65 protein-coding genes and 1 pseudogene are annotated in these 54229 nt (G+C 55.0%); 36 read left to right on the top strand and 30 right to left on the bottom strand.

What is annotated here, in order from left to right; genetic code table 11:
- Window positions 1-41 precede the first annotated feature (41 nt).
- From RMR16_RS27305 to RMR16_RS27290, 4 genes are all read left to right on the top strand, one after another.
- On the top strand, window positions 42-995 hold the full coding sequence (locus RMR16_RS27305; protein ID WP_432355612.1) for a ParB/RepB/Spo0J family partition protein: 954 nt from the start codon (window positions 42-44) through the stop codon (window positions 993-995).
- A gap of 12 nt (window positions 996-1007) precedes the next feature.
- Window positions 1008-1355, top strand: a complete 348-nt coding sequence (locus RMR16_RS27300; protein WP_320188771.1) for a hypothetical protein — start codon at window positions 1008-1010, stop codon at window positions 1353-1355.
- 358 nt (window positions 1356-1713) lie between these two features.
- Window positions 1714-2247: a plasmid mobilization protein gene (locus RMR16_RS27295; protein ID WP_320188772.1), complete on the top strand. Its 534-nt coding sequence runs from the start codon at window positions 1714-1716 to the stop codon at window positions 2245-2247.
- Window positions 2237-3391 (top strand): relaxase/mobilization nuclease domain-containing protein, encoded by a 1155-nt coding sequence (locus tag RMR16_RS27290; RefSeq protein WP_320188773.1) that lies wholly within the window; start codon window positions 2237-2239, stop codon window positions 3389-3391. Before RMR16_RS27295 ends, RMR16_RS27290 begins: the two co-directional genes overlap by 11 nt.
- 30 nt (window positions 3392-3421) lie before the next feature.
- Here RMR16_RS27290 and RMR16_RS27285 read toward each other — a convergent pair whose 3' ends face one another.
- The 5 genes from RMR16_RS27285 to RMR16_RS27265 all read right to left on the bottom strand — a co-directional run bounded on the left by RMR16_RS27285 (window position 3422) and on the right by RMR16_RS27265 (window position 7294).
- On the bottom strand, window positions 3422-4699 hold the full coding sequence (locus tag RMR16_RS27285) for a Y-family DNA polymerase (protein ID WP_320188774.1): 1278 nt from the start codon (window positions 4697-4699) through the stop codon (window positions 3422-3424).
- 4 nt (window positions 4700-4703) lie between these two features.
- A complete protein-coding gene (locus RMR16_RS27280) occupies window positions 4704-5141 on the bottom strand; it encodes a LexA family protein (protein WP_320188775.1) in 438 nt (145 codons plus the stop codon).
- A gap of 106 nt (window positions 5142-5247) precedes the next feature.
- Entirely contained in the window at window positions 5248-5823 is a 576-nt protein-coding gene (locus tag RMR16_RS27275; RefSeq protein ID WP_320188776.1) for a restriction endonuclease, read from the bottom strand.
- Between the two features lie 14 nt (window positions 5824-5837).
- Complete coding sequence (locus RMR16_RS27270; protein ID WP_320188777.1) at window positions 5838-7025, bottom strand: Fic/DOC family protein; 1188 nt, start codon at window positions 7023-7025, stop codon at window positions 5838-5840.
- A 62-nt stretch (window positions 7026-7087) separates the two neighbouring features.
- Window positions 7088-7294, bottom strand: coding sequence for an antitoxin VbhA family protein (locus RMR16_RS27265; protein WP_172873385.1), 207 nt, complete (start codon window positions 7292-7294; stop codon window positions 7088-7090).
- A gap of 399 nt (window positions 7295-7693) precedes the next feature.
- Here RMR16_RS27265 and tnpB point away from each other — a divergent pair.
- From tnpB to RMR16_RS27220, 9 genes and pseudogenes are all read left to right on the top strand, one after another.
- Window positions 7694-7876 (top strand): annotated as a pseudogene (tnpB, locus tag RMR16_RS27260) (IS66 family insertion sequence element accessory protein TnpB); the annotation flags it as partial.
- 220 nt (window positions 7877-8096) lie between these two features.
- A complete protein-coding gene (phnC, locus tag RMR16_RS27255) occupies window positions 8097-8906 on the top strand; it encodes a phosphonate ABC transporter ATP-binding protein (RefSeq protein WP_006473175.1) in 810 nt (269 codons plus the stop codon).
- Window positions 8903-9751: a phosphate/phosphite/phosphonate ABC transporter substrate-binding protein gene (phnD, locus tag RMR16_RS27250; RefSeq protein WP_003501103.1), complete on the top strand. Its 849-nt coding sequence runs from the start codon at window positions 8903-8905 to the stop codon at window positions 9749-9751. The genes phnC and phnD overlap by 4 nt, the downstream gene beginning before the upstream one ends.
- A gap of 70 nt (window positions 9752-9821) precedes the next feature.
- Window positions 9822-10628 (top strand): phosphonate ABC transporter, permease protein PhnE, encoded by an 807-nt coding sequence (phnE, locus tag RMR16_RS27245; protein WP_006473411.1) that lies wholly within the window; start codon window positions 9822-9824, stop codon window positions 10626-10628.
- Window positions 10629-10641: 13 nt separating this feature from the next.
- Window positions 10642-11640 (top strand): phosphonate dehydrogenase, encoded by a 999-nt coding sequence (locus RMR16_RS27240; protein WP_003501101.1) that lies wholly within the window; start codon window positions 10642-10644, stop codon window positions 11638-11640.
- Window positions 11641-11652: 12 nt separating this feature from the next.
- Window positions 11653-12573, top strand: a complete 921-nt coding sequence (locus RMR16_RS27235; RefSeq protein WP_003501100.1) for a LysR family transcriptional regulator — start codon at window positions 11653-11655, stop codon at window positions 12571-12573.
- 346 nt (window positions 12574-12919) lie between these two features.
- Window positions 12920-13516 carry a recombinase family protein gene (locus RMR16_RS27230; RefSeq protein ID WP_024710158.1) on the top strand — a complete coding sequence of 199 codons (597 nt, stop codon included), beginning with the start codon at window positions 12920-12922 and terminating at the stop codon, window positions 13514-13516.
- Window positions 13509-15161: an IS481 family transposase gene (locus RMR16_RS27225; RefSeq protein WP_003501095.1), complete on the top strand. Its 1653-nt coding sequence runs from the start codon at window positions 13509-13511 to the stop codon at window positions 15159-15161. Before RMR16_RS27230 ends, RMR16_RS27225 begins: the two co-directional genes overlap by 8 nt.
- Window positions 15161-16138, top strand: coding sequence for an ExeA family protein (locus tag RMR16_RS27220; protein ID WP_024710159.1), 978 nt, complete (start codon window positions 15161-15163; stop codon window positions 16136-16138). The genes RMR16_RS27225 and RMR16_RS27220 overlap by 1 nt, the downstream gene beginning before the upstream one ends.
- Window positions 16139-16293: 155 nt before the next feature.
- Here the strand turns inward: RMR16_RS27220 and RMR16_RS27215 are convergent, their stop codons facing one another.
- The 14 genes from RMR16_RS27215 to RMR16_RS27150 all read right to left on the bottom strand — a co-directional run bounded on the left by RMR16_RS27215 (window position 16294) and on the right by RMR16_RS27150 (window position 30122).
- A complete protein-coding gene (locus tag RMR16_RS27215; RefSeq protein ID WP_320188778.1) occupies window positions 16294-17856 on the bottom strand; it encodes an LPD7 domain-containing protein in 1563 nt (520 codons plus the stop codon).
- A gap of 18 nt (window positions 17857-17874) precedes the next feature.
- Window positions 17875-19806 carry a type IV secretory system conjugative DNA transfer family protein gene (locus RMR16_RS27210; RefSeq protein ID WP_320188779.1) on the bottom strand — a complete coding sequence of 644 codons (1932 nt, stop codon included), beginning with the start codon at window positions 19804-19806 and terminating at the stop codon, window positions 17875-17877.
- A gap of 17 nt (window positions 19807-19823) precedes the next feature.
- Window positions 19824-20840 carry a P-type DNA transfer ATPase VirB11 gene (gene virB11 / locus RMR16_RS27205; protein WP_320188780.1) on the bottom strand — a complete coding sequence of 339 codons (1017 nt, stop codon included), beginning with the start codon at window positions 20838-20840 and terminating at the stop codon, window positions 19824-19826.
- Between the two features lie 12 nt (window positions 20841-20852).
- Window positions 20853-22088, bottom strand: coding sequence for a type IV secretion system protein VirB10 (gene virB10 / locus RMR16_RS27200; RefSeq protein ID WP_320188781.1), 1236 nt, complete (start codon window positions 22086-22088; stop codon window positions 20853-20855).
- The gene (gene virB9 / locus RMR16_RS27195; protein WP_172873398.1) at window positions 22085-22966 is read right to left on the bottom strand and encodes a P-type conjugative transfer protein VirB9; all 882 of its coding nucleotides are present in this window, start codon (window positions 22964-22966) and stop codon (window positions 22085-22087) included. Before virB9 ends, virB10 begins: the two co-directional genes overlap by 4 nt.
- Complete coding sequence (locus tag RMR16_RS27190) at window positions 22963-23643, bottom strand: virB8 family protein (RefSeq protein ID WP_320201863.1); 681 nt, start codon at window positions 23641-23643, stop codon at window positions 22963-22965. The genes virB9 and RMR16_RS27190 overlap by 4 nt, the downstream gene beginning before the upstream one ends.
- 316 nt (window positions 23644-23959) lie before the next feature.
- Window positions 23960-24889, bottom strand: coding sequence for a type IV secretion system protein (locus tag RMR16_RS27185; RefSeq protein WP_172873335.1), 930 nt, complete (start codon window positions 24887-24889; stop codon window positions 23960-23962).
- A 2-nt stretch (window positions 24890-24891) separates the two neighbouring features.
- Window positions 24892-25146, bottom strand: a complete 255-nt coding sequence (locus tag RMR16_RS27180) for an EexN family lipoprotein (protein WP_320188783.1) — start codon at window positions 25144-25146, stop codon at window positions 24892-24894.
- Between the two features lie 17 nt (window positions 25147-25163).
- On the bottom strand, window positions 25164-25916 hold the full coding sequence (locus RMR16_RS27175; protein WP_172873337.1) for a type IV secretion system protein: 753 nt from the start codon (window positions 25914-25916) through the stop codon (window positions 25164-25166).
- On the bottom strand, window positions 25913-28303 hold the full coding sequence (locus RMR16_RS27170) for a VirB4 family type IV secretion/conjugal transfer ATPase (RefSeq protein WP_320201865.1): 2391 nt from the start codon (window positions 28301-28303) through the stop codon (window positions 25913-25915). The genes RMR16_RS27175 and RMR16_RS27170 overlap by 4 nt, the downstream gene beginning before the upstream one ends.
- Window positions 28303-28650: a type IV secretion system protein VirB3 gene (locus tag RMR16_RS27165; RefSeq protein ID WP_172873338.1), complete on the bottom strand. Its 348-nt coding sequence runs from the start codon at window positions 28648-28650 to the stop codon at window positions 28303-28305. The genes RMR16_RS27170 and RMR16_RS27165 overlap by 1 nt, the downstream gene beginning before the upstream one ends.
- A 2-nt stretch (window positions 28651-28652) precedes the next feature.
- Window positions 28653-28955 carry a TrbC/VirB2 family protein gene (locus RMR16_RS27160; protein ID WP_172873339.1) on the bottom strand — a complete coding sequence of 101 codons (303 nt, stop codon included), beginning with the start codon at window positions 28953-28955 and terminating at the stop codon, window positions 28653-28655.
- A 14-nt stretch (window positions 28956-28969) separates the two neighbouring features.
- A complete protein-coding gene (locus RMR16_RS27155; protein WP_172873340.1) occupies window positions 28970-29590 on the bottom strand; it encodes a hypothetical protein in 621 nt (206 codons plus the stop codon).
- 1 nt (window position 29591) lies between these two features.
- Window positions 29592-30122 (bottom strand): hypothetical protein, encoded by a 531-nt coding sequence (locus RMR16_RS27150; RefSeq protein ID WP_320188785.1) that lies wholly within the window; start codon window positions 30120-30122, stop codon window positions 29592-29594.
- Window positions 30123-30544: 422 nt separating this feature from the next.
- On the opposite strand from RMR16_RS27150, the gene RMR16_RS27145 reads away from it, so the two are divergent.
- Window positions 30545-30997, top strand: coding sequence for an Rrf2 family transcriptional regulator (locus tag RMR16_RS27145; RefSeq protein WP_320188786.1), 453 nt, complete (start codon window positions 30545-30547; stop codon window positions 30995-30997).
- On the opposite strand, the gene RMR16_RS27140 is transcribed toward RMR16_RS27145, so the two are convergent.
- Complete coding sequence (locus tag RMR16_RS27140; protein ID WP_172873343.1) at window positions 30994-31311, bottom strand: hypothetical protein; 318 nt, start codon at window positions 31309-31311, stop codon at window positions 30994-30996. The two genes, RMR16_RS27145 and RMR16_RS27140, sit on opposite strands and share 4 nt — an antisense overlap.
- 519 nt (window positions 31312-31830) lie before the next feature.
- Between RMR16_RS27140 and RMR16_RS27135 the strand changes: the two genes are divergently transcribed.
- From RMR16_RS27135 to RMR16_RS27085, 11 genes are all read left to right on the top strand, one after another.
- Window positions 31831-32046: a ribbon-helix-helix protein, CopG family gene (locus RMR16_RS27135; RefSeq protein ID WP_279852685.1), complete on the top strand. Its 216-nt coding sequence runs from the start codon at window positions 31831-31833 to the stop codon at window positions 32044-32046.
- Window positions 32047-32236: 190 nt separating this feature from the next.
- A complete protein-coding gene (gene repC, locus RMR16_RS27130; protein ID WP_320188787.1) occupies window positions 32237-33604 on the top strand; it encodes a plasmid replication protein RepC in 1368 nt (455 codons plus the stop codon).
- 205 nt (window positions 33605-33809) lie between these two features.
- Window positions 33810-34148, top strand: a complete 339-nt coding sequence (locus RMR16_RS27125; protein ID WP_172873346.1) for a single-stranded DNA-binding protein — start codon at window positions 33810-33812, stop codon at window positions 34146-34148.
- Window positions 34149-34199: 51 nt separating this feature from the next.
- Complete coding sequence (locus RMR16_RS27120; protein ID WP_320188788.1) at window positions 34200-34847, top strand: thermonuclease family protein; 648 nt, start codon at window positions 34200-34202, stop codon at window positions 34845-34847.
- Between the two features lie 222 nt (window positions 34848-35069).
- Window positions 35070-35258 (top strand): hypothetical protein, encoded by a 189-nt coding sequence (locus tag RMR16_RS27115; protein ID WP_320188789.1) that lies wholly within the window; start codon window positions 35070-35072, stop codon window positions 35256-35258.
- Between the two features lie 632 nt (window positions 35259-35890).
- On the top strand, window positions 35891-36718 hold the full coding sequence (locus RMR16_RS27110; protein ID WP_320188741.1) for a methyltransferase: 828 nt from the start codon (window positions 35891-35893) through the stop codon (window positions 36716-36718).
- Window positions 36719-36730: 12 nt separating this feature from the next.
- On the top strand, window positions 36731-37297 hold the full coding sequence (locus RMR16_RS27105) for a hypothetical protein (protein WP_320188742.1): 567 nt from the start codon (window positions 36731-36733) through the stop codon (window positions 37295-37297).
- A gap of 61 nt (window positions 37298-37358) precedes the next feature.
- A complete protein-coding gene (locus RMR16_RS27100; protein ID WP_174048554.1) occupies window positions 37359-37607 on the top strand; it encodes a type II toxin-antitoxin system RelB/DinJ family antitoxin in 249 nt (82 codons plus the stop codon).
- Complete coding sequence (locus RMR16_RS27095) at window positions 37607-37888, top strand: type II toxin-antitoxin system YafQ family toxin (protein WP_320188743.1); 282 nt, start codon at window positions 37607-37609, stop codon at window positions 37886-37888. The genes RMR16_RS27100 and RMR16_RS27095 overlap by 1 nt, the downstream gene beginning before the upstream one ends.
- A 22-nt stretch (window positions 37889-37910) precedes the next feature.
- Complete coding sequence (locus tag RMR16_RS27090; protein ID WP_320188744.1) at window positions 37911-38216, top strand: hypothetical protein; 306 nt, start codon at window positions 37911-37913, stop codon at window positions 38214-38216.
- A gap of 181 nt (window positions 38217-38397) precedes the next feature.
- The gene (locus tag RMR16_RS27085) at window positions 38398-38640 is read left to right on the top strand and encodes a hypothetical protein (protein ID WP_320188745.1); all 243 of its coding nucleotides are present in this window, start codon (window positions 38398-38400) and stop codon (window positions 38638-38640) included.
- A 146-nt stretch (window positions 38641-38786) separates the two neighbouring features.
- Here RMR16_RS27085 and RMR16_RS27080 read toward each other — a convergent pair whose 3' ends face one another.
- The 4 genes from RMR16_RS27080 to RMR16_RS27065 all read right to left on the bottom strand — a co-directional run bounded on the left by RMR16_RS27080 (window position 38787) and on the right by RMR16_RS27065 (window position 44219).
- A complete protein-coding gene (locus RMR16_RS27080) occupies window positions 38787-40484 on the bottom strand; it encodes a methyl-accepting chemotaxis protein (protein WP_320188746.1) in 1698 nt (565 codons plus the stop codon).
- 65 nt (window positions 40485-40549) lie between these two features.
- Window positions 40550-41494, bottom strand: coding sequence for a sensor domain-containing diguanylate cyclase (locus RMR16_RS27075; RefSeq protein WP_320188747.1), 945 nt, complete (start codon window positions 41492-41494; stop codon window positions 40550-40552).
- Window positions 41491-41913, bottom strand: coding sequence for a helix-turn-helix domain-containing protein (locus RMR16_RS27070; protein ID WP_407026497.1), 423 nt, complete (start codon window positions 41911-41913; stop codon window positions 41491-41493). Before RMR16_RS27070 ends, RMR16_RS27075 begins: the two co-directional genes overlap by 4 nt.
- Window positions 41914-41927: 14 nt before the next feature.
- Entirely contained in the window at window positions 41928-44219 is a 2292-nt protein-coding gene (locus tag RMR16_RS27065) for a putative bifunctional diguanylate cyclase/phosphodiesterase (protein WP_320188749.1), read from the bottom strand.
- A gap of 466 nt (window positions 44220-44685) precedes the next feature.
- Here RMR16_RS27065 and RMR16_RS27060 point away from each other — a divergent pair, with 466 nt between their 5' ends.
- The gene (locus RMR16_RS27060; protein WP_320188750.1) at window positions 44686-45225 is read left to right on the top strand and encodes a thermonuclease family protein; all 540 of its coding nucleotides are present in this window, start codon (window positions 44686-44688) and stop codon (window positions 45223-45225) included.
- Between the two features lie 3 nt (window positions 45226-45228).
- On the opposite strand, the gene RMR16_RS27055 is transcribed toward RMR16_RS27060, so the two are convergent.
- The 3 genes from RMR16_RS27055 to RMR16_RS27045 all read right to left on the bottom strand — a co-directional run bounded on the left by RMR16_RS27055 (window position 45229) and on the right by RMR16_RS27045 (window position 46152).
- Window positions 45229-45489, bottom strand: a complete 261-nt coding sequence (locus tag RMR16_RS27055) for a hypothetical protein (protein ID WP_320188751.1) — start codon at window positions 45487-45489, stop codon at window positions 45229-45231.
- A gap of 47 nt (window positions 45490-45536) precedes the next feature.
- The gene (locus RMR16_RS27050) at window positions 45537-45827 is read right to left on the bottom strand and encodes a hypothetical protein (RefSeq protein WP_320188752.1); all 291 of its coding nucleotides are present in this window, start codon (window positions 45825-45827) and stop codon (window positions 45537-45539) included.
- Window positions 45828-45903: 76 nt separating this feature from the next.
- Complete coding sequence (locus RMR16_RS27045) at window positions 45904-46152, bottom strand: hypothetical protein (RefSeq protein ID WP_320188753.1); 249 nt, start codon at window positions 46150-46152, stop codon at window positions 45904-45906.
- Window positions 46153-46259: 107 nt separating this feature from the next.
- Between RMR16_RS27045 and RMR16_RS27040 the strand changes: the two genes are divergently transcribed.
- The 4 genes from RMR16_RS27040 to RMR16_RS27025 all read left to right on the top strand — a co-directional run bounded on the left by RMR16_RS27040 (window position 46260) and on the right by RMR16_RS27025 (window position 48168).
- A complete protein-coding gene (locus RMR16_RS27040; RefSeq protein ID WP_320188754.1) occupies window positions 46260-46694 on the top strand; it encodes a helix-turn-helix domain-containing protein in 435 nt (144 codons plus the stop codon).
- A complete protein-coding gene (locus tag RMR16_RS27035; RefSeq protein WP_320188755.1) occupies window positions 46684-47142 on the top strand; it encodes a hypothetical protein in 459 nt (152 codons plus the stop codon). Before RMR16_RS27040 ends, RMR16_RS27035 begins: the two co-directional genes overlap by 11 nt.
- A 172-nt stretch (window positions 47143-47314) precedes the next feature.
- Window positions 47315-47602 carry a hypothetical protein gene (locus tag RMR16_RS27030; protein WP_432355614.1) on the top strand — a complete coding sequence of 96 codons (288 nt, stop codon included), beginning with the start codon at window positions 47315-47317 and terminating at the stop codon, window positions 47600-47602.
- A gap of 290 nt (window positions 47603-47892) precedes the next feature.
- Complete coding sequence (locus tag RMR16_RS27025; protein ID WP_320188757.1) at window positions 47893-48168, top strand: hypothetical protein; 276 nt, start codon at window positions 47893-47895, stop codon at window positions 48166-48168.
- Window positions 48169-48302: 134 nt separating this feature from the next.
- Here RMR16_RS27025 and RMR16_RS27020 read toward each other — a convergent pair.
- A protein-coding gene (locus tag RMR16_RS27020; RefSeq protein ID WP_136686651.1) for an IS3 family transposase occupies window positions 48303-49654 on the bottom strand; the annotation gives its coding sequence in 2 pieces (ribosomal slippage) (window positions 48303-49318 and window positions 49318-49654; 1353 coding nt in all).
- Window positions 49655-49723: 69 nt separating this feature from the next.
- Between RMR16_RS27020 and RMR16_RS27015 the strand changes: the two genes are divergently transcribed.
- Window positions 49724-49909, top strand: a complete 186-nt coding sequence (locus tag RMR16_RS27015; RefSeq protein WP_407026496.1) for a flavin reductase family protein — start codon at window positions 49724-49726, stop codon at window positions 49907-49909.
- Window positions 49910-49943: 34 nt separating this feature from the next.
- Window positions 49944-50576: a LysE family translocator gene (locus RMR16_RS27010; RefSeq protein ID WP_320188790.1), complete on the top strand. Its 633-nt coding sequence runs from the start codon at window positions 49944-49946 to the stop codon at window positions 50574-50576.
- Window positions 50577-50578: 2 nt separating this feature from the next.
- Here the strand turns inward: RMR16_RS27010 and RMR16_RS27005 are convergent, their stop codons facing one another.
- A complete protein-coding gene (locus RMR16_RS27005; protein WP_320188758.1) occupies window positions 50579-50857 on the bottom strand; it encodes a DUF1127 domain-containing protein in 279 nt (92 codons plus the stop codon).
- Window positions 50858-50949: 92 nt separating this feature from the next.
- Between RMR16_RS27005 and RMR16_RS27000 the strand changes: the two genes are divergently transcribed.
- The 4 genes from RMR16_RS27000 to RMR16_RS26985 all read left to right on the top strand — a co-directional run bounded on the left by RMR16_RS27000 (window position 50950) and on the right by RMR16_RS26985 (window position 53709).
- The gene (locus RMR16_RS27000) at window positions 50950-51675 is read left to right on the top strand and encodes an ArsR/SmtB family transcription factor (RefSeq protein ID WP_320188759.1); all 726 of its coding nucleotides are present in this window, start codon (window positions 50950-50952) and stop codon (window positions 51673-51675) included.
- A 300-nt stretch (window positions 51676-51975) separates the two neighbouring features.
- Complete coding sequence (locus RMR16_RS26995) at window positions 51976-52569, top strand: recombinase family protein (RefSeq protein ID WP_407026498.1); 594 nt, start codon at window positions 51976-51978, stop codon at window positions 52567-52569.
- Window positions 52570-52589: 20 nt separating this feature from the next.
- Complete coding sequence (locus RMR16_RS26990; RefSeq protein WP_320188761.1) at window positions 52590-52898, top strand: hypothetical protein; 309 nt, start codon at window positions 52590-52592, stop codon at window positions 52896-52898.
- A gap of 4 nt (window positions 52899-52902) precedes the next feature.
- Window positions 52903-53709, top strand: a complete 807-nt coding sequence (locus RMR16_RS26985) for a hypothetical protein (protein WP_320188762.1) — start codon at window positions 52903-52905, stop codon at window positions 53707-53709.
- Here RMR16_RS26985 and RMR16_RS26980 read toward each other — a convergent pair whose 3' ends face one another.
- A complete protein-coding gene (locus RMR16_RS26980) occupies window positions 53710-54186 on the bottom strand; it encodes a helix-turn-helix domain-containing protein (RefSeq protein WP_320188763.1) in 477 nt (158 codons plus the stop codon).
- Between the last annotated feature and the right edge of the window lie 43 nt (window positions 54187-54229).

Raw genomic sequence — 54229 nt, 5'->3', positions numbered from 1 at the left:
AGAACACCTTTGAAGGACTTGATTTCTCCGGCTTTGACACGTTGACGGCGCTGGATACGGATAAGGCACAAACGAAAGCGGCCGCAGCTGGTAAGACCGAACTCGCAATCGAAACGGTTATAGAAGACCCGGATCAGCCACGGCGTTCTTTTGAAGAGGAGCCGTTGCGTGAGCTTGCGGAATCGATCGAAAAGCGCGGTGTACTTCAGCCAATCATCGTCCGTCCAAAAAACAAGGATGGCAAGTATGTCATAGTCATGGGTGCTCGGCGCTACCGCGCTTCGGTGCTTGCGAAGCGCAAGACGATCCCGGCAATCATCCGCGTAGAAAGCAGCGATGGTTATGACCAGATGGTCGAGAACATTCAGCGAGAAGCGCTATCGCATCACGACATAGCGCTATTCGTAAGCGGCGAATTGTCCAAGGGCGTGAAGCCAGCGGCTATCGCAACAGGACTTGGTAAGCCTCGTGCCTGGGTTTCGCTATACGTAGATTTCTTTGATATGGCTCCAGCTATTCAGGAGCGCTCGGAGGGGTTTGGTATTCGTGCAGCCTATGAGCTTCACAAAGCCTATCTGCTGAATGCCGAGGCTACAGAGGCATTTATCGCATCGCGTGAAAACATCACTCAGCGCGAGGCCATCGAATTTGCGAAATCGCTCAAAAGCGGAGCAGGTGCGCCTTTGGCAACGCCATCTTCTGAAACGGGTTCAAACAGTGCGGAGGTCGATGGCGATGAAAGCCGTGGACCGAAGCCGCCCGTAGACCCCGCAAGCGATGGCAAAGAACCAACCGCAAATTCATCCCCAAGGTCGAGGGGTGGTGTTACACATGCAGTTATCGTTAAAGTAGGGGACAATTTTGGACATTTGCTGTTGGCTGAGCCAGCAAAGCAAGGTTCAAAATTCGGGACCGTTTCCTTCGATAACGGTTCGAGCATTAGAGAAGTCGCTTTGAGCGAGTTGGAGATATTCGAGATAATCCGCGTGGATTAGAGGAGTTAGATCATGGGTCGTGTATTCGACGGGATTAAGCGTTCATTGGTGTATTCAGCGCGTGCTACGATGTGGGCGCTGCGTATGGCAGCATGGAAGCTTTTAACGTTCGCTCGCGGCCCTATTACACTCGTATGCGGTTTTGTGACGGTTGCGGGATGGGTTGGCGGCGTTGTCCTGATGCCCGCGTTGCTATGGTACGCGAACGCCTATCGAGGAAGCGAGTTTGGTCTTGGCATGTTTGCGGGCGCTGTCGCCATTGGACTTGCAATGGGTCTTATCGCCCCTGTGATCATGGTCAAATACGACAGCCTGCTTTTCAAGCTCCAACCCAATGACCGGATCACCATCTACACTTGATTGCTAGAGCACGCTTGATTGAAAAACCCGGCCTTTGTGCCGGGTTTTCTTTTGCGCCTTGTTTCAGGTTAACCCTCGGAGCCGCGCAGGTCCCGATCAACAGGGCAGGGGAGGCCGCACAAGGGCAGAAGCGCAGCGTCCCTTGTGCGGGTGAGACTGTCATGTAGGGACCGATCCAAGCGGCTTCTGTGGGTTAACCCTTGGAGAGCGCCTTGCCTTGTTCGGGCGCAGCCCTCGCAAAATGACTCGCGAAGCGAGACCCTTCCATTCAGCTTGAGTTTGCTTGAACAAACTATTATCTTATCTCGTATTCTAGTGCAGGATAGCTAACGCGACTGAGTTTTGGCAAACATCGATTATGAAGCATTTAAGCACCCACGTTGAAGACGACATTGCAGAACGCTTTTCAGCGTTGGCTAAGGCTCACGGCGGCAAGTCCGCGTTGCTGCGTCGGCTTGTTTCGATGGCAGTTGAGGCGGAGAAGTCGACTTCCATTTCGTTGCCGGACCCAGTGGGTCGGGCGGTGCACCTGTCAGTGAGGCTTTCTGAGAACGAAGTTGCGGCGGTGAGGAAAGCGGCGGCGTCGAGAAGCATGAAGCCTTCGCAGTGGCTGCGTTCTGTTGTGCGCGTTCGCTTGGGGGCTGGCGCTCAGTATTCAGCAAACGAACTTCATGAACTTCGATCACTGGTTAATCAGGTCCGGAAGGTAGGCGTGAATTTGAACCAAATCACCCGCGCTGTGAATGAGGCTCGTAGGGAGGGCGGATCGTTCTCGGTAGATGCACGTGCAGTTGACGCAGCCCGTGATGAAGTGACTAAGGCGCTCACGGCGCTCCACTTAATGGCTCGCGGTAACGTCCGTACCTGGGAGGGTGAACAGAATGAAGAATGACCCCAAGGTTCGCGCCCTATACGACGACTTTTACAAGGGGATCGGCGTTTCAGCGGCTTGGCTTCGCAATGGTCAAATGCGGATGTATCGGGACCAGTTGCCACAGCTTATGGCGGCGCTGAAAAAGAGCCCTGACACCAAGGCTAAGCTTGCTCGCGTTGTTTCGAAAGCGCCAGAGGTCATGGTGAAGATTTCAGGCCGAACCAAGGATGGCGACCACCTTAAGCAACATATGGATTACATCACGCGAAACGGTAAGGTCGAAGCCGAAACCGACTATGGCCCGATGATGGGGAAGGAAGCAGTTCGGGACCTCCACGCGGATTGGGCCGATGATGAGGTTGTCTACAAAGGGCAGCATCAGGTGCGGAAAACGTCACTTTCTGTGAATATGGTTTTGTCGATGCCGCCCGGAGTGGACAGGTCGCAATTTCGCGATGCGGTGCGCGACTTCGTAGACAAGGAAATTCGTTCGCGAGCTGATGTCATGGTTGCATTCCATGATGATACAAATCATCCGCATGCACATGTCACCGTTCGAGGTAGGCAGCATAACGGAAGAGCATTCAATCCCGGCAAGGCCGTGCTTTCAAAGTATCGGGAGCAGTTTGCCGAGGCGTTGCGGCATCGAGGGATCGAGGCTGAGGCTACGCCTCGCTTCGCTCGCGGGCGCAGTATGAAGTCAGACCGACAGGAGTTTAGACACATGCGCGCGCGTGGGCTTACCCCACGCAACGAGAAACGGGCAATGGAGCAGGCTTACAAAGAACTTGCCCGAGGCGGCGCACGGACATCAGGCGCGGCACGCAGGGAAGGGCAGGGAGCGCGAGAGCGTCCTTGGGAGCAAGCGGCGCAGACGAAGAATGCAGGGGTGAAGATGGTCTATAGGGCGGCAGCTCGTGAGCTTGCCAGTAGTACCAGCGTTGCTGACCGACAACTGGCGTTAAAGGTCGAGGCTTTCGCGCAATCGATACCGGAGCCAAGATTTCAGCGTGACATGTATCTCAGTCTTCTTGCAAAACAGATACGAGACCATTCACAGAGCAAAACTGTGGGGCTGGACCGAGACGCTGGCAAGCCGCCTGAAAGCGGTGAGAGAGGCATTACGGGGCCAGAGCGCGGGGGCGGAGGTCGGACGCGTTAGTGGGCGAGCATGCCGGCGAATAAGAACGGATTACGTCCGCACGATAGGCAGATCGGCAAGCTTCGTCGTATAGCGGGGACTTCGCATGTCCGCCTTAGTCGCGAAGGGCTGTTTAAAGCCCTCTGACGCGAGAATAAGCGTCTTCTTGCCCCATCGATCGTTGACGGCATCAAGCGCAGCGGAAAGCCGTCCCGATCGCTCCTGCTCGTGTGCAAATAGATCGACAGGGGCCAGCTCGGCCGGGATAAGGTCGTCCAGGATCACGCCCGCCTTTGTGTAGGCGAAACCGTTCCCCTGCGGATCACCCTTCCATGCTCGGGCAACACAAGCCAAAGCAGTGCCGACAAGGGCAAATGTCGAACTCGACGGCGGCGAAAGCCGCGCTGTTCTCGACGTGCTGTCGCGGGCGCTGCCATTGTGCGGATTCGTGTGAAAGAAAACCTGCATATGGGAGGCGACAAGGCCATGATCGCGGAGCTTTTCAGCAGCTCGGGTCGCATGGGCCGTGACGGCCTGTTGCAGAACGGCAAGGGAGGTCATCGGGCTGCCCGCCGATCTGGTGACAGCCATCCCCTTACGGGTCGGTTCCACGTCCTGAATGTCGATGCATCGCAAGCCGTTCAATTCGGATACGGTACGCTCAAGAACGACGGTCCCAATTTTGCGGGCGAGTGGCAAAGGCATGTCGCGCAGCTGCGCGACAGTGTTTATCCCAATCTCACGCAGTTTTGCCGTTGTCCTCGATCCCACGCCCCACACCTCTGAAACATCGGTGCGAGCCATACAATAGGCCGCAATCTCGGTATTCATGAGGTCGGCCACGCCATCAAAAACCGGGTTTTTCTTGGCAATAAAGTTGGCGAATTTCGCCATGGTCTTCGTCGGTCCTATCCCTACGCATGTAGGAATTCCGGTGTTCTGTCGCACCACGGCCCGCATCTCGGCGGCATGGTCGAGCATCCGTCCGCCAAAGCCAGACAGGTCTACGAACGTTTCATCGATCGAGTAGATTTCTGTTCGCGGTGAGAACTCGGATATCGTCGCCGCTACCCTACGGGATATATCACCGTAAAGGGTGTAGTTTGAAGAAAACAGTCGGATGCCATGTTCCTTCGTTTTCTCGCGAAAATGGTGCGCGGGTTCCCCCATGGCGATGCCAAGGGCTTTTGCCTCGTTGCTGCGGGCTACAGCGCATCCATCGTTGTTTGATAAGACGACAACCGGCTTTTCTCGCAAGCGTGGATCGAAAAGCCGTTCACATGAGACGTAGAAATTATTGCAGTCGATCAGGGCGATGGGTTCGGCCATGGCTCTACTCGACCGGATAGCGGCGAGCAATCCCGGCCACAACGCCGAAAATCTCTGTGCTGTCGAGCACAGGCAACGGCGGATAGTGTTCGTCGGAGCGGGCTTCATGCCAAAGTCGGCCATCCCGACGGGTCAAAACCTTCAAGAGCATGTCGCCGTTGTAAAGGGCGAGGACGGTTCGACCTGGCTGCACCTTTCCTGCTCGGTCGATAGCAACGAAATCGCCGTCAAGAATGCCAGCGCGGCTAAGAGAATTGCCGCTCACGCGATACCAGAAAGTTGCGTGTTCGTGGCGTATTATCCACGCGATCAAGTCAACAGGATCTTCTAAGTCATCTCCTGCGGGAGATGGGAAACCAGCTGAAACCATTAGGCCCGCGGTGCGGATTTCCCTCACGAGGTATTCGACTGGAATGAGTTCGACGGTCGCAAGAGCGGTCATGAATGGCTCAGTATCGGCGTAAGAGGGTTACTTTTGTTCTTACTATGTTCTCCAATCATCGCGAGTCAATTCACGAATTCCGAGGGCAGCGAAATGATTATTGGGATCAGGGAATAGACAGAGGCACTTCGCGGATGGTTGACCGCTCCTGCTCAATCATTCCAGTATTCAGAAAATCGAGTAGTTTCTGCCCGCTCAATATGATCATGCGTGGGTCTTGAGACGCAAGTTCTTTTGCCCCCGCCCCGGTTTTGCCGGTGTGAATGAAAAAGCCCTTACAGTTTTTGGCCGCGATCACGGCGCTGAACGCAGCAATATGTTGGCGGTTTATATGCTTGGCATATCGTTTCGCTTGGAGAAGATGAGTTTCACCATTGATCTCGACCATGCCGTCAATTCCGCCATCGCCACTGTAATGCGTGTTGCGAAGTATCGTATGTCCGCGCCTTTCAAATGCTTCGAGAAGCAATTCTTCGAAGGTGAGAGGGTCGATCTTTCGCAGGTAGGCCAAACGTTGCGGCATAAGCGGAATGGTATTGATCTTAGCCAGGACACGGCGGGCTTGTTCCTGCTTTCTTAGATGCCTGCGTATCCGCGCCTTTGGTCTCAGCAGCCGACGCAGGAATATACCTGCAGCGATAATGAGCGCGATGGCGATAAGCTTTATTTCGTGATCTTGCATCGGCTGACGACGCCCTATCGCTCGCGTCCATGGTCAGATGAGCGATCACTGTCCGGAGGCGCGGGATCAGAGCTTGGACGATCAATTTCGCGGTTTCGCTGTAGAGTAGGGGAAGGGATCTCAATGCCATTGGCGATCATCCCGGCAATTTTTTCACGAGCAACTGTTACGGCCTGGCCGATAGCATCTTTATCGTTTGGATATTGTTTTGCTGTCTTTTCGGCCACGTAATTTTCGAGAGACACAGCTTTGCGCAACTCCGGATCGTTCATTAGCTCAGTCCTCGACCCTTCGAGGTAGACTCGGGCTTTTGCATGGCCGGAGAAATCGGAAGTCGCAACGAAATCGACTTCCATTTCATCTTCGAGTTTATGAGAGAAGTCGCGCCGATCTGCGACAACGATGAAATTCTCGGCCGCGATCTTGATGGTGAGTTCGTCATGTCCGACGAGATGGCCGGCAACTCGATCTCCTGGGAGGGCCGTACGAACGTCGTGTTCCATCGGATCCTCGCCATATTCTCTCAGCATCCCAAAGGCTGCTCTTATGGCTCCCTGCCGATTTGTGTCAACAGCATCAAGAACAGCATGGGCGAGAGCCCTGCTATCGGCATCTCGGATCGCTTCTTTTGAACCTTCGATCATTCGGGCCTTGCTCACGACATCAAACTGCACGTCGTGGCCTAGTTCACGCCCCAGCTCCGCGATGAAGGTTTCCTGTGTACGTCCATTTCCCTCTCTGAAAGGATGTACATAGTTCAAGTCACCGAGGACCTTACCAGCCATCTTGGCGAAGTCGTCGGCGCTGATACCGTCGAGTTTCTTCAGATCACGCAACTCTTTGAATGCGTCGGCCAAACCCATGTCAATCTTCTGGCCTGGAAGGAAGCTAGTGCCAGCCTTGCTCAGAGAGCCAATAGGCGGCATGCGCTGGCCGTCAACAATGGGCGTTTCTGCACGCGTATGACCGGCCCACTCATAGACGTCCTGAAATATGTGGCGATGGATAGCCTTCAGGTGATCGGCATCAAAGTTGCCCTTTGGCCCATCACCTTCACGAATCTCAGCAATGCGGAAGGCGGTGGCGCGATACTCTTCCTCGCGCAGCTCTTTGCCAGAGGTAATCCCAAAGCGGTTTCGCAGAACACGCTCTCCATCGGGCTTGCCTGATGGATTTGGATAGCAGAACGGATCATTGCTCATGAAAAGTCTTACTCATAAAAATGGCCGCCCTTTAGGCGGCCGTTAGATTGTATGTGGTGATGTCAGGCCTGCTGTGGAGGACGTACAACCTGCAAACGATACTGATCGCGGGTAATGTCACCGTTGACATAGGCTTCCGTTGCAGCCTCAAGAACAGGGTCGTGTTTGTAGCCCTGTCTTGCCACTGCGGCCCGGGCCTCGTCTGTGGCGCGGCGACGCTTGGCGATGGCTTCCGGCGAGCGATCAGGAACGCTTTGATGAATATTCATGCTCAAACCTCCGATTAGTGTGTTTTAATACCATTAAATTGGATTAAAGTCAAACAAAATCAAACTGTTGGCTATCTATCTCGGTTCTGATCGCGATTATTTTGTCGGGTAGCTTCGCGCTCCATATCTGTAGCGGCTTGCCAACATAAGCGCCTCTGCTCGCAAACATCGGCATTTTCTGCTCGAATTATCTGACAATGGAGCGGGCGTCGTGCTCACGCTCTTTGCCAATGTGCTCGCAAACATCCGGGTCTGCTTGCAAACATCCGCCACGTGCTCAGATTAATTGCCAGCGACGGCATGGTCAAACCGGGACGCCTGCCTGTCGTAGTTGCTCGGTCAGCTGACGGGAATATTCGGGATCAAGGGTGCCCGCCAGGAAGGCGCGGATATACGGACATGCGCTGTGGCTTTCCCTCCTTGGCGCTTCGGGTGCAGGAGGTTCTGCAGCATGATTCGTTGTCAGGGCATCTCTTCGTCTTCAGGGGCCGCAGATCGGATATTTTGAAGATCATCTGGCATGATGGTCTGGGCGCCTGCCTTTTTACCCGGCGGCTGGAGAAGGGCCGGTTTATCTGGCCGAATATGGGATAGCATCCGTCAAGGTGGTGTAGAATTGGGACCGGGCCGTCATGATCAGGCGGCTCTGGGTGAAATTTCTCCATCGCAGCTACGCGAGGAGGTAGAGCTGAGTTTAAGTGCTGTCATTGAAGTTTCACGAGCCTGATAAACGGACGTCATATGTCGCCCATAGTGATGCAAATATTCAATCGATGCACCACTAACGATCAGGATTATTGTGATGCTGGCTCTGAACGGAGTTGCCGTGACCTATGCCAACGGCACCCAAGCTTTGAAGACAACGACATTGACGTTCAACCAGGGTCAGTTCGTCGTGCTCCTCGGTAGATCCGGCGCAGGCAAATCTACCCTCATCCGGACACTCAACGGCTTGGTTGCGCCGACGTCTGGTTCGATCACTTCTAACGATATTGGTGCTCTGGATGCGGAAACTAAGCTTCGCATTCACCGAAGGCGAACTGGGATGATATTCCAGCAGCACCAACTCATAGGGCGCTTGAGCGCGCTCGACAACGTCATGACGGGCCGCCTGGGCTACCACTCTGGCTGGCGTACGTTGTTCCCTATGCCGCGTTCGGATCGAAGGCTGGGGTTGGAATGCCTTGAACGCGTAGGCCTTCTTGATAAGGCTCTCGTCAGGGCGGATCAACTATCCGGCGGTCAGCAGCAACGGGTGGGCATTGCGCGCGCGCTGGTCCAGAAGCCCCAACTGGTCCTTGCAGATGAGCCCGTTGCAAGTCTGGACCCTGAAACGGCTGTCGAGGTCCTGTCGCAGCTTCGCGAAATATGCACAGCCGACGGCATCACTGCTGTGATCAGCCTTCATCAGATCGATCTAGCTCGCCGGTTCGGCGACCGGGTCATTGCTATGCGCGACGGGGAAGTGGTTGCGGACGCCGCTGTCGACGAACTGACCGATCAAATGTGTGCGTCGATCTACCGCAGCGCCCCAAGAAATCCGACCACAACACAAGATTTGTCCAACTACGAGTATGATCAACCTTTAGCTGCCATGGAGGCCGCATTATGAAGAAGCTTCTGTCCCTCGCATTCCTCGCCGTTCTTGGCTGGAGTTCGTTGGCGCATGCTGGCTCAAATCCAGAGACATTGCGCGTCGCGTTGCTACCGGACGAGAACGCCGCCACTGTCATCAAAAACAATCGTCCTCTCGAGGAGTATCTTGAGAAGACACTCGGTCGGGAGATTGAACTGATCGTAACGACCGACTACTCGTCAATGATCGAAGCGATGCGTTTCGGCCGGCTTGAGTTGGCTTATTTCGGGCCGCTCTCTTACACGCTCGCGAAAACCAAGGCTGATATCGAGCCTTTCGCAGCACTTATGAAGGATGGCGAAACTACCTATCGCGCTGTAGTTGTCGCCAATGCAGAGGCTGGCATCGAAAGCCTTGAAGATGCAAAAGGGAAAAAGGTCGCGTTTGGGGACGTGGCTTCCACCTCAAGCCACCTTATCCCGAAATCTATGCTGCTTAAGGCCGGAGTTGAGGCTGGAAAAGACTATAGCGAGAACTTCGTAGGGTCGCATGATGCCGTGGCTATTGCAGTGCAGAATGGCAATGCTCAGATTGGCGGACTTTCGTTGCCCATCTACAATTCAATGGTCGCTCGTGGCACCATTGATCCTAAGAAAGTTATCGCCCTCGCCGAGTCCGATCCGTTCCCGCAGTACCCCTGGACCATGCGGTCGGATCTTGACACTTCGTTGAAAGAGGCGATCACCAAAGCCTTCATCGACCTTAAAGACGAAAAGGTATTGGCATCCTTCAAAGCCGATGGGTTCGCTCCGATCGATGACAAAGCCTACGACGTCGTCCGTGAGCTCGGTAAAGTGCTGAACTTGGACCTGAGTCAGTAAGGCGCGTTCGAGACAGTTTCTCACCTTTCGACGCAGGCGCTGGCCTGCGTCCTTTCTTCCAGGATATGTGATGACACAGCCGTCGGCCGACTACGACTCTATCCTTCAACATCAAAACAAAGCTTGGACCAGAGCTGGCGTGATCGCGTTGGCAATTGCGTGTGTGATCATTGTTAGCAGTTATCACTCCGGTCTTCTTGATCTGGAGCGTCTGGGATCTGGGTTTCCTGCGCTCTGGCAGCTCGGTACGGAAATGTTTCCCCCGGATTTCAACCGAGGCTTGGAGTGGATCAGCCCTCTCATCGACACTCTGGCGATGAGTATAGCTGGGACTGCGATCGCGGTACTGATATCACTTCCAGTTGGCTTTTTCGCCTCAGGGAAAACAGCACCCAACGCTGTCATCTATATGATCTCGCGTGGATTGTTGAATGGTCTACGGTCGATCCCGGAGCTGATTATGGGCATCGTCTTCGTGGCGGCAGTGGGATTTGGAGCGCTCCCAGGCGTGCTGGCTCTTGGTCTTCACTCGGTTGGCATGGTGGGCAAGTTCTTTGCGGAGGCGATCGAGCATTGCGATAATGCGCCTATAGAAGCCGCACGCGCAGCTGGTGCGTCGCCGTTCCAGATCGTGACGCGGGCGATCTTGCCACAAGTTCTACCGCAATTGGCCGATGTGACCATCTATCGGTGGGAGTACAACTTCCGCGCCTCGACAATCCTGGGCACTGTGGGAGCTGGTGGTATCGGTTTCGAGTTGATGACATCCCTCCGGATCATGAATTATCAGGAGGTTCTTGCGATCATGCTCGTTGTCCTTCTGATGGTCACCATCGTTGACCAGGTCGGCGCTCTCCTCCGCCGCCAGCTGCAATAGAAGGATAAATTAAATGCTCCCAAAGGTAGTAATCACCCATCGCGTCCACGAGGAGATTATCTCAAAGCTATCTCCCCACGCTCGTTTAGTTTGCAACGATACTGATGATACATGGCCCCGCGAGAAACTGCTCGCAGAATTGAGCGACGCCAAGGCGATGATGGCGTTCATGCCGGACATGATCGACGCGTCTGTACTCGCGCACGCTCCCGATCTTCAACTTGTGGCATGTGCGCTGAAAGGCTTCGATAACTTCGACATCGAAGCCTGCACGCAGCGTGGAGTCCACGTCACGATAGTGTCCGATCTTCTCACTGACCCGACAGCCGAACTTACAATCGGTCTGATGATTGCTCTTGGGCGGCACATTCTGCCAGGCGACAAGAGCGTCAGGAGGGATTACAAAGGTTGGCGCCCTCGGTTTTACGGCCTTGGGCTGCAGGGCACAGCAATCGGCATTTTAGGGATGGGAGCGATCGGAAAAGCTATAGCACAGCGCCTAAGTACCTTCGGCGCCATTGTGTCGTACTGGGATCGTCAATCCCTGGACAAAGCCGATGAGATCAGACTGAACGTAAAGCCTCTTGAATTTGACCAGTTGATCTCGTCGTCTACCTTTCTTGTGTGTGCACTCCCGCTTTCGGCCGAAACGAAGCATCTCCTCGGCGCTGAACAACTCGCCAAAATGCCCAAAGGAGCACTTCTTATTAATCCTGCACGCGGAAGCGTGGTTGATGAAGAGGCTGTTGTCGCTGCATTGCAGGCGGGGCGCTTGGGAGGCTACGCCGCTGATGTTTATGAGATGGAGGACTGGGCCAGACCCGACCGGCCTGACAAGGTCCACGGGGGTCTCCTCAATCGCGAACATGATTCGATCTTGACACCCCACATAGGCTCAGCAGTGGCGAAGTCGCGTTTGGCTATCGAGCACGAGGCTGCTGACAACATTATAGATTTTGTCCAAGGCCGAAGACCTCGTGCGGCAATTAACGAGGTTCAACTAATTCCTTGATTAGAGAAAGTAATGTTTAGCCTTTCGCATGTCGCAGCATTCATAGAGGTAATCGAAACTGGCAGCTTTCACGAGGCGTCGCGACGGCTTCAGATATCCCAACCGACTGTCTCACATAATGTGAAACGATTGGAGGATATACTAGGGGTGCGGCTGGTCGAGAGGAGGAAGGACAAGTGTGTGCCGACTCGGCAAGGGCTCGTATTCTTGCCATTCGCACGCAGCCTTTTGACCGTCACGAAGAGATCTCTGGACCGCCTGCACAGCGGCCGGATTACGTTGGGTGCCAGTACTAACATCGGTACCTATATTTTGCCAGTCCACTTGAAGCGTTTACAGGATGCTCAAGGCCGGCCACCTGAGGTGGCCGTTGCCTCAAATCCTGAAATCATCGAAAAGCTCTTGAGGAAGGAGATTGATCTAGCCTTTACCGAATGGTGGGACGATCGAAAAGGATATCAAGCCCGCCTTTGGCGGAAGGAAAAGCTGGTAATAATCGTATCCCCACAGCATAATTGGAGGACGCGAAAAACAATTGAAGCGGCAGAGTTATTTCAAGAGTCCCTCATTGGCGGAGAACGTGGAACCGGTACCGGATCCGTGCTCCGCGAGGCCTTCGGCCAAGCGGCAGAGCAATTCCCAATCTCATTCAATGTCGGGAGCACTGAGGCTGTGAAGCATGCAGTTCGAGCTGGTCTCGGCATTTCGATCGTGATGAGGAGCACTGTCCTCGATGAGCTCGCGTCGGGTAGGCTTTATGAGGTTTCTGTTGAGAATGTGGTTCTCGAAAAGTCTGTGTGGGCTGTACATCCCGTACATATGGAGGATGGTTCACCGGAAGCAATCGCGCTTAAGGTTATACTCGATGCGAGCGCCCCTCTGGGTGACCTAGAGCACGTCCACATTACTCGGGGTCATATCCGCAAGATTTGAAGTAGTTGGCGCATTCCTGCGGCTCGAACATGGTAACGGCCTGGCCGACCGCATCCTTTGGTATCGCCGCCTCAATTCCCGGAGTATCCCATACAAGGGGGACAAGATCGGGGACCGCCCGATTTTCGATGCGTAAGGTTCCCTGCTCCATGTCGCGAATATTCGGCCGTCAGACACATAGTTGGTTTCCATGGATCGTTTGTCATAAACGAGGGTTTTTGAGCATGCCATAGCGCATGCCGTCACGCCCCTTGAATGGCGCGATGGAATCTTCTCAAAACTGTTATAGAAACGGTTGTCGCAAAATGCTATGTGTCCAACGACTTTCAAGAACATTTGGATGGCTATGCGGGTCGGGTACGCCAGGGTCAGCACGATCGATCAAAATCCGGAGCTTCAGCTTGAGGCGCTGAGACGCGCCGGTTGCGAGAAGGTGTTTACCGAGCGCGGGTCAGGCGCTCGCGATGACCGCCCGGAATTGGGCCGAATTCTCTCCGACGTGCTTCGCACTGGTGACACGCTCGTTGTCTGGAAACTCGATCGGTTGGCGCGATCGCTAAAGAAGCTCATCGCGACGGCGGAAGAGTTGGAGCGCGCGAAGATCGGGCTCGTGTCCTTGACCGAGAGCATTGATACGACGACGCCGGGCGGCATGCTGACCTTCCATGTCTTCGGTGCGATCGCCCAGTTCGAACGTGCTCTGATCCGCGAACGCACGACGGCTGGACTGGTCGAGGCGCGGCAACGTGGCCGCAAGGGTGGCCGCCCGCCCGCGATGCGCCCGGGCGATATTGCCGCGGCGCGCGCCCTGATGAAGGAAGGCAGCATACCGGTACGCAATATTGCGCAGCGCATGGGGGTTTCTGTTGCAACCCTCTATCGTCATATCGGCAAGAAGGGTGGCTCTCCCAAAACAGTGGAATCCGAGGACGTCCATGGCTGAGCGGAGAAAGCGGCCGCCCGGAGAGGCTCTTGTCGATCTTCGACGCCGATTGTCGCTGCTTTCTCCCCGTGATCCAGGCCGTACCGAGATTGTTGCTCGTGCCGCCGATGCCTACGGCATCTCGATCTGGACCCTGTATCGGGCGCTGCGGGAGTTGAACCGCCCGAAATCCGTACGGCGCGCCGATCACGGAACCTCCCGGATCGCCCCGCAGCCGGAGATGGAAACCTATGCCGAAATCATCGCGGCCCTGAAGATCAGAACGGCGAACCGGAAGGGGCGGCATATCTCCACGGCGCGCGCCATCAAGCTGCTTGAGGAAGACGGCGTGGTGACGCCCGATGGCCTGGTCCGTGCACCGCCCGGCATCTTGAAACGCGCAACGGTCGATCGGCTGCTGCGTGTTTCCGGCCTGGATTATGCGCGCGTCACCCGCCCGGTGGCTGCCGTCCGATTCCAGGCGCGGCGTTCCAACGAACTCTGGCACTTCGACATGAGCCCGTCCGACCTGAAGCAGGTGGAAGCGCCGCTTTGGGTCGAGGAAGGGCGCGGCCGGCCGACGCTGATGCTGTTCTCCGTGGTCGATGATCGCTCCGGCGCGAGCTATCAGGAATACCGCTCCGTCTACGGCGAGGACGCGGAGTCCGCCTTGCGCTTTCTCTACAATGCCTTCGCCGCCAAGCCTGAACCGGAACTGCCGCTTCAGGGGATTCCAACGACCATCCATATGGATAACGGGCCGGTGAGCCGCTCGCGCGTTTTCCAGTCCGTCATGGGTAGCCTTGGTGTCCGGGTTCTCACGCATATGCCCCCGTCGGACAGCGAGCGGCGCACGCCGGCGCGAGCGAAAGGCAAGGTCGAGCGGCCGTTTCGCACGATCAAGGAAGTGCACGAGACCCTCTATCATTTCCACAAGCCGAAGGACGAAGAGGAAGCCAACCTTTGGCTCAGGCGCGCCTTGGTCACCTACAATAACGGCGACCATCGCACAGAGTCTCATGCACGCATCGAGGATTGGCTGCGGCATCTTCCTCCTGACGGGGTGCGGGCGATGTGCTCCTGGGAGCGGTTCTGCGCCTTTGCGCGCGAACCGGAACGACGGACGGTTGCTGGAGACGCGACCGTATCGGTCGAAGGCGCATCCTATGAGGTCGAGCCCGAACTTGCCGGCGAAACGGTGACCTTGCTCTGGGGCCTGTTCGATCAGGAACTGTTCGTCGAGCATGAGGGCAAGCGCTTCGGTCCATTCCAACCTTCGCGCGGGGCGGTTCCCCTCTTTCGCTATCGCAAATACCAGAAGAGCAAGCTCGAAGAGCGGCTCGACAAGGTGGTGCGCCTGGCAGACCAACTTGGGCTCCCCCGCGCCGCGGTCACCGGCGGGGATCGTCCATTGCCTTCGCTGCCCCCGACCACGGCTGGGCTGAGTGTACGGCGGACACCGTTTCCGGAACCCGCAATAGAGACCGCTTATCCAAATGGCCTCGCAGCCCGTGGGGCCATCGCCGACCAGCTCGGCCGGCCGATCGGCGCGATGAATGCCGGTGACCGCGCCTTCATCAATGAACTGCTTGGAGAAACACTCGACAAAAAGATGATCGCGGCCCGTATCCGCGAACGCTTCCAGGCGCGAAGAAAGGAAGAATGATGCTCGCTGACGTTCAATCCAGTTACGGCCTCGACCGGCCTTTCCAAGGGGCCGGCAACTTTGAGACCGAGCATCAGCGCACGATCATCCGCGAGGTGTGTGCGGCCGTCCAGACCGGTCGGCTTGTCGTGGTCTCCGGCCTGGTCGGTTCGGGGAAAACCCACCTTTTGCGCCGCATCGAGGCCGAACTCACCAAAGCCGGCAAGGTCGCACTCGCCAAATCGCTGGCGGTCGACAAGCGGCGCACTTCGCTGCCATCGCTCATTGAAGCCCTGTTCTACGACTTGTCTCCCGGCGATCGTGCGCAGGTCAAGATCCCCAAGCAGGCCGAGCGCCGGGAGCGCGACCTGCGCGACATCATGAAAAAAGGCAAACGGCCGATCGTCCTCGTGGTCGACGAGGCCCATGACCTGCACCACAAGACCTTAACCGGCCTGAAGCGACTGATGGAGGTGGTCGCCGACGCCGGCGTGCTCCTTTCCGTACTTCTTGTCGGGCATCCCCGGTTGCGCAATGATCTGCGCCGGCCGCAAATGGAGGAGATTGGCTACCGCACGACCATTTTTGACTACGAGGGGATCGGCTCCGCGCGCCGCGACTATGTTGCCTGGCTGCTTGGCGCCTGTGCGGCCGAAGGCGTAAAGGTTGGCGAACTCCTCGAGGAAGAAGCCATCGACCTCATCGCCGAACGTTTGCGCACGCCGCTTCAGATCGAGATGCATCTCACCCTCGCATTCGAGCAGGGCTTTCGCCTCGGCGCCAAGCCGGTTACCGCCGAAATCGTCGAGCAGGTCCTGTCCCGCGCCATCGACGATCTCGAACCGACGTTGACCCGAAATGGTTACGATGCGACGGCTCTGGTCACGCACCTCAATGCTCGGCCGTCGGATATCCGCGCCTTCCTGGCGGGCACCCTTGATCCCGAATATTCCCGTCAGCTGACCGAGCAACTACGACAGGCAGGCGTCCCGGTTTGACCATGCCGTCGCTGGCAATTAATCTGAGCACGTGGGGGATGTTTGCAAGCAGACCCGGATGTTTGCGAGCACATTGGCAAAGAGCGTGAGCACGACGCCCGCTCCATTGTCAGATAATTCGAGCAGAAAATGCCGATGTTTGCGAGCAGAGGCGCTTATGTTGGCAAGCCGCTACACATATCCCTGTTCTGTTCCTGAACCTGTTCACGCTGCTCTGTTTGCTTTCCCGACTTTTCGGCGTCTGCCCCTATACTTTCTCGGCCTCGCTCATCGTTTCGGGAAAGTTCGCGGGTTTCAACAACTCGCGGCTTGGGAAAATCCTGCCCGCGTGAAATCGCTTGCGATATCTTGTTTCTCGCAGTGCTTAAACCACGTTGGACCGCAACAGGATCATTGTGAAATTTGGCACGAAGCTTTCGTTCGACATATGCCTCCATTGCTACAGCACTGCGTAGTTGAGGATTGTCGCCAGCGCCGCGACCAGTTGCGGCATATTCCTTGGCTCTTGCTTCATTGGCGAACCTGCCGTCCTCCAAGGCAGCGTCGCGGGCGGGACCGGTATGCAAGGCGTTCTCGCCGGCGACGATCGTGCGCGTGACATTCGCTTCTGCTGCGTTAATACGGTCTTCTCTGGCTGCACCAAGAGGCGCTTCCACATTCTCGCGATCGTCAATCACCTTGCTGGTCTGTTCGCGCTCTTGAGTTACTTCCGCATCCCATTTCCTGCGCTCAACTTCTTGCTGCATGCGGACCTTTTGCCCATCAACCGTACGGATCACAGATTTCATCACGGTTTCCATACCGGCCTCCTGCAAGCGTATCTGGTCGCCGACTTTTGCTCCGGCACTCAACATGGCGTCGGGTAAACCCACGCCCCATGCCGTGTGCTCGCGGCCATTGGAATCACGAAGCACCACGTAGGGAGAATGGTCATTTTCAGGATCGTCGCGGTAAGGACGTGAACCTTGCTCGATTACCGTTCCTTCTATGCCAGTTTTGTAGCTCGGATTCGATCGCTCAGCCCGCGAACGGTCGAATGCCTCGTCCTCCGGTATCGTCTTATCGTCATTGGCCCCGGCCGCGGCCGCACTTGGGCCTTCCGACTGGCGTTGTAAGTCGGGAGCAATCTCATTTCGTAAGAACATCTGCTCTCGCTTCTTGAGCTCCTGCAGATCTAATTCGTTCGGTTTGTAGCCTGTAACATTTATTCCGCGTGCTTGACCTTCCAGCCAAGCCTCGCGCCGAAACTCTTCAGTGCCTTTCACCTTGATTTCCGTCCATCCACGATGAGCGGCGGTATCGAGCATAAGCTTTACTGCGTGCGGATCCTCGTTTTTGGTCTTGAGTTTGTCACCGCTGACCTGGAACAGTTCGCGGCTTCCTTTTGCATCGGCGTAGATATGATCGTCGCCGGCGAAGTCCCGCTTGCGGTAATAATTCCTGTTTATCTCATCAGGATAGGGCTCTTCGAGACGCGACGGAGCCGTTTTCACAGACTCGGCGCGTTCAGCTGATGCGGATTGGTCACTGCGAGAATCTTTGTCGCTTGCGTCGGCGCCGCGCGCTGGTTCTTTCGCCTTTGCTGGCGCTGCGATGTCCCGCTCAGGGTCGCGTGCGATTTCCAACAAGTCGGGACGGTCAGGCGACAACAGCGACGCAGCTTCGTCCTTCTTGCGCTCGTCCTCGATGTCGCGTGCTGTATTGTCTTCCTCGGCCATGGTTTTATCCTTTTCAGGTTATCGAGCGGCTTTCAGACCTTCATCCAAAAGCTCGCTGAAAAAGGCACTTACGCGTTGCTCAGCATTTTGCTGGTTGACGGTTGTATCGTCGCTCAGGTCGATACCTTCAAAATTCAGATCAACCGCCGTTCCGTCCGGCATTTCCCAAACCATACCGTCTTCGCCATCTGCCGGTTGCGCAGGTGCGGTAATTTCCTCAACAGTAGGTTCGCGCACGATCCGTTCGTGAAGCGCTTTGCGAAGCGTCTCTACCTGGCGCTCCAGCACGTCTATCCGTGCGTCACTGACTTGGGCCTTCTGGCTCAAGGCAGGGGGAGGGAGAAGGCGCTTTTTGAAAACGGGATCTTTCCAGTAAAGGATTTTTTGAGCCTTTACTGGGGGGATGCCACCCTTCAGAAGGTACTCCTCTTTGAACTGCGTAAGAACGAGTTCTTGGGGCAACATTAGAGCGCGGCGCTGATCAGACGTGGATTCGGTTCTCGAAGAGCGAGAGAATCCGAGGCCACGTGATCGGGTCCGGCCGGTGACAGTGTCGTAGCCGAACCGCTCGCTAAGCTCCGTCGCTATGGTGTGTTCTTTCGGCGTGAATACCACCTCGACGCCGTGGTTTGTCATATAGTTCAAGGCGGCGTCCGGACCATAAACTTCGCGGATTTGCGATGGCGACTGAACGATGGTGACGATACGGATCCCAAAACCTGCAACGTACGAGACGCCTTTGGCTATGATTTCAACATTCCCCAAAGCGCGAAACTCATCCATCATGAGCATGAGCTGGCGCTTCAGCGATTTGTCTTGGTCTGGCAGGACACGAGTGTTCAGATCGACCGCCTGTTGAAAAAACAGGTTGAGCAGCGGGGCCATACGATCAAGATTATCTGGCGTCACGCCGAGATAGATCGAGATCGGCCGTCGTCTGAGTTCGCGCAAATCGAAATCGTTAGCACTTGTTGCAGCGTCGATACGGGCATTGAGCCATAGACCGAGCTTCGCACTCACAGACTTGCGGACGCTTTGCAGCGTGTTTTCAGATGAGGCGAGAAAATCATTCATTGCCGTACGACACTGTTGCGATAGCGGGCGATCCTCACTCCGCTTCTCAAGAATGGATTTAAAGTGCTTGGAAATGTCCGGGGCGGCTGCTATCTGCCGCAAAACTTCACCGATCGTGAACGGGAGTTCGGGCGTTTCCGCAATGTAGCCGGCGACGGCTATGAACGCGGTCCGCGCGCTTTCTGTCCAGAATGGATCGACAGTGCGTCCCTCGATGGGAAACAGCATTCCCGCAATCCGTTGCAGATCATCGTAGAGGTCTGTGGCATTCGCCCTGTTCACATAGGCAAGGGGATTATAGCGAGCTGTCTTGCCGTCAGGGTCGAAAGGATCGAACAGGTAGACCTCTTGCCCGGCCTGCTTCCTGAAGCCTGCCGTAAGGTCCCAGTTCTCTTTCTTGATATCGAGCACAATAGCCGAATCCGCCCAGTTCAACAGGTTTGGAATGACTACACCAACGCCTTTACCGCCTCGCGTCGGTGCATAGACGATAACGTGTTCCGATCCGCCGAATATGAGGTATTTTCCCCGAAGTTTGCCGACGATAATCCCTTTTGTGGCTCTCAAGCCTGCTTTGCGGATCTCCGCTTCTGTGGCGAACCGAGCCGTACCGTGGAGAGCCTTGGAGCTTTGTGCTTTCCAAATCGCACCTGCGCCAAAAAGGGCTGCTCCGCAGGTCAGAATTAGCGCAAGCCGGGCTGTCCCACGTTGCTGTTCACTCGATGACGAAAGCAGATCGAAGATGGTTAGGAAATGGAGCTGACCATCGTGGGACCTCAGAAAAACCAGAGCGAGGTTCGATGCGAGGAAGAAGACCAAAGCGATTGTGATAAGACCGGCTACCGCCCACAGGCCGTATCGAAGTTGGGTTGGCATCTTATATCCTCGTTGAATTAAATTCCCTGCCCGAGTTGTTTTTCGGGGTCGAAATAAACTTCCGTGATGCGCCGGGAACCGTCTGGGAATTTTTTGATCTGGACGACGATATCAACCAGCATCACCAACAAGGCGCGAATGTCGTTACGATCAATTTGAGCGCCGCCCTCAGACTCTTTCACAAGAAGGGTCAATTGCTCGAACGCGAGCGCAGCTGAATCCGCATGGACAGTGGTGATCGAGCCAGGATGACCAGAATTGGCATTGCGCAGATAGAAGAACGCAGTTCCGTCGCGCAGCTCTTGAAGGAGTATTCTGTCTGGTCGCATACGAAGGCAGCTTTCCAGAAGCTGTTTCGGTCCAGCCTTCGATTGACCTTGCCCATCCTTCGAATAGAGAAGCCGCACGTGATTGGGTGGTGGCACCTCAAGTTCCAGCGCGTCCTCGATGGTGATGATACGCTCATTGTCGGGAATGCACCGGATAAGACTTTTGGAAAATGTCGTCTTTCCGCTACCCGTGGCACCGCTGATAATGATGTTTTTCCGACTGCGCACAGCCAGGTCGAAAAATTCTGTCCATTGGTGTGCTGCTTTCAGCCGCAAAAGCTCTTCATCGGTATCATTCAGTTTCCCTGTATGTGTGCTGACCTTGGCAAAAAGGCCACGATCGTCAAGATCGGACAGGCTGAGCGATACATCGGAAGGCTTTCGGATTGTGACGGAAACAGTGCCGGCCGGCACGGCAGGCGGTATCACAATCTGACAACGCTCCCCGCCGGGAAGCGTTGTCGAAAGAACCGGGTGCTTCTCGTCAATATGCTGCTTGGTAAACGAAGCCGCTAGTTTCGCAAAACCTGAAGCTAGGCTTTGGTAGCTCAGCTTCGGGTCTGCGATCTCGTGACGCTTCCAACCCTCTTTGCCCTCGCACCAGATTTCATGAGGCCGATTGATACAAAGTTCCGTCAGCCCATCCTCGTCGAGGTAAGGCTGTATCGGCTCCAGAAACGTCAAAAGGGGCGTTGCGTCACTCACGCGCTGATTTCCTTACTTCGTTACCATGGCCGGAGCATTAGCGCGCATGTCTCCGGTAATGGTTCTATCGTAGATCTGGGTACGGGTTTCAGTCGTATGCAGCTGATAGACCTTGTCGAAGAAGAGATCGCGGGCAACGAAGATCGAGACCTGCTCGCCCTGATTTTTGTAAAGGGTCGGGCCGATGTTGATCGAGTTCTCAAGCGCGATCGCGGCAGCATCGCGCGACGCATTCTCCGTTTCGTTGGTCTCGATTTCAGTTCCATCGTTCAAGCGCTGGAAGGCGTATTTGGACGCATCTCCAACAATCGACATCAAGATGGCGCCGCCAAACCGTTCCCAAAAGTGGTTGTCAATTTTCCCATCGAAGCCGGAACGGCCGAGACCGTCAGCGCCGGGGCTTGCCATGTTCACAATTACACCAGTAGGGGTGCGGGCGCGGTTCCAAAGCACGAAGATGCGCTTTTGACCGCGGCGTAGCCCCTCGTTGTATTCACCAGTGACGGTCGTGCCTTTCTCCATAAGCACCACTTGACCGCTTGCGCTCATAACGTCGCGCTGTATGACACAGGAAACCATCCCAGGTTGATCGCTTGAGATCGCCGTTTGCAGAACGCACGGAATCTGCGTTCCTTGGGGAACGACCATGTGAAGGTCTGGCAGTACGGATGCCGTTACGCCTTCAAGATTTGTGGGCTGTAACTTATCGCGCAAGCGATCCTGCCGCTGCTGCTGCTGGCCTTGTTGCCCTCCGAGTAGTCCTCCGATACCTGGGGGGAGATCTACTGAGAAATCCTGTTGTCCTTGTCCCGGCTGACCGGTGCCTTGCTGGCCGTTCTGCCCGTTCTCACGTCGAGAAGAATTGTTGCTGAAAGCGATGACAGGCGAACGAATGCTGGCTTCCAGCATTTCGTCACGCGGCTCTGGGCGCTGGACCTGCTGAACTGGTTGGGGCTGCTGTACAGGCGTCGTCGGTGGTGGTGGAGGAGGAGGCAGCTGAGCAGGCTGGAATGGAACAGCTCCCGGCCCAATCTGCGTTTTGGTCTGCCGCTCTTCTTCCTTCTTCTCGCCGCTGTCCCATGTGGCATACAAGAAACCGAGACCGGCAAGGACAATCAGGCCGACAATGACGCTTCGACCGATAGTCCCTGCTGCGCTTTTTTCCTCAGCAACTGACGTAATTCCAGCGCCACGTTCGCCGGCAACACCGACTTCTTCATTGGGATTTTGGTTGTCGGTGTTGCTCATCGGGTTGCTCCACGCGGTTCAGGCCGGACGGCACGTTCTACTGAAGGAGAGGTCGTACCTGTTCCTGGGTTTACGCCAACGGCGTCATAAGCCTCGTTGAAAATGCAGATTACGTCACCGCCTCGACGTAGGCGGAACTCCTTTGCAGTTCCATGGACAACGACCAGTTCACCGCTTTTGCGGGCGTCCCAAGGGATTAGCGTCTCGCTGCCATCGCTTTGCACCATGTAGATTGCAGGGATTTCACGATTGCCGGCGAACCGCATCGTGGTAACTTTTCCATCGTCATAAATGCTGTCAGGCTGGATCGCTCGCGACCCTTGAGCTGAATAACGGTAGTTTCGCGCGCCGTAGCTCTGATGCAGCGATAGGGTGCTATCGACGGCCCTTTTGTTGGCAGAAGCGCGCTGCTGTGCGGCCTGAAGTGCCGCCAAGCGCTGACGCTCGTTGGCCTCGTCTGTCGGATATCGGAAGCGAACCAAGAAATAGGCGTCGTTGGCAGTGACGTCGCCTTCCGTGGCGCGTAATTCAAACTGATATACGCGCCGCTCACCACTCTGCCGAACCGTCACTACCTGCAAATTCGTCGGCGGATTTTTCTCGCGAGGTTTGAGAAAAAGGATATTGCGGGCCGGCGCTACTTCCCAACCCACGCTGTCACCTGTCGCGACGTGAACGATCTCTTCGGTTGCGTCGAACTCGATCTGTGTCGAAGCGCGGTAGCGGCCGATCACTTTCACAACGTCATTGGCGGAATAATTGACAAAGCGGATGCGATTGTCATTCGTTCCGGCCGTGGGGACGTCCAGTGCGTGAGCATAGGTCCCGGTCAGGGAAAAGCTGCATGCGAAAATCAAAGTGCGGGCAAAGCTCTTCATTGATCGACGACCTCCGGGTCCGTTCTGTATTCTGTTACCGCGAAGGCGATCGGGTTGATTAGGCGTTGTTGCCAGGTAAGCCGTTCTTCAGGGAGGACTTCATAGGCAACGGTCGCCACGTAGTGTTGGGTACGCGGCTCTGTTCCCTGATATTCGGCGATTTGAACGAACCTGACGGTGGCGAGGCCCTGACGGACGAGCTGTACCGAGCGGATTTCAATCCGGACAGTACCTTGAGGCCCGAGAAGCTTTTGGGGGGATTGCGGGTTATTCGCGCTGATCCAGCGGCCGTAAGCCTCTTGTACCGGGCCTGTGGACATAGTGTTGACCACCCGGTAGTTGTCCTGAACCGTCACTCTCGAATAGCTTTCACGCGCAGTCACATATTTCGCAATGAAATATCGTGCTTGCGCATCGGAAAGCGTCGATGGCGCGTCCTTTAGTAGTGAGGCCGCTTCCGTGATACCGGTACCGGTATCAACTCGGATAATAAACGGCTCAATTTTTTGCAACGGCACGAGCGCTGCGACAGCAGAGACGGATGCGATCGTTCCTACCATCGACACGGCCGCGACGGTCCATGCAAGCCGCTTTGATCGCAAGGCCGAACGAAGCTCGTCCTGCTCCCAGCGGCGCGAGCGCTCAAAATATTCCTTGAGGTTTTCAGCCTCAACCATCTTAAGCTCCTTCACCACATGGTTTTTCAGACGCAGCGACATTCCATCGAGACGGAGAAGCGGTAGTCGCCGTCTCTATGGCTTGCACAGACGCGGGCTTGTCCGCCTCGATGGATGAATATGGTTTGAGCGCGGAACTAATGTCCGAGCCGGAAGTTTGAGCAGGAGCAGCAGAATCCCAAAGGTCTGCATTCAACGGTCTCCTGTCTGTTCCCGAGCACTTGGGAAGCCCCCGCTCCTCTATTGTCGTGCATGCGCTTAAGGCAAAGACCGCCATTGCTGGCAGAGCCAGCTTTGCAATTTTCCGATGCATTATTTATCTCCCGCCGGCTTTCGCAATTGATCCGCCAACTTTGGCGGCTGTCCCTGCGCCGGGTACTTTTTTGAGGGCATCGAGAGCGGCCCTGCTGATGCCACCCCCAAGGGCTAGTCCACCTGACGATATGCGCGCCGCTATTTCTGGGAGTTGCAGGCCCAGATAGAGACTAAGCGCAAACAGGCCCGTCATCCGCCACGCCATTACCATTTGAACACCCGGATTTTGGCCTTCAGCGTCGTTAATGTACGACGATATGAGGCTTACAAGGAGCGTGAGCAAAGCCACTGTAAGGACTTGAAGAAGGACGAAATTGATAACGGCCGAAAGCCACGAAGAGAACAAAGACTGCGTGGCTCGAAAAAGGAGCATCGCAATAAATATCGGGCCAATGACTAGGATCAACGCCGCTGCGGTTTTGGCGAAGAGATAGATCGCAAGGAGGATCATAGCAACGATCAGCGCCGCGATCGTAAATACACCAGCGACGATGTAAGGATAAACGTCGCGCCAGCTTCCTTCCGACGCAATTTCCTCACCCATAAGAATGACGCGATCGATAATCGCGTCAAATCCAGCCCCGCTTTTAATTTGGTCAGCGCTGACGCTTCCAGACGAAACCGACCCGATGGCGCTGCTTAGCCCATCCGGCAATTGGGTGAAAAAGAGATCCGTAACGTAGGTATTGTAATTATCGACCTGGGTAACGAGCGCAACAAGGATAGAAATCTTGAACACGTTGATCACAAAGTCGGAAATCGGCGCGCGCACATAGCCCAACAGGATCATGATCCCAAAGATCACGATATAGAGGGTAGCGCCAACGGTAAGGGGACCCTGGAGAGCCGAAGCAAGATTTCCTGCTCCCTCCTGAATGAACGTTTCCAGCGGCTCAACGAACCGGCTGACGATTTCCGATGCGATCGCCATCCTTACCCCTTATTGATTGCGTCGCGCATTTCCTGCCGACGAACCTGCTTGGCAGCTTCAGTGGCATTGACGCAGTTCGGCGTATCTTCAAGAGCGCCGGGATTGTCCTGGCACTCAACAAGCGTTTTCCTCCGGGCCTGCTCGTTGTTCAGGTAATACTGAACATCAAATACTTCGGCCTTGGGCGCGGTTTCAGCTGGTTTTTCAGTTTCGCTGCTGCATCCGGCGACAAGCGCCGCGAATGCAACAGCGGTCAATCCTCTACAAGACAGCATCAATTCGTGCTTCCAATCGCCGCTTTCATCTGATCACGTCGTTCGGCACGCCGCTCCTCTACGCGCTGCTCATCGACGCGATTTCGAGCTTCCTGAATCATGGCGACGCCCTGCATACGCAAAACTTCATTCTGTAGAATGGCGCTTTCGGCCTGAATGCGAGCTTGAAGCTCCATGACTTCGCGCGGGGACTGCGTAGAGCTGATTTTTTCACGAAGCTCGTTCAGACCATCAAGGCGCTTTGACGCTTGGTCGTAAACGACCTCACCAACCGCCATGTCTTTGTAGGTTTCACCCTTTTTCCGCTTCAGCTCGTTTTGATAGAAGTCGTTTGCGTTGGTCTGGCCCTTGCTCTCGTAGTAATCGTACTGCTCGGCAAAGCCATCGACGTTGCCCTTGAGCATGCCATCAACCGCACTGGCAACCTTGCCGTACTCTTGGGGCAGATATTGCTGAAAGTTCTTGTCATCCAGCAGTGTCTTGAGCTGCTCTAACTGCGAGAAATCGAATGACTGGTTCAGCTTCTGGGCCTCGTCAAAGATCGCTTTGGCCTGATCGAGTTGGTTTTTCATCTCGATAAGCTGCTTTCCCCACTGGAGAAATGCAGCATTGTCGTAAACCGGCACGCCCTGTGCCTGAGCTTGCGCCCCAAGGCTGAGAGCAACGATCGACGCGGCGAGGCCGATTTTCACAGAGCGCAAAGCACGGCCTGTGGCCTTCACGGAAGATTTGTTCGACCAAATTTTCGTCATGCGGCTTCTCCTCTTTTGTCCCGTTTGTTGAGTAGGATAGGCATCCAGTCGGCGGGATCGTCGCCAACAGCTGCGCGAATTTCGTCAAGTCTGTTCACAGCTGCTGTGCGACCCGAAAGGATGGTCAATTCGTCATCGAAACCATGCAGGGACAGTTCCGCAACCACGGAGTTATGTTCCTGCTTGATCAAAAACTGACGCTTTTCAACGGTCAGTTCTGTCTTGATAAGCTCGAATTCGCGGTGCGATAATCCGAAGCCCTCAATGTAATCAGCAGCACTTGCCGCTGAATTTGGCATGAAAATCTTTGTCGGGCATTGCTCGATGATCGTGTAACCGATGGGCGATGCAATGGCGTCTCGTGGGGACTGTGTGCCGAAGATCATCAAACCATTCTGCTTTCGAATGGTTTTGAGTTTGTTTTGCGCCAGCTCTCGGAACGCCGGATCACCAAGAGCTTTCCAGAACTCATCGATGTCGATCACGATCCTGCGGCCGTCGATAAGCCGCTCTATCCGGTAAAACAGATACATCATAAGAGGTGTTCTGATCGTCGGATTATCCAAGAAGTCCGTCATATCGAACCCAAGGAATGTCGAATCGAGGTCCAGCGCATCGCTCTCATTGTCGAACACCCAACCGAGCGGGCCGCCAGAAGTCCAGCGCTCGAGGCGAGCCGCTGTTCCTTCCAGATCATTTGAAGACAGGAATTGCCGAAGCGCTCCAAGAGAACGCTGTGCTTTAGGAAGCTGGCGCATCTGAAGGATGGCGTTGTCGATGTCCTTCTGCTCTGGAACAGTCAAAGGACGCCCATCAGCATGCGAAATAAGATTGGTCGCCCACTCGACCGCAAACGCGTGATCATCCGGGTTTTCCAGATCAAGTACCTTCAGTGGAGCGCAACCCGTTGGCCGCCCGTTCTCAAGCGACAGGTAACGACCGCCAACCGCGCGAACGAAAATGTCAGCGCCTCGATCCTTGTCGAAGAATACCGTCGTGACGTCGTGCTTTTGCAACTGGGCTAGAATGAAGTTCTGCAGAACCGTCTTACCCGATCCAGATGGCCCGCAAATGAACGTGTTACCAAGGTCGCCAACATGAAGATTCAGGTGAAATCCGCAACCGCTTGATGTCTTGAGAAGAGCGATCGATGGTCCCCACGGATTGGTAAGGTCGCCCTTCGGATAGGACATAAACGGCGACAGCGCTGCGAAATTACGCGAGCTTATGTGACCGGAACGCGGGCGCTGATTGAAGTTGCCGGGGAATTGCCCCCAATATGCCGCTTCAAGCGCAAGATCCTCTCGCGAGGTCACGATGCTGCAATCGGACATCATCCGTCGCGCGATCGCCATCTTATCCATAAGCGTTTGAGCAGAGTCGGCTACGACCATGAGATTGAGATGGTGACGCCCCATCGTGAACTTGCTCGATTCCAAATCATCAAGTGCTTGGTCAAGGTCCACGATTTGTGAAAGAGCGCGGTCTTTCACATTGGTCATCTGGTTTTGTTTCAGGGTGAGGATCGAGCGGCTTTCCGTCTTGGAGGCCATCGCGAACGACTGAGACAATACAAACTCGAAGGGCGCTTGGAGAAGATCATTGAGCATCCCCGGCCGCGTTGTCGCCGGATATTCCTTGACGCCAAGGACGCCGCAATATCGCGACTGGCCTGCTCCGCGAAGCTCGATGACTTCTCGGCCGAACAGGGGGCGATCAAGTAGAATAGCTCCGCTGATCGGCCCTTCCGTCAGAGGCATTTTCTCGAAAGAAAGTGTGCCGACGGCGTTCAGATACTCGCTCACCTGCGAGAACATGAAGCCGTTATGTTCATAGAGGCCGCAAAGACGCGCCTCGTAACGGTCAAGTCCGGTAACGATCGTGGGAAGAATGCCGCGAAAATCGCGCAGACCCTTTTCATCGACTTCCGTACCCGTCTTGCGAGCCTTTCCGAGCCGGGCAACAAGCGACTTGGTTGGCTTGTTCGCGTCACGGGCGGGTGCCCATACGAGCGCCAGATACAGACGGTTGCGGTAAAGCGTCTCGCTGGTCATCTTGCGCTTGCATTTGTCGTCAAGCTGCTTCGCGAAATCTGATTTGAACGTTCCCTCCGGGTAATCGACGTCGCGCGTCCGGATCAGGTGCGTCCATACAGCTAGGCGCTCATCATTGATGTTGCGCCACATGAGATTCAATTTTGCATGGAGGTCATTTTTCTCGGAATGGTCCGCGGTGTCGAAGGACGCACCTTCCAGCTCGATAACAGCAAGCATCTGACCATTGCGCAGGCTCACGATGTGCTCATCGATGTGCCTGATATATGGCAGTTTTTCCGAAGCGAGAGCTTCGCGCTGGATAGCGCGGCTACGGCCCATAAGCTTGACCATTACATTTCAACCTTTTGTACTTCGCGCCAAGTGCGCGCTTTTTTGACGCGAAGAGGGCTTACCGATGAAGCCCCCCAATATGCCCGCGTCCTGCACTTGAGCTTGGTCGCCGCCCAAGCGAAAATGATACTGAATTGGTTGGGGTCGTTGGCGCATATCGCGCGGCAGGCCGCGTAAATGAACACGCCAACCAAAAGATAGAGCAGGCTCCCGCCCACGAGGAAGATAAGCCCCGTGAGAACGATGATGACGAACACCGCTTCCATGGTCACGCCTGCGAACATCGCGGGTCGTGTGCACGCAAGGAACAGAATATCTTCCGTAGGCTTTTCGTCATCATTCGCCATGATCAGCTACCCGAATTAAGCAGGTCTACAATTTCACGAGCGCCGAACAGGATGATCGCGCCGACGATGAAGTAACCGACCGTGCGCAGGTCAACGAACCCGAAGAGGAAGCCGAAGCCAACGAGAATACAAGCGATGATCGCGATGAGACGCGCGATGTTGCCCGTCAAGGCGTCAACAATCGTTTCCAGAATGGATTCTGCGCCGCCCAAGCTCTGTGCAAAGGCCGGTTCGGCCATCACTGCGGAAAAGAATACTACCGCCAACATCAGGGGCAGAAAGCGCATAGCGCCGTTAATGGACATACGTGGCTCCTTAATTACCGCGAAAAAATCAAAAGGGATTGGGACCGCTGATTGTTGAATACGTCCCATTGGTTTGCCGACCCAGCTGCTCGTTGCGTCGGGGTAGAGTTCGGCTCTTCCTCGCCAGAGGATGGAGCAGGGCCGGCCGCAAATTCTTTTGCCGCCCCCTTCCGCTTACTCAAGCGGGGAGAAACGTCGTTGATTTCCGCAAGCGCAGCGTCGAAACGCTTCGAATACTCGCTATCGACACCGGGCTCGCCGGTACCATAATCGAGCGCTGCAAGCCGCCAGTGCTCATCCTGTCCACCGAAGGATTCCCACCGTTTGCGAAGCTCGTCGCCCGCAATTTCGAGATTGAGGCACGACGAGAAACCTTCGGTGTACGACACGCGAAGACTATCGAAGGTTTTCACAGGAACGCCAGCTATGCCTACCTTGACCGTTGAGCCTTCGACGAGAGCGAGCGCCACGCTTTGAACAGCCTCGTCCTGTCCAGCGTGGTCGCTTCGCTTACCATCGACTGTGACCGCATAGGTCGAGCCGCTGGTTTCCGCCATGGCAACGGCTGCAACGACAGGAGCCGGTGCAGCAGTCGCGCATTGGGTTGCAAGGGCCAGTATGGCTAGAGCGTCCATCTCACCACCACAGGCGACGGCTATCGCCCTGCACGACATAGTCAAGATAGCGTGGCTTCTGACGAACCGGGGCAGCTTCAGTCACGACTTGGCCGTAGACGCGCTTGCCATCGATAATGCGGTATTCAAACTGTTCATTGTCGCCAGAATAAAAACCGCCGTTTGTAGGGACGAACTTTTCACACATGCGCATGTTGCGGCCGAAGCTTCGGCCCTCATCATTATTCCTGTAGACGGTGCGGGTTCCTGCAGGGCAATCTTCCTGAAGCTCCATCCCGTAACGGGTGAACTGCACATGGCCGTCTGCTGACTTGCACATGGGGAAGCTTCGGCCTTTCGCCAAATGGCGATAGAGTTTCTTGATCGGGGCAACGCATTCGCTAACGGCCATCGGGCCAGCGGGATTTGCTATGCAAAGAGCAACTTCGCAGGGCCAGAGATCCTCCGCCTGGGCAGGTGCCGTGACAAAGGCGCATCCAGCGATCATCGCAGCGCCGATCACAAAGTTCTTCAGCTGCACGGGTTTACGCATGTTTCCCTCCATCGTATCCGTGTTCCTTGAGACAAAAATCACGGTTAAACTTAAAAGTAGCGAATTGCAATTCCAACATTACATTTCCTACATCAAAAGATTGCCGCTTTGAATCGCTGTTGGGAGGTGGCGTTAATATAAGACCGGCCTTTATCAAGGGTTGTTGCCGAGGAACAACAGGGGGTTTATACCCACAAATTCGCATAGCTTATTGGAACAAAGTGACTCTAAGCGCCCCCGTTTTTCCGAGACCAGCACCCGATATCTCCACTAGAAATTGAGACCGCGACAATTGAGCCGTGTAAAAGGCAAGAAACTCGCTTTGTCATCTATAGTACAAAGCAAAGGCAGCCTCCTTTCATGGCACAGTATGTGCGATAACCTGTTAGGTTATGACTGAATGATGGAACTGGACGTTCTTAATGAGACTGCTCGCCTCCACTGATGTGGGCGTAAACGCCTTGATTTACATGGCCGCAGCCCTGCCCCGCGAGGTGGTGCAGGGGGCCGAAATCGCTGACTGTTTCGGCGTCGTACCGAGCGCGCTGAAGAGACCCTTTCGTATTCTCGGGGATGCCGGCATCGTGACTACCAGAATGGGACGCACAGGCGGTCATTCCTGGGCGAAGGAACCGGCATCTGTTTCCGTGCGAGAGGTGATCGAACTGCTTGAAACAGATTTCGAGATAGCGCCGATCCTTGCCCTGGACGCAAGCGGCAACCCCAAACACCCCAAAGCGACGCTCTCTTTCATCTACGAGAGGTCGCGTGTCGCCTTCCTGAAAGAGCTTGAACGTTTCAATTTCGCAGAGATAGCGGGTGATCCATTTACGCTGAAGGCCCTCGGGATCGAGCACCTGCGAGATCATCGCTAACCCGTTGATCCCGCTTCCTCCATCAAATCAAGCGAGTACCGAGCGGTTTGTCCTATCTGCTCAATCATGGTGAGGCGGCCGTAGTGCCGTCCCTCATCAGTCGCGACCAGAATTGACCGGCGCGCATCGCCCGCCCAATTCCAGCAGGCACCAATCTCGCCATTTGACAGATCGTCTTTCTTGAACAGACGGAATGCGCTGGCATCGCTCTCACGCCAGGTGATGCCGACAACCTCTATCGATCCGGAAGGCAACGCTATGCGGCCTTTCAAAGATCCATTCACAACTTCGATCCAGCTTTTCTCAATAGACATGGAAATCTTCCTCTTTCGCGAAGCGACGCTTCTGCCCGGCGGGCAGGAGCTCTGCTCCTGCTCCCGAGGCCTCGCCGGCGAGAGTGGTAGAGGGGGCAAGCTTCGGCGCAGAGCGCGCGCAGCGCGCGGCCAAGGGGGTGCGTCAACGCGGTTGCACCCGAAGTGGTGCGACCGACTTGCTGCATCCCCTTGGTCAAGGCGAAGCTTGTGGGGAGTAGGCAACGCCTCGTCCCTAAACCCACAGGTAAATTCTTTCATCTTAAGCGAGCAGACATTAGCATCCGGTGCTTTACGTAAAAGTACCCACAAAAAATCATAGCGACTTTAGATTTTGCTCATCAAGGAAGCTCGAATAATCCCTACGATTATTGTTGAGTCTACGGTTCAACAATCCTTGCTTTTCAACCTGAAATTAGAAAAGTCGTAATTTCAAAAAGCTACATCGTGCTTGTGCGAATCGAAGAATCGCAATACCTCTGTGTAGGTGGTAACTAGAAAGTCGGGAAAGCCATGACGGTTATGGACAAAGAGGCGCAGCGGAAGATTGATCGCGATTTCGTTGCGAAGTCTCGGGCAAAGCGCATCCAGTCCGGACGGGTGTTCGTCCATCTCGATCTACCTGCTGAATTCGTCGAAAAATGCGATCAGCTGAAACAGGAGCGGCGCGTCGTCGGGCGCTCCGTTATCATCGAGGAAGCTTTGAAGGAGTATCTATCGAAGCATCAAGGGGCATAAAGAAAAACGCCCGCCGTTGGCGCGGCAGGCGTTTTTGATGGGTGAGCCGAAGCTCTGATTTGGAGGCCCCTCAGGGGAACAACTTCACCTCCAAATCTAACCGATCCAAGCGATTTTCGCAAGACCTTCTTGCGAGAAAACGCCTTTGGCTTGCCTGTCACTTGCCCTTCTCCGAAGGAGGGAGAGGACAATGACATATTCAGAACGGGCTTTGGGACAAAGCCCGAACCCTTCCGGCTGGCGGAAGGTAGACGCAACGCGCGTTGGTTATGCGCTTATGGCGCAAGGGGCCACTCTTGGAACGCATTCTCGTTCCGAGATCTGGGCTGTCGCTAAGCGCGCGCTCCATTGCATGAAGATCAACGGCACAGCACAGCTCATTCTTGAAACGCTTGTCTTCAGGACATTTGAAGATGATTGGAAGGCTGGGGCACGTCCAATTGTCTGGCAACAGAATGCGGCGCTGGCGCGCGCAGCTGGTCTCGCGATCAGCAACAACACCGTGCGTTCGGCGCTTTCAACACTCGCCGCTCATGGCCTTATCACCTACCAAGACAGCGCAAATTGCCGCCGTGCCGGTAGCCGCGGCTCAGATGGTGTCGTTAAGTGGGCCTACGGCATTGATCTTTCTATTCTCGCAGCTCGTTATGAAGAATTGCGCATTTTGGCCGAGGCCCACGAGGCGGAGCATGCGCAATGGGTGGAGTGCCGAACGGCAGTTCACAAAATGCGCAGGCAAATTCCGGCGCATTGCCAATCCGCGATCGCGCAGGATCTTGCCGGTAGGTGGTCGCAGTTCAAGGCCCGCTATGAGTGGATCAGCCGTATTGTCGGACGCTCTCACAAAGCCCCTTTGAAGCTCCTTCAGCGCGCGAGACGCGCATACGCAACGTTGTTGCGGTTGATCCAGAACGCCATGTTATCCAACGCTCAGAACGAATATAATGATGCCACAGCATCAGAAATCGGTTGCCTATTAGAAACTACAACCCAACCCCATTCTGTATCTTGTAATGATGAACGGCATCGCGCTAACGCGCGATCGGTCAATTCACATACTGACAACGGCTCCGCCGTCGAAAGAATGGCTTTTGAAAATTATGGGGGCGAAAAAGGCGATGTCGAGCACAAATCGCATGCCCCGAGCGCGAAGATTTTCATTCAAACGGTCGTAAACGCATGCCCGGAAATGCTCGATTACGGAAAAATTGACGGCTGGCGGGATCTGGTTGACCTTGCGGGGCAGCTGCGCGGCAGCCTTGGAATCTCGCCGGACGCGTGGCGCGAGGCCCGGGCGGCCATGGGGGCCGTTCCGGCCGCAATCGCGCTCGCGATCATCGTCCAGAAGTCCGCGGCGGGTCTTGTGAGAGAGCCGGGAGCGTATCTGCGCGGAATGACCGGCAAGGTCGCCGGCGGCGATCTTCATCTTGAGAAAACGCTGCATGGGCTTATTGCCGAACAGGAGAGCCAGCGCTACCCGAACGGCCATGTCGCCGGCGCATTTACGGCGAGGGGCGCAGCGCCGTGGCGGCCGGCAGCAATACCGAGGTTGCTATAAAGCGTAATGTCGATATTTGAAACACAGAGTTTTGCTGGTCAACGCCCCTAAAAAGCTGTTGTAATGACGGGGCAATTTGCATCTGGCGCGGCTAATAGCGTCAATCACAATGACGGTTTCCGCTACGCGGACCCTCCGCAATTGTGATTGACGCCGCCGCTTTCAGACGCCTAAACGCCCTGTCAACAGCTTTAGGGAGTGTACCATGAGAAACATCGCTGAGTTCCAAATCATCGGCCGCGTCGGTCGCATCAGCCCCTTCGACAATGCCACCCGGATCTCCATTTGCGCGAACTATCGCCGCCAGGAACGCGAGGGCGGCGAATGGATCGATGACCCGCACTGGAACGAAGTGGTGGTGTTCAGCAAGCGCACGCGCGATTTTATCGCGAACCATGTTGGCCCCGGCGATCTCGTCTTTGCTCGCGGAAAGCTCCGCCAGTCCACGTTCAATGACAAGCAGACCGGCGAAGAACGCTTCTCAACCGATCTGATCGTCCTCGACTTCGGCCAGCTCGCCAAAAAGCAGCCGGACGAGAACTAAGTTAAAGAGCGCCGCCCAAGAGGGCGGCGCACTAAAACACGTTGCAAGGCTATGAATTTCAAAACTGTCAGCTTGATTGGTATCGCCGCGGTGGCCGTTTACGTCCTGTCCCAAATGGGAGAGGACGACCGTATCGGCGCGCAGATCGATACCTATAAGGACAGGATTGGTAAGGCGACGTTGGCAGCGAATGCACAAGATGAAGGTCAGACTTCACAAGCCGCTGAAGAGCAAGGGATTCTGCAGGGTTACGTCCGCGTCATCGATGCGAGGACGCTGCAGTTTCTGAAGGCAGACGTAAAAGTCGAAATTGCAGGGATCGAGGTGTGTGACAAAGGACAACTCGCCTACTTCAACGGTACGCCGTGGCCGTGCGAGACCATGGCTACAGCGTGGATGGTTTCACAAACATTGGGTCGCGACGTCCAGTGTCAGACGCTCGAGCGCCGATATGATGCCGTCGTGATTGCACGGTGCGGAGTGGGAGGAGCAGATATTGCCGCCGAAGCTATTGTGGCAGGTCATGCCCTGGTCGACTCCAAGAGGAATTACAGGCTGCCTTACGACACATATCAATCGCTGGAAAACCAAGCCAGACAGAACCGCACAGGCCTTTGGTCCAGTTCATTCACAAGGCCAGATGAGTGGCGTCAAAGTGTCTACGAAGATCGCAAGAGCCAGGTGCGGATGGTGGAGTAGGAAAGCCGTACTTTCCGTCAGGGCATCGCTCACCTTTAGCGAGCGACCGCGTGCTATCGCGGGAAACCCGCGACCGAGCCACCCAATCCCGTTGTTCGAGCATACCTTGAGGCTGCGGTTTCGTCTCAAAGAGCCGATCCCGAAGCCGGTAAGCTAACGATCAACGCTCAGGCGTCTCGTCCCTTCGGGTAACGCCCACGGAAGCAAAGGAAGGACCGGACAATGAATGCCATTTACCACCGCATCTATCTTTGCGGTTATGACGGTAAGATCATGCCAAGGTGGCTGCGCAAGATCCTCGCAGGTTCAGAGTTTCACCGGGCGTGGATGCTCGGATATAAGGGGTTCTTTGTCGAAGGCAGTGTTCGTTACGGTCCTGCAAATCCTTACGGAGCCAATCGGTTCACTTGAATCGATGCGAAAGGGAAAAGTCGGGATGTCACTTTACAAAAAAGCATGGCTCTTTCTCATAGTAGCATCCGTTCTCGTATTGACCTCCCCCGATTGGACGGCGGGAACAGGCCACGGGATCGGGGCAGTCGTACTCGTCGTCGGTGCGCTGATGTTCATGTTTGCATTTGTGTGCCCAAACTGCTCGTTTTCTCTCTTTAGAAGCGAAAGCATTTTTGGACTTTATGTCTACCATCCGTGGCCGAATAAGCGTTGCTCAAGGTGTGGGCGCGATCATTCTGCCCTGGAAAAGCATTGAAGTCATCAGCGTGACAGAAAGCAGTAAGGCTGCTTCAGCAGCCTTGTTTCGTTTCGTTTGATGGGAAGAGCGGGCGCTGCCCCCTCTCCCCAACAAGCGCAAACAGGCCATCCCCCATCCTTCACTCATACGACCTGGCCGGACAAGCCGGCGAGGTCTCTTCGTTGCAGGACGCCGGCGGCGCCGGCGCACCTTCGGTGTGGGTGGTCCCCCCTGACCTGTTTGCGCTTGCCCCCCTCTCCCCCGATCTCGCCGCCGATGTCTCAGGAGCAGGAGCAGGGCTTCTGCCCTTCGGGACAGGAAACCGCTTCGCGAAAAAAGGGAAATCGAGACTATGGCGAAACTGACGAAGCAGCAGCGTAAGGACCATGCAGAGGCCGAGGCGATCTTGACCAAGGAGCGTTTGAGCGAAGACGAGCGAGAGTTTGTCTTCCGCAACTGGCATGAGGGCGCGGAGTTCATCAACGGCGCGGCGGGTGCTTTCTTCACCCCCTACGATCTGGCCGGAGATTTCGCACTGGATGGCGCTGGCGGTCGCGTCATCGATCTTTGCGCCGGTATCGGCGTTCTCTCCTATTTCATTGCTGAGCGGGCAAAGTATGGAAGCCGCGCAACCGAGCTGACTTGCATCGAGGTCAACCCGAAATATTGCGAGGTTGGACGCAAGCTCCTGCCTGACGCCCGCTGGATCAATGCCGATGTCTTCGACTGGCGTGAGCTTGATCTAGGCCGGTATGATATTGCCATCGGAAATCCGCCGTTTGGGCGGGTACGCCGCAGCGGCAATGCCCCGCGCTACCGTGGCGCTGAGTTTGAATTTCACATCATCGACATTGCCGCCGAGCTGGCTGACCACGGTGCTTTTATCGTTCCGCAGCTATCCGCATCGTTTCAATACTCAGGACGGCATTTCTATGAACGGCGTACCAGTGGCAAGGGCATAGATTTTGAGAAGGCGACCGGCTTTCGAATGGAAGCGGGTGCCGGTGTCGATACCTCGATCTACAGAGACGATTGGAAAGACACCAACATCATTACCGAAATCGTTTGCTTCGATTTTGCCGAGGCCCGCCAGCGCCGCGCAGCAGCAGCGGAGCGGATCACTGCCAAGCCTATGCCCGCCCCTGCCCGTTATCCCGCCGAGCAGCTGGCGTTGCTGTAGAAAGGGCCTGCCATGGCAAAAGCATCGAAATGGGCGAGCTTGCGGCAGGACGTGGAGCGGTTTGAGATCGGAACCGATGCCCGTTGGCGGGCAGAATACCGGCAAGCGCAATATGAAAAGCGTCTTGCCGGTATTCAGCCGGACATGTTTGGCGGTCCGGCCATCGAGCATTTTCACCGTTGCACCACCCGGCCACCAGAAGCGTTCACACCCCAATATGAAGTTCAATGGTTTCACGACCTGTCCGAGCAAGAGCAGTCGGCACTCTTGGCGGCCGACCCTCAAACTCCGTTTGCCCGGACAGGCCGGAAAAGCCTTTCGAAAGAAGAGAGCGCGGCGGTAATTTCTGCCGCTCAGAACTGGTTGCGGTTGGGTCAGCGTGTCCGCGTCATCGATGCGCCTGTCTCGCTGGATGGCGAGCCTGAAAAACGCGTCGGGCGAGAAGGCGTCATCTGGCGTTTGTGCAGCACGGCATTCGCTGATCGCGTCTACGTCAATTTCGATCCGCTGATGCGGGAACGCAGCGAGAAAATCGCGTTCCTCGAATTACGCGACATCATTCCGATCGGAGACAAATAGGATTTTGCAATCATCGCTATTTTGTAGTACACTGTACTACATGCCAATGAGAGGATTTGTTATGGCAAAAATTCAAGCTCGCGTTCCAGATGAAATTCAGGACGTTGCGACAGCGGTTATCAAGGCGACGGGCCTCACCGTGTCGGATGTAGTTCGCATGACAATGACACGCATTGCGACCGAACGGACTCTGCCGCTTGATATGTTTCAGCCAAGCCCGGAAACGGTTCAGGCAATGGAAGATGCGAGAGCCGGTCGCACCACCAAAGCAGCGGATATTGACGAGCTTTTCCGTGAGCTGAATTCCTGATGCGGATTCCGGAATTCACAAGCCAGTTCAAGCGTGATTACAAGCGGGAGAAAAAGGGCAGGCATCAAAAGACGCTGGATTCCGATCTGAATGCCGTCCTCACCGCTCTACTAGCCGATCATCCGCTTGAGCCACGCCACCGCGATCATGCGCTTTATAACAATTGGGCGGGGTCGAGAGACTGTCACATAAAGCCGGATTTGGTGTTGATCTACCAGAAGCCCGACGACACGCGCCTTGTGTTGCTTCGGCTCGGTTCACACTCTGAATTGAAGCTTTGATGCCGTTAGAAAGGTGCTGAAAATGAGCCGTCATCCCTGCGAAGTAAGATCAGAAAGCGAAACCGATACGCAGGCCGTTATCGGTTTCGATCCGCCCTTGCGGACCTTTTTCCTGCACGCCTTTGTCAACGAGGAAACCGACGAACCCGAGCTTTGGCTTGGGACGCTCCTTGAAGAATATCCAAGCCTTGAGAGTATTGTAGAAACCGCAAGACAAGGTGGCTACGAGGTCAGCGGTCTACAGCATGAGGCGATCCTGTCTATGACGAAGGAGGCCGGGAAACTGCATGCGCCGAGCATTGCCGAGCGGCATGGTTTCGTCAGGTGACCCATTCGAGTGCAGTCAACCGTCAGGCGCATCGAGCGCCTGGCGCCTGATGAGGGAGACCTGCCGTCTCGCTCAATTTTCGGCTCTGGTACACGGTTTCTGGTCAAGCATGCGGTCAATCATAAAAACGATATTCGTGTGGAGAGGGATAACCGCTCCAATGATAGCTGGCTGGATTTGCATGCTGTTTTTTGCGGTGCTTGCCAGCGCTGGCGTCGCTCTAGCGCACATCGGCTGGCATCGACTTGGAGAACGTCTTATCGCATATGGAATTCTCTGTTGGGTTGGGTTCTTCATTTGTGCGCTAATCGAACTTCTGACCCGGCCCGCCAGAAAAGACGCTGAACGGCAGGCCAAGCTCGATGCTAAAACGCAAGCTGCTCCATCAACCCGAAAAAACGATAAGGCCGAAGAGGAACAGTAAAACGAGCGGTATCATGATCCGCCGCACCTTGCGTTCAGTCTCATTTTTTGGCCGGGAGGCTCCAACCAGACCGCCAATGAGAACTTCGACTAGATGACCAAGCACAAACAGAAAACCCTTTCCAACCCGAGAATGCTTATCCTTTTTTAGGCCGCCGACTTTCTCACCATTGTTTGTGGAATAGAACGCTGATTTTCAACGAGCTGGAACTGCGCGAGCAGTTGTTTCAAGCGATAGGCTTCCGACGCTAGGCCAGCGCTTGCGGCCGACGATTCCTCGACCATTGCAGCATTTTGCTGAACCCCCTGATCCATCACACCAACGGCGAGGTTGATTTCTGAAAGGCCGACAGTCTGCTCGCGAGCTGCCTGCACGATAGCACTGACATGCGCGTTGATTTCCTGCACATCGACAACGATCGCCTGAAGGGCGGCTCCAGTCTCTCCCACAAGCGCTACACCGGATTTGACCTGCTTTTCAGATCTTGTGATGAGTGCCTTAATCTCCTTCGCCGCATTCGCTGAACGCTGTGCCAGTTCGCGTACCTCCTGCGCAACGACAGCGAAGCCTTTTCCGGCTTCTCCCGCGCGGGCCGCTTCGACACCGGCATTGAGCGCCAGCAAGTTGGTCTGAAACGCGATCTCGTCCATCAAATCGGTAATGTTGCTGACCTCGTGCGAGGAACGCTCGATTTCATCCATTGTCGCAACGGCCTGACGCACCACGGTTTCCGATTGCTCTGCACGACCCTTTGACCGTGCAACCAGAGCGGCGGCATCTTCAGCGCGCACAGTCGAAGTCTGCACCGTGGTTGTAATTTCTTCCAGCGCTGCTGCCGTCTCTTCGATAGAGGCCGCCTGCTGTTCCGTCCGACGGGCCAGATCGTTCGCTGCGTTGCTTATTTCACCCGCTGCTGCGTCAATCGAAGCCGCGTTTTGCTCTACCGACTGAAGCGCGCTGCGAAGAGTAGCAACCGAGCCGTTGAAATCTATCCTCAGCTTGTCCAACGATGGGATAAATGGTCGATCGATCTCACAGATGAGATCGCCCGCCGCCACGCGGCTCAGGCCATCTCCGATCGCATTGACTGCGTGTATCCGGCCCGTGATATCGGTGGCAAATTTCACAACCTTGATGACCTTGCCGTCCGGATCGAAGATCGGGTTATACGATGCCTGCAACCAGACTTCCTTGCCTCCCTTGCCGATCCTTCGGAATTCCTGTGCAACGAATTCGCCGGAACGCAGACGGTGCCAGAATTCCTTGTACTCCGGTTTCACTGCCTCTGACGGATCTACAAAGATGCTGTGATGCCGGCCGGCAACTTCGTTGAGGCTATAGCCGATAACGGCAAGGAAATTTTCGTTTGCCGAGAGGATATTCCCGTCCGGAGAGAATTCTATCATCGCCTGGGCGCGCAGTATGGCGGCGATCTTGCCGCCGTCGTCCGCCGCTTTCATTTTCGCAGCCGTGATGTCTGTGGCAATCTTGATCACTTTCACAACGCGGTCTTTTCGATCGAAGACCGGATTATAGGATGCCTGCAACCAAACCTCCTTGCCGCCTTTCGCAAGCCGCTTGTACTCACCGGCATCAAATTTACCGCCCGAAAGTTTGGCCCAGAATGCAGCGTAATCCGGACTGTTGGCGGCGGCTGGATCCAAGAACATGCGGTGATGTTGTCCAACCAGCTCCGACGCGCTGTAATCCATCGCTTGGCAAAAATTTTCGTTGGCAGTGAGGATTTTCCCCCTGGGATCGAATTCGATCAGCGCAAGGGATTTGTTCATAGCGGCGACGACCGCATTGGCACCGCCCGATGCGATGTTTAGGAGAGACTTCATTCGTTCGACCCCGCAAAAATAAAGTGAATGATGCGCTCAAATCGTGAGCGTGGCGTTGCTCTGTGTCATGCGGCGGGATTGGAAAACCATTCCCAACCACCCCGCCCTGTTCTTTTTCGTCTGTAAAGAGCCAGATCGGCTTGCCGAATAAGACCTGCAAGCTCTGTGGCGTCTTGCGGATAAAGGCTGACCCCGATGCTCGCGCCGAGAGTTATCGTTTCCCCATCAAATACAAATGGCGCGTCAAAAGTGGCACTGATGCGATCACAGATAGCCTCTGCCTGTGTGTCGCTCTGAAGGCTGGACAACAGAACCACAAACTCATCGCCGCCAATCCGGCCGACGAGATCCGTATCGCGGACGGCGTTGCGCAGGCGATCGGCAACCATCTTCAAGACCTGATCGCCCGCCTCGTGACCGAGACGGTCGTTGACCGGCTTAAAGCCGTCGAGGTCGACGAGCAGTACCCCAAGCTTGAGGTTGGCTTTCGTTGGTGCCGATGTGACTTCGGTTTCCCAGCGCTCGTGCAGCGCCCTACGGTTTGCGAGTTCGGTAAGAGGATCTTCCAAAGCAATGCGACGAATGGCGTCTTCGGCAATCTTGCGATCTGAAATATCCTCGAAGGTAGCGATCCCGATTCCGACATCCCAAAGTAAGGTCCCGCGGTGTAGCGTCGTGCGATATGTTCCATCAGCACAACGCACCCGGCACTCAAGCGGATCGATCTCCGCGATGCCGGATTGGTCTCCCCTCCAAAGAGCGGCCCAACGTTCGCGGGCGGTACGCCGCTCCGCCGGCGTCGCATATACTTCTGCAATCCATTCATCGACGGTCGCGAACCGGCTTTCAGGATATCCGAATAACCTGATAAAGGCGCGATTGACGAAACGGATATCCCCGCCCGGAAGGGTCGCCCAGGACATGGCAACAGGCATGGCATCGAGGATGATATGGAGGTCGCGGAACGATGTTGCCGAACCGGTCTCAGCTCGCTCAAAAAGTTCCTTCATCCCCCACTCCCTGCTTCACCAAGACCTGCTTCAGAGATCGATTTTACGAGGCCCACAACGCGTTTTCGAACGAGTGGTGAACTGATCAGGGCGAAAGCCCTATTCAGATCAAGCCCCTCGTTCGTTGCGAGAAACGCGGTGATCTCATTGCCTGGATTCGGCGTGATATCGCCCTCAATTCCGGAACTCTGATCGGGAAAGAAATACGAAACCGGCACGCCAAGGATGGTTGCGACGTTCTGCAGTCGACTTGCGCCGACGCGGTTCGTGCCCTTTTCGTATTTCTGGACCTGCTGGAACGTCACGCCCAGCGCTTCGGCAAGCTTGCCCTGGCTCATTCCAAGTATGCGCCGCCGTGCTTTGATGCGAGCCCCCACTTCGATATCGACCGGATTGGGTACCTTTGGCCCTTTCTTCATATCTTCAAGATTGCTCATGCTGTTTTCACCTTCCTGTGGTTCAACTCTGCTATGGCTCCTGCATCCCGTTCGCTAGGGACCGGTTTGCCATAAAAATAGCCCTGAACTTCGGTGCATCCTTCCTCAAGAACGCGGATCAGATGTGCTTCCGTCTCTACGCCCTCAGCAACGGTCGTGACGCCGAGCCGCTTGCCCAGATCAGCGATAGCCCTGACGATCGCGGCCGACTCCGGCCGCTCGACGGCATCTTTCACGAATGAGCCGTCGATCTTGATCTTGTCGAAGGGGAAGGCACGTAGATGGGTGAGAGACGAGTATCCGGTACCGAAATCATCCAACGCCACGCGGACGCCCATGTCGCGGATGCGGCGCAAATCGCCAATCGCACCATTCTCGTCATCGAGCATAGCTGTTTCAGTGACTTCGATTTCCAGCCTGTCAGGAGACAACCCGGAACGGGCTAGTGCTGCCAAGATGGTAGATGTGATGGTTCCTTTTCCGAGCTGTGCTGCCGATACGTTGACTGCGACCCGAGCAGCATCGCTCCAACCGGCCGCGTCGAAGCACGCGGTGTTAAGCACGAACTCGCCGAGCTGGTCTATAAGACCGCTCTCCTCAGCGATCGGCACGAATTCTGCCGGTGAAATCCAACCCCGCTCAGGGTGATGCCAGCGGACAAGGGCTTCGCGTGCAGTTATCTTCTTTGTGTGAGCGTCAATAATCGGCTGATAGAAAACGAACATGCCCTGACGGGTTGCAAGCGACGTACGGAGCTTTGCTCGAAGACGGACCCGTTCCTGTATCCGGCTCTCCATATCCTCGCTAAACGTCCTATGGGTCCCCTTACCCGCCGCTTTTGCGGCGTAAAGGGCAATGTCGGCACGTGCCAGCAGTGCCTCTCCCGTGTCGCCGTGGATTGGCGCGATTGCTATACCGATGGACGCACCGATCAGGATTTGATCGTAGGGAAGAGAAAGCGTTTCAATGATACGGGACGCGAACGTTTCAAGTGCGGATGTTTCAACATGCGGGACCAGAATGGCGAACTCGTCACCGCCGAGCCGCCCAATGGTCATCGATGGCTCTTCACAAACAGCGCGCAAGCGGTTTGCGACTTCTCGCAGAAGATCGTCACCGACACGATGACCTCTGGTGTCATTGACCATTTTAAAGCCGTCGAGATCGACAAATAGGAGGGCTGGGCCGTCGCCCGGAAGGGCAAGGGCGGCATCCATGTTCTCGTTGAACGTCACGCGATTGGCGAGACCGGTCAGCGTGTCGTAATGGGCGAGATGGCGGATTTGTCGTTCTGCTTCCACTTCCTTTGTGACGATCGCCCATGTCAGCATCGGCCCGAGATAGGTGCCATCATCGGCGATGATCGCGGACACCTTCAGGTCCAGAACTTCCGGGCCGAGATTGATGCGAGCGTTGTGCGGCAGGTTTTTGGGGTCTGACAGGATGCGTCGCTGATGCTCTGGGTGGCGATGGAAGACATCGATTGACGAGCCGAGGAGACCATCGGCCTTCAGCGGGAGAAGATGCTCGATGCTGCGGATGAGGTCTTTCGAGGTTTCATTTGCATAGGTGATCGTGAAATCTTCGGGTTCGACGGTCATCACTGCCACCGGCATGTCGTCGATCATGCGCAGCAGCCGGCCCTGCTCCTCCTGCTTGCGGCGAGCTTCGGTCTGCGTCGTCACCATCTGCGAGAAAGTCGCATAGTTGATGTTGAGGATCACCAGCATGCCAATCGAAACCAGAGCGATATTGATGGCAGTGGCGATGAAGGTTGGTTGCCCCGTCGCCGCGAAAAAGAAGATGAATGCACCGTTGACGATGATTGTCACCGTCAGCGCGGCCGAGCGCAGATGCATCAGGCAGAAGATGCAGGAAATCACCGTGATCGCCATATAGAAGGCAAGGTGTGAGCGTGCGTAGGCATCGCCATAGGGATAGAGAAAGAATGACCAGGTGGTGAAAGCGATCGCGATCACGAACGCCAAACGGTTTGTGCGTCGCAGGACATTCAGCGCGGTGAATGACGTTGGCTCGGAATGGCGGGACCGCCACCAGTGGACTATGCGCATAACGCATCCGATTGTCAGAATGCTAGGTGCGCCTACCGAGAGCCAGAGGGGTGCAACTGGCATGTGGGTGACGGCGACCGCCCAGGTGCTTGAAAGCAAAATGAGGTACATCAACGGCATTTGCCGTGAGAACGCGAGATATTGTGCTTTCAGCAGTTCAGGGTTTTCGCCCGAAACTTCCAGAGAACGCCTAAATTTATCAATCAACGGTTTCATGAAAATCACCTTCCCGTGTTGTCGCAATCGCTATGACCCGACCGCCGGTTTCTCATCCGACGCAACAGCACGGCATCATGCCGTCACCACAAGGGAGAGTGTTCTCTAGCTGGCCTTTCCGGTCGCCTCAGTGGGAGGATCTGCGGTACGCCCCCGCGCCTCTTTCCTGACCCCTTGATCGGGGAGTTAGTAAACCGAATAGGATCGGTCCCATGGACCTTTAGCTGAAGAGCCTGGACATGCGCCCATGGCTCCCCGACCATAAGTCGAGGAATCCGGCGTCCTTTCGGTGGACGCCCATACCTTTCCTATTCGGGGTTACTAAGCCCCGGGGCTGCGCGTACAGCCCCAATTTGTTTTACAACGGAACAGGTTAATGTTTTAATCTTTTATGAGCATGGCATAGATTCTCAGCGCGCAATGGCGCTTGGCTCGCAAAGCTTTGCCGCAATCGATCGTTTTTTGTATGACCGAGCTGAAAATCCAATACCTCTCCAACCTCTCAAATTTCACAATCGCCCTGACAGCGCTTTTGATCGCAGAACACGCCAATGCAGCGTCTCGTTTGCCGCCGCAACGGTTTGAGGTCGAGGTAATAGACGGCGACACATTGCGCATCGTCGGTTCAAAACAGTCGATCCGCCTTTACGGCGTTGATGCCTGTGAAAGCGGCCAGCCAATGACATCTAAAGACGGTCAGAGGTTCGATTGTGGAAGCCCTGCAGTTTCCGCTTTGATGCAGTGGACGGATGGGCAAACCGTCAGCTGCGAGATCCGCGACTACGACCGCTATAATCGCGCCCTTGCCTTTTGCGGAACGCAGGCGGTTCCTGATTTCTCGGCCGAGCTGATCAGGCAAGGCCTTGCCGTTGCCTATCGCTACAGGTCGCGAGCCGTTTGGCCGGAGTATCAGCGCATCGAGGACAGTGCCAAGCGCCAGAACAGAGGTATATGGGCCTATTCGTTCGATGAACCTTGGATATATCGCAAGAACCTAAAGAATTGAGCGTCAGGAATACGGAGGAAGCGTTTGCCCCATAAAGTCAGCGCCCTTTTCCGTCCAGTTCAGACCGATCACGGTTCCGCCCGGGCTTGAGCATCCAGCCTTTATGACAGGGCTGACCATCATTACAAGCTCGTGATCAAGAAGGATGCTGAGGCGGCTAAGCGGTAGTTCCGCATACTCGCCTCTCAAGATACTCGCCATATCTTCCTCCGCTTGTTGCTTCCTGATTTCATCAAGCGCGGGCGGAGAGGGCCATATCGCCATTTTCGAGCCTCCGTGATTGCATGGATGGAGCTGAGTAAATTTCGGCGTCAGATAACCTGTTTCACAAAAAGATAGCTTACGCGCTGAAGAGCACTCAACAGGCGGGTAAAGTTGCAGCCGAACCACAGCACGCCGAGCAAGCCGAGGAAACTGACCACGATCGGCAAAGGCGAACCAACTGGTCCCAGAGCGGAAAGAAACGCCCGCTGTGCGCTGGAGATTGCCGTCATGTTGTTCAGCATGGCGATCATGGCGAAGTAGATCAGTGACAAGGTAATGATGATAGCCGCCAGATGACGACTGAATTCCTTGATCTGCTCGATTTTGCTTTCTGGCATCAATCACCTCGCATTGTTCTGGTATGTCGGGATGGTTGGAATAGTACCCCTAGGTTAGAGATCAGTCGAGGTCGCCCTACTCGCCTTGCTCCCAGTCGTTTAAAAGCCGATGGGCTGTGTCTCCCCACGAGTCCAATAAACTCGGATCGTTCCAGACCATCCAGCCAGCTACAAATGCGGCGGCAAGCAGCGCAGCGCTCAGAAGTTTTCTGATGATGAAGGCGACCAGAGCAATTCCCAAAACAAACATGACGGCGGAACCGGAAGTCAAGTTCCAGTTCTCAGGGATGATAGATTCTAATGCGGCGAGAGTTTCGTTGAACATAGAATGCTTTTAGCTTTGGTTTTCCCCGGAGCCAAATCCGGTTGGATCAAAGAACAATTCTGCTTTGAGCGCATCGCGGCCATATCAAGAACAATACATGGGGGTTCATGGGAGCAGTGTCGAGCAACGCGAACTTTTCTAAAGCGCCGGGACAGACCGATATAGATATCGGCAGGAAGGTCCGGTTCCAACGGTTATTGCACGGCATCAGCCAAGCTAATCTTGCCGTTGCGCTGTCGATCGCCAGGCAGCAAATCCAGAAATACGAGTATGGAACGAACCGGCTGCGCGGCGACCAGCTCAGCACCTTATCCAAGCTGTTCAACGTTCCCATCGAATACTTCTATCAGCGCGACCCAGAGCGGACCGGGCTTCCGTTCATTGTCCAGCAAAATGCGGACGATAATCTGATCCGCTTCGTCCGCTCCAAGGAAGGGAAAGAACTGAACACGTATTTTCGGAGGCTACGGGACCTTGAAGCCCAGCGTTTAATAGTTGCCCTCGTGGTCAGTCTTTCGGAGGAAGCGGAGCATGGCTGTTGAATTCGAAGACCTGCCGTACAGTCGCCTGGAAGAGCATGCCTATTTTTTGAAAATGCTCGGCGTTGGCGACCGTCTGATTAAGGATGTCGCGCACATCTTGGAAGAGTTAGGCAAAGACCATCGCTATCCCGTCCCTCCCCACCTCCTTGTTCTCTTGCCAGCCGACCTAATTCCAAGGCGCGTTTCTAAGCTAAACGAGATCAAAGTCGCAGATTTCTACCACCTGACGCATACGCTTTTACAAATCAGGGCCGCCCACGGTGACAGTGCGGCGAAAGTCGCCGGTTTCGCAGTTGCTGGAAATCTTCGCGGCCGAGGGAGCCGCACCAAACGCCGACGGCTCGCGGCTCGCAGCACAATGACTGATCGCGAACTGAAGAAGCTTGTGCGATCTCTCGATCCAGTTGCCCGCAGTTCAAACCAATCTCCTGATGACGAGGCCCCTTGAGCAAGGTTCAAACCCTATTTTTGGAATCGTGTCACTCGCGGATATTCAAGGCCGAAGCCGGAGCGCGCTTATCCAAATTGCGCCGTAGGGACGGTGGAGGCCGATACTTTTCTAAATGATAAAGTCATGCTAAAACAAAAGCAGAACATTGCGAATGCAGGAGGTTTCCGGCATGACTACTAAAACCAACATCGAATATTATTTCGGTTTCCTGAAATCGGTTTTCGACCGTGTATATCTCACAACGATCGCGGTTGGCGTGATCGTGGGACTTGCCGTGTTTTTGTATTCTGGCGAAGTAGTCGCGAGCTTGCGATGGGCAGGGCTCGTCGTCGCAATCATTTCCGGCTTGGACTATATCCTTCGCTTAAGTGATCCAGAAAAAAAATCCGAGTACAACAACGTGTTGATCTTTGTCGCGCGGGTTTCCCTGGCGTGCGTGGTAGCGATCTCGGTTTAAGTAGCTGACGGGTTAAAACGGTATCGATAATGATTAGAGTGATCATCTTAATGATTGTAGGTTTTGCGCCAGCCGTACTTTTGCCGAAGGTAGTCGGCCTTTGGGTGAGCGACTACGAGAGAACGCTTTTCATCTCCGTAATCGTGTACGCCATTTACTTTACGATCTTGATTGTGGCCTATGCTTCTATCGGCCTTATGAAGGCCTTCAATGTCCAGAGACGTTCGAGAATTTAAATCGAAGTCAGCGGAGTGTATTCAATCCCGCTCAAAAGGTCTGTGGTGATAATAATGGATATTTCATGGGTACGAGAGCCAGAGTTTTGGAGCGCCAACCGTGCTGAGCGTGCGCGGGTAGGCGCTCATGAATTAGTGGCTTTTGATATTCCGGGGGTTGATAGCTCGCCAGCGATCATAGGCTGGGAGCTTTTTACTGGCCCTAAATTTAATGACCTTATCGCGAAAGGCGATGCTGAGACTTTCGCACGCGCCCAAGTCGCAGCTGAAGCCGCGTATTTGGCTGCTGTTACAAAAGGGTCGACCAGTAACCCAACTAACGCAAGTTAAGGTTCAGATCCGGCCTAGACGCAAGTGCTCACTTCGCGCGCTACTCTTCACTTATCATCGTGTCCGTCGTCGAATGATTTGAGACTTTTTGGTCTTTGGAAGAGTGGAGTTTCCGGCTCGGTTTGCGGGTTGATTTAAGCCGCTTTGGCGTGGTGGTTCAAGCGGCGCTGTTTGATGGTGTCTCGTTTGATCCTTTCGCGTTCGAGCAGGATGGTCGCGCCGCGCCCGAAGTAGACGTCGGCTGGGGCAAGATTGTCGAGGCTCTCATGGTATCGGCGATGATTGTAATGCTCGACGAAGGCTGCGATCTGGGCTTCGAGGTCCTCCTGGAAGAAGTAGTTTTCCAGCAGGATGCGGTTCTTCAACGTCTGGTGCCAGCGTTCGATCTTGCCCTGGGTCTGCGGATGGCCGGGAGCGCCGTGGACCTGCTCGATCTTGTATTTCTCCAGCCATTCGCCGAGATCGGAAGCGACGTAACACGGGCCGTTGTCGGACAGCAGGCGCGGCCGGTGTTCGACCTTGACCCTGTCGCAGCCTGAGGCGGCCAGTGCCAGGTCGAGCGTGTCGGTGACGTCGTCCACCTTCATGCTGGTGCACAGCTTCCAGGCGATGATGTAGCGGGAATAATCGTCGAGGATGGTCGACAGGTAGAACCATCCCCAGCCGATGACCTTCAGGTAGGTGAAGTCGGTTTGCCACATCTCGTTTGGGCGAGTGGTCTTGTCCTTGAACTCGTCGTTGGCCTTGATGACGATATAGGCAGGCGAGGTGATCAGGTCGTGAGCCTTGAGCAGGCGGTAGACTGAAGCCTCTGATACGAAATAGCTTTCCGTATCGGTGAACTTCACCGCCAGCTCGCGTGGCGACAGATCGGCATGATCGAGCGCCATGGTGACGATGCGATCCCGGATATCGTCGGGGATACGGTTCCAGACCCGTGACGGCGCGGATGTCCGGTCTTCCAGACCCTCGACGCCGTGGGTCTGGAAGCGGTCATACCAACGGTAGAAAGTCGGCCTTGAAATGCCGAGCTTTTCGAGGGTCTGCCTTGCGGACAAATGCGACTGTTCCACGATCCGGATGATCTCAAGCTTCTCGGTGGCGGGATATCTCATTCTTCGTCGCCCCCATCCGCGATCATGCTTTTTTTGAGCAGGCGGTTTTCCAGGGTGAGGTCAGCCAGCGCCTCCTTCAGGTCACGGCTTTCACGACGCAGCGCTTTCACCTCGTCGCTGGTGGCCGAACGGGCGGTGTCTCCGGCAAGACGCTTCTTACCAGCTTCGAGGAATTCCTTCGACCAGCTATAATACAGGCTCTCGGCGATCCCCTCGCGGCGGCAGATCGCGGCAATGCTGTCCTCGCCACGCAGCCCTTCCAGCACAATGCGGATTTTGTCCTCCGCGGAATGGTGCTTGCGCGTGGCCCGGCGGATGTCCTTGATCGTCTTCTCGGCCGTCGATGTCTGCGGCCCGGATTTCTGTCTCATCTTCGCTTCCTTTGATAGAGCTACGATGAGCCGAAAATCCTCTCTTCTCAATTAAGTCGGTTCTGTCTCATGGGCGTTGATCCGGGACATTTGAGCAGTGCGATATGCAGCTGTGAAGGCCGTATTCACAGCGTTTCCGAAGTAGCTACCCACACTGTATTTTTCATCGAGGTACAGACTATACGCACTGGACCGATGCAAACAGAACCGCTGATATGGCACCGAAGAGGCTTTTCGTCTGCGACAAATCGGTGAAAGGCAGCTACGGTGAGGTAGGAGGACAAGATTGATGTCAACTTACTCAGCTTTCTTTATCTTTTGGTTCTTGGCGTCGATCCCACTTGGGCCGAACGCGATAAACAGTATTCGATACGGCGCTACACTAGACGGCAACAAATGGATCCTCGCGCCGCTAGGCACCACATTCGCATCAGTCGTTTTCTGCGCGATAGTGTTAATGGGGTTGGGTATCTTCGTCGCGCAAAGGCCCTATTTGCAACTTGCTATCCAAACCATTGGTGCGTCTTATTTGTTGTATCTGGGGGCCAAGGTCTTTTACGACCTAGCCGTTAGTTCTCGCCGCAGCGGACTTCAATTCAGTCGCAATGACATGAGCGAGTATCCGTTTCGCGACGGCTTCCTCATTTCGATGACCAACCCAAAGCCTGTAATCCTTTATACGTCTGTCTTATCATCGTACTTGGATCTGACGAATCTGGCCTCACCGCATAATGCCGTCATCCTGTCGATCACAATTGGAACTGTTTTCGTCGTTTACATGACGTATGGCCTGCTTGGAAAAGTAGCCTCGTCCGTGTTTCGCAACGAGAAGATTTTCACTTATTTCCAGATCGCCGCGGGTCTTTCTTTTGTTTTGTTGGCGCTAGGAATCTTCGTCGAAGTGTTTCACAAAATCATGTGAAATCATTTCCAGAATGGTTTCGCAGCTTCGTTTATGGCCTGAGAGCGGCTGACGCCGATATCAATCAGAGCTTCATCCGTCAGTTCCTTCAACGCTAATCGTTGCCGTCGTTTCGCCGGCCATTCTTCGAGTACGATCGTAAGGAATTTCGGCAGGGCTGGTTGCGGATCTGCTTCACTGTCGCTTTCCATTATCGGATATTTGCTAACGATCATTGTTGCGCTGATCGAGCAAAGCAAAACTACTATTTGCGCCCACAAAGTGTAATCGAAATTGTCCATTGCCATCTCCTCCTAGGCCGGACAAGGTATCACCCATTGAACACGGTACGTTTCGGCCACGGCCGAAACGTTGATCTTCTGGAGTATGTCTCATGATCACGACTGCCAGCGGACCGACTATCGCCCGAATTGCCTTCCTCATGGGTGACGTGGCGCGAGCAACTATTCTGGCCGCCTTGATGAGCGGAAAATCGCTCACTGCAGGTGAGTTGGCGCGGATCGCGGGCGTCAGCCCACAGACGAGCAGCGGACACCTCTCGAAATTATTGGAAGCGGGATTGGTCGAGGTGGAGAGGCAGGGACGGTTTCATTACTATCGACTGGCCTCAAGCGAGGTAGCTGACGCCTTGGAGGCCTTGTCGATAGTTGCTGCCAGTCGACCAACAAAATTCTTCAGACCGGGACCCAAAGACACGCAGTTGCGTCTTGCACGCACCTGTTACGATCATCTTGCGGGAAAACTCGGCTTAGCCATCGCAGACGCCTTACAGGAGCGCGAGGCGATTGTTGTTAAAGAAGGGTCAGCTTTCGTCACAAATTTCGGTCATAATTTTCTTGCGGATTTTGGTATCGATGTTCACGCAGGCAAACGGTCAAAACCCTTATGTAAAACCTGCTTGGATTGGAGCGAAAGACGGCATCATTTCTCAGGCCGGGTCGGCACATCGCTCCTGAATCGCATGCTCGAACTCAAATGGATCAAACGAGTTGACCAATCACGAGCTGTCTCTGTGTTGCCTACCGGCGAACAAGGCTTGCTCAAGGTTTTCGGTGTGCGGGTGAGCGACCTAAGAGATTTGCCATCACCTACCCTCTGATTTGTATCCAGCCCGCGCCAGTTAAGGTCTTGAAAGAAATTACCTTACTGCACTGAAAGGAACCTAAATCGGACTTAGGTTTCCTTAGTTGCTACTATTGTTCCGGTAGCCCTCGTGCATCAAATTATCGACAAGAGGAGTGCATGGCGACGCGTGTCCGAAAACGATCCTTATCCGGACAGCTTCGACCTGGCGCAGAGATCAGCGCAACAGCCTTATTTTATCGGGTAGGCGAATTTCTCACAAGACTGGTCCGTTTTAAATCTCGCTAACCGGGCGTCATATGATACACTTATGGACATGATCGGAAAACTCATCGGATATGCCCGCTGTTCGACAGACAAGCAGGACCTTCAGGCGCAGATCGCAGCGCTTCACAAACTCGGCGTAGCACCTGACCGCATATACACCGATCACGGATATAGCGGGACGAACCGCAATCGCCCTGGGCTCGATCAGGCTCTTGCAGCAGTGCGAGAACATGACACGTTTGTTGTTCCAAAGCTCGACAGGCTGGCTCGATCCGTGCCGGATGCTCGCGCCATATGCGACGACCTATCGCGGCGCGGCGTGAAGCTTCAGATTGGTTCATCGATCCACGATCCAGCCGACCCTATGGGACGGCTGTTCTTCAATATCCTGGCAACATTCGCGGAGTTCGAATCCGATCTAATCCGGATGCGCACCAGAGAAGGGCTTGCTGTCGCTCGCGCCAAAGGCAAGCTTAAAGGTCGCGCGCCAAAGCTGAGCCCTAAGCGCGAAAAGGATCTCCGTCGCCTGCATGACAGCGGCGAATATTCTATCACTGACTTGATGGATATTTTCGGGATTGGACGAGCAACCGTCTATCGATGCTTAAGCCGCAATCTTCCGATCTCGTCAGATCCTCAATGAAAGTGAAATCGCGAAACCCAATGCCGTTTTATCTCGTGACCCAGACCAGCCTCGTTGAGGCCGACGACGAACAAGCGGCCGCACTGAAAGCGATAGAGCAAATACGTGCCGGCACTGAGACGCAGGTTGCCGTGAAGGCCGATGAGACAACGACGACCTATGTTGTGGTTCCGGCGAGGCCGGTAGAGAACCGCGAAGTTCCGGATGAAAAGGAAGCGTCCGAGAACCAACCGGAGCCAGCCAGCGTTGAAGTGAAGGCCGCGGGGAATACATCTTTGTTGAAGCGGATATTTTCATCCGCCAAGGCGCAGCCGAAAAAACTCAGGTGACGACATGAGACTTCATACTGCATTGGAGCACATCAGCGAAAAGCGCTTCCAAACGATGGAACCTTGGGCCGCCGGCGAGCTGGAGGAGATGACGTCGTACATCACCCATTATGCAGATGAGATCATAGAATTTACGTTCGACTACATGGACACGGACGATAAAGGTGACACGCTTCAGACCTTCATCGAATACGCCAACATGCTCTGGGATCACGAGATGCCTCCCCTCCCCGCCGAAAAGTTCTGGGTCTCGTGGGTTCAAAAAGTCCTCGATCAATCCGTTCGGATGGCAGCTTTTTGTGAACAGATGGTGGCTCCGTCAGATGGTCGTGTAATGGGCCTTACGGTCCGCGTTATGTTTGAAAAGCAGCGAGGAACCGGCTTCTCATTCATCAACCAGCTTGGACATCTCGTTCTTGGTGATCACAAGAAAATCATGATGAACTACGCCGATAATGATAGCTCGGCGTTGCTGGTGGAAAACGGTATCGCGATCGTCAAAGCTCTCATGGGTGCACTTGCGACCCCTCGCGCTGTTCGGCGCGAGGAGCCGGCACCAGTTAAGCTCAATAAATCCCGCGCCAAGAAAGGGCGCGGCCCAATTCGTTCAGTTATCATCATCGATGTTCGCGCGAGCACACAGCGAGCAATCTCAATGCGTGGAAAAGCTGGTTATAAGGTCGAAATGCACTGGCGGCGGCCGCACTTGCGAACCCTGCCGAGTGGCAAAGTTGTTCCCGTTGCGCCAGCATGGGTAAACCTGGATGAAAATGCGCCGATCAAAAAACCGGAATATCTAGTGCGAATGTAGTTATGCACTCCCGCCCGAGTGTGGTGCGATCCGTTTGACCAGTTGCAGGAGATCGTAAAGCGCATCTGGCGATAATGTGCGGCTTAATCTCAACAGCTCGAGGCGGTCCTCCGCCTCCTCAGAACTTGGTCCGTACAAGTGCGGGGCAAGCGCAAAAACTAAATCGTCGGGATCAAGATCCAGCAATTCACAGAGATGTATCAGGCGAGTCACCGTCATGCTCGAAACAGCGTTTTCATAACGAGCGTAGACGGTCGGAGATAACCCTACCAAAGAAGCGAAGTCGGCCCTTATGAGTCCGGTGTCGTCGCGGCTTCTTCGGATTAAAACGCCCAACTCTCTCTCGATATCATCGAAATTTTTGATACCTTCAAAAGATGCCATTCTTAAAAGCGTTTTCTCAAAACCGGGATCAGTCGTTTCCACCAGGTTATGAGCGTCGATGTGTTCAGCCAGAGATCTTGCTTCGTTTTCCATATTCGACGTTACTTCCAATTGCGTCCTGAGACGTTCTAAGGCT

This window comes from Agrobacterium sp. rho-13.3 (assembly GCF_033957765.2).
Taxonomy (GTDB): Bacteria; Pseudomonadota; Alphaproteobacteria; order Rhizobiales; family Rhizobiaceae; genus Agrobacterium.
The sequence above is the reverse complement of the archived record's forward strand: the minus strand, read 5'-3'. Positions and strand labels throughout refer to the sequence as shown.

Coding starts and splice junctions, on each gene's coding strand:
- RMR16_RS27300 (WP_320188771.1), top strand. CDS start 1,008: ATGGGTCGTGTATTCGACGGGATTAAGCGTTCATTGGTGTATTCAGCG.
- RMR16_RS27295 (WP_320188772.1), top strand. CDS start 1,714: ATGAAGCATTTAAGCACCCACGTTGAAGACGACATTGCAGAACGCTTT.
- RMR16_RS27290 (WP_320188773.1), top strand. CDS start 2,237: ATGAAGAATGACCCCAAGGTTCGCGCCCTATACGACGACTTTTACAAG.
- RMR16_RS27285 (WP_320188774.1), bottom strand. CDS start 4,699: ATGGCCGAACCCATCGCCCTGATCGACTGCAATAATTTCTACGTCTCA.
- RMR16_RS27280 (WP_320188775.1), bottom strand. CDS start 5,141: ATGACCGCTCTTGCGACCGTCGAACTCATTCCAGTCGAATACCTCGTG.
- RMR16_RS27275 (WP_320188776.1), bottom strand. CDS start 5,823: ATGCAAGATCACGAAATAAAGCTTATCGCCATCGCGCTCATTATCGCT.
- RMR16_RS27270 (WP_320188777.1), bottom strand. CDS start 7,025: ATGAGCAATGATCCGTTCTGCTATCCAAATCCATCAGGCAAGCCCGAT.
- RMR16_RS27265 (WP_172873385.1), bottom strand. CDS start 7,294: ATGAATATTCATCAAAGCGTTCCTGATCGCTCGCCGGAAGCCATCGCC.
- phnC (WP_006473175.1), top strand. CDS start 8,097: ATGCTGGCTCTGAACGGAGTTGCCGTGACCTATGCCAACGGCACCCAA.
- phnD (WP_003501103.1), top strand. CDS start 8,903: ATGAAGAAGCTTCTGTCCCTCGCATTCCTCGCCGTTCTTGGCTGGAGT.
- phnE (WP_006473411.1), top strand. CDS start 9,822: ATGACACAGCCGTCGGCCGACTACGACTCTATCCTTCAACATCAAAAC.
- RMR16_RS27240 (WP_003501101.1), top strand. CDS start 10,642: ATGCTCCCAAAGGTAGTAATCACCCATCGCGTCCACGAGGAGATTATC.
- RMR16_RS27235 (WP_003501100.1), top strand. CDS start 11,653: ATGTTTAGCCTTTCGCATGTCGCAGCATTCATAGAGGTAATCGAAACT.
- RMR16_RS27230 (WP_024710158.1), top strand. CDS start 12,920: ATGCGGGTCGGGTACGCCAGGGTCAGCACGATCGATCAAAATCCGGAG.
- RMR16_RS27225 (WP_003501095.1), top strand. CDS start 13,509: ATGGCTGAGCGGAGAAAGCGGCCGCCCGGAGAGGCTCTTGTCGATCTT.
- RMR16_RS27220 (WP_024710159.1), top strand. CDS start 15,161: ATGCTCGCTGACGTTCAATCCAGTTACGGCCTCGACCGGCCTTTCCAA.
- RMR16_RS27215 (WP_320188778.1), bottom strand. CDS start 17,856: ATGGCCGAGGAAGACAATACAGCACGCGACATCGAGGACGAGCGCAAG.
- RMR16_RS27210 (WP_320188779.1), bottom strand. CDS start 19,806: ATGCCAACCCAACTTCGATACGGCCTGTGGGCGGTAGCCGGTCTTATC.
- virB10 (WP_320188781.1), bottom strand. CDS start 22,088: ATGAGCAACACCGACAACCAAAATCCCAATGAAGAAGTCGGTGTTGCC.
- virB9 (WP_172873398.1), bottom strand. CDS start 22,966: ATGAAGAGCTTTGCCCGCACTTTGATTTTCGCATGCAGCTTTTCCCTG.
- RMR16_RS27190 (WP_320201863.1), bottom strand. CDS start 23,643: ATGGTTGAGGCTGAAAACCTCAAGGAATATTTTGAGCGCTCGCGCCGC.
- RMR16_RS27185 (WP_172873335.1), bottom strand. CDS start 24,889: ATGGCGATCGCATCGGAAATCGTCAGCCGGTTCGTTGAGCCGCTGGAA.
- RMR16_RS27175 (WP_172873337.1), bottom strand. CDS start 25,916: ATGACGAAAATTTGGTCGAACAAATCTTCCGTGAAGGCCACAGGCCGT.
- RMR16_RS27170 (WP_320201865.1), bottom strand. CDS start 28,303: ATGGTCAAGCTTATGGGCCGTAGCCGCGCTATCCAGCGCGAAGCTCTC.
- RMR16_RS27165 (WP_172873338.1), bottom strand. CDS start 28,650: ATGGCGAATGATGACGAAAAGCCTACGGAAGATATTCTGTTCCTTGCG.
- RMR16_RS27160 (WP_172873339.1), bottom strand. CDS start 28,955: ATGTCCATTAACGGCGCTATGCGCTTTCTGCCCCTGATGTTGGCGGTA.
- RMR16_RS27155 (WP_172873340.1), bottom strand. CDS start 29,590: ATGGACGCTCTAGCCATACTGGCCCTTGCAACCCAATGCGCGACTGCT.
- RMR16_RS27150 (WP_320188785.1), bottom strand. CDS start 30,122: ATGCGTAAACCCGTGCAGCTGAAGAACTTTGTGATCGGCGCTGCGATG.
- RMR16_RS27145 (WP_320188786.1), top strand. CDS start 30,545: ATGAGACTGCTCGCCTCCACTGATGTGGGCGTAAACGCCTTGATTTAC.
- RMR16_RS27140 (WP_172873343.1), bottom strand. CDS start 31,311: ATGTCTATTGAGAAAAGCTGGATCGAAGTTGTGAATGGATCTTTGAAA.
- RMR16_RS27135 (WP_279852685.1), top strand. CDS start 31,831: ATGGACAAAGAGGCGCAGCGGAAGATTGATCGCGATTTCGTTGCGAAG.
- repC (WP_320188787.1), top strand. CDS start 32,237: ATGACATATTCAGAACGGGCTTTGGGACAAAGCCCGAACCCTTCCGGC.
- RMR16_RS27125 (WP_172873346.1), top strand. CDS start 33,810: ATGAGAAACATCGCTGAGTTCCAAATCATCGGCCGCGTCGGTCGCATC.
- RMR16_RS27120 (WP_320188788.1), top strand. CDS start 34,200: ATGAATTTCAAAACTGTCAGCTTGATTGGTATCGCCGCGGTGGCCGTT.
- RMR16_RS27115 (WP_320188789.1), top strand. CDS start 35,070: ATGAATGCCATTTACCACCGCATCTATCTTTGCGGTTATGACGGTAAG.
- RMR16_RS27110 (WP_320188741.1), top strand. CDS start 35,891: ATGGCGAAACTGACGAAGCAGCAGCGTAAGGACCATGCAGAGGCCGAG.
- RMR16_RS27105 (WP_320188742.1), top strand. CDS start 36,731: ATGGCAAAAGCATCGAAATGGGCGAGCTTGCGGCAGGACGTGGAGCGG.
- RMR16_RS27100 (WP_174048554.1), top strand. CDS start 37,359: ATGGCAAAAATTCAAGCTCGCGTTCCAGATGAAATTCAGGACGTTGCG.
- RMR16_RS27095 (WP_320188743.1), top strand. CDS start 37,607: ATGCGGATTCCGGAATTCACAAGCCAGTTCAAGCGTGATTACAAGCGG.
- RMR16_RS27090 (WP_320188744.1), top strand. CDS start 37,911: ATGAGCCGTCATCCCTGCGAAGTAAGATCAGAAAGCGAAACCGATACG.
- RMR16_RS27085 (WP_320188745.1), top strand. CDS start 38,398: ATGCTGTTTTTTGCGGTGCTTGCCAGCGCTGGCGTCGCTCTAGCGCAC.
- RMR16_RS27080 (WP_320188746.1), bottom strand. CDS start 40,484: ATGAAGTCTCTCCTAAACATCGCATCGGGCGGTGCCAATGCGGTCGTC.
- RMR16_RS27075 (WP_320188747.1), bottom strand. CDS start 41,494: ATGAAGGAACTTTTTGAGCGAGCTGAGACCGGTTCGGCAACATCGTTC.
- RMR16_RS27070 (WP_407026497.1), bottom strand. CDS start 41,913: ATGAAGAAAGGGCCAAAGGTACCCAATCCGGTCGATATCGAAGTGGGG.
- RMR16_RS27065 (WP_320188749.1), bottom strand. CDS start 44,219: ATGAAACCGTTGATTGATAAATTTAGGCGTTCTCTGGAAGTTTCGGGC.
- RMR16_RS27060 (WP_320188750.1), top strand. CDS start 44,686: ATGACCGAGCTGAAAATCCAATACCTCTCCAACCTCTCAAATTTCACA.
- RMR16_RS27055 (WP_320188751.1), bottom strand. CDS start 45,489: ATGGCGATATGGCCCTCTCCGCCCGCGCTTGATGAAATCAGGAAGCAA.
- RMR16_RS27050 (WP_320188752.1), bottom strand. CDS start 45,827: ATGCCAGAAAGCAAAATCGAGCAGATCAAGGAATTCAGTCGTCATCTG.
- RMR16_RS27045 (WP_320188753.1), bottom strand. CDS start 46,152: ATGTTCAACGAAACTCTCGCCGCATTAGAATCTATCATCCCTGAGAAC.
- RMR16_RS27040 (WP_320188754.1), top strand. CDS start 46,260: ATGGGAGCAGTGTCGAGCAACGCGAACTTTTCTAAAGCGCCGGGACAG.
- RMR16_RS27035 (WP_320188755.1), top strand. CDS start 46,684: ATGGCTGTTGAATTCGAAGACCTGCCGTACAGTCGCCTGGAAGAGCAT.
- RMR16_RS27030 (WP_432355614.1), top strand. CDS start 47,315: ATGACTACTAAAACCAACATCGAATATTATTTCGGTTTCCTGAAATCG.
- RMR16_RS27025 (WP_320188757.1), top strand. CDS start 47,893: ATGGATATTTCATGGGTACGAGAGCCAGAGTTTTGGAGCGCCAACCGT.
- RMR16_RS27015 (WP_407026496.1), top strand. CDS start 49,724: ATGGGCGTTGATCCGGGACATTTGAGCAGTGCGATATGCAGCTGTGAA.
- RMR16_RS27010 (WP_320188790.1), top strand. CDS start 49,944: ATGTCAACTTACTCAGCTTTCTTTATCTTTTGGTTCTTGGCGTCGATC.
- RMR16_RS27005 (WP_320188758.1), bottom strand. CDS start 50,857: ATGGACAATTTCGATTACACTTTGTGGGCGCAAATAGTAGTTTTGCTT.
- RMR16_RS27000 (WP_320188759.1), top strand. CDS start 50,950: ATGATCACGACTGCCAGCGGACCGACTATCGCCCGAATTGCCTTCCTC.
- RMR16_RS26995 (WP_407026498.1), top strand. CDS start 51,976: ATGATCGGAAAACTCATCGGATATGCCCGCTGTTCGACAGACAAGCAG.
- RMR16_RS26990 (WP_320188761.1), top strand. CDS start 52,590: ATGCCGTTTTATCTCGTGACCCAGACCAGCCTCGTTGAGGCCGACGAC.
- RMR16_RS26985 (WP_320188762.1), top strand. CDS start 52,903: ATGAGACTTCATACTGCATTGGAGCACATCAGCGAAAAGCGCTTCCAA.
- RMR16_RS26980 (WP_320188763.1), bottom strand. CDS start 54,186: ATGGAAAACGAAGCAAGATCTCTGGCTGAACACATCGACGCTCATAAC.